Origin of the sequence: Paenibacillus sp. S150, assembly GCF_019352175.1 — a bacterium.
Taxonomy (GTDB): domain Bacteria; phylum Bacillota; class Bacilli; order Paenibacillales; family Paenibacillaceae; genus Paenibacillus_AQ.
Genome location: NZ_JACBYI010000036.1, coordinates 1 through 57,671, shown reverse-complemented (window position 1 = coordinate 57,671; position 57,671 = coordinate 1). Strand labels below are relative to the sequence as shown.

At 46.1% G+C, this 57,671-nt stretch carries 10 protein-coding genes (1 of these 10 running past the window's edge); all 10 read left to right on the top strand.

Annotated elements, in window-relative coordinates; all coding sequences use genetic code 11:
* Window positions 1-41 carry the final stretch of an ABC transporter ATP-binding protein gene (locus HYD27_RS24315; protein WP_219219458.1) on the top strand. Its footprint begins 904 nt before the window's first position, so the window shows 41 of its 945 coding nt (coding positions 905-945); its start codon lies beyond the left edge, outside the window; its stop codon occupies window positions 39-41.
* Window positions 19-732, top strand: a complete 714-nt coding sequence (locus HYD27_RS24310; RefSeq protein WP_219219456.1) for an ABC transporter permease — start codon at window positions 19-21, stop codon at window positions 730-732. The genes HYD27_RS24315 and HYD27_RS24310 overlap by 23 nt, the downstream gene beginning before the upstream one ends.
* A gap of 6 nt (window positions 733-738) precedes the next feature.
* Complete coding sequence (locus HYD27_RS24305; RefSeq protein WP_219219470.1) at window positions 739-1,473, top strand: ABC transporter permease; 735 nt, start codon at window positions 739-741, stop codon at window positions 1,471-1,473.
* A 40-nt stretch (window positions 1,474-1,513) separates the two neighbouring features.
* Window positions 1,514-3,448, top strand: a complete 1,935-nt coding sequence (gene asnB / locus HYD27_RS24300) for an asparagine synthase (glutamine-hydrolyzing) (RefSeq protein ID WP_219219454.1) — start codon at window positions 1,514-1,516, stop codon at window positions 3,446-3,448.
* A gap of 33 nt (window positions 3,449-3,481) precedes the next feature.
* Window positions 3,482-3,736: an acyl carrier protein gene (locus HYD27_RS24295; protein ID WP_219219452.1), complete on the top strand. Its 255-nt coding sequence runs from the start codon at window positions 3,482-3,484 to the stop codon at window positions 3,734-3,736.
* A gap of 41 nt (window positions 3,737-3,777) precedes the next feature.
* Window positions 3,778-7,089, top strand: coding sequence for an ACP S-malonyltransferase (fabD, locus tag HYD27_RS24290; protein ID WP_219219450.1), 3,312 nt, complete (start codon window positions 3,778-3,780; stop codon window positions 7,087-7,089).
* Between the two features lie 62 nt (window positions 7,090-7,151).
* Entirely contained in the window at window positions 7,152-16,613 is a 9,462-nt protein-coding gene (locus HYD27_RS24285; protein ID WP_219219448.1) for an SDR family NAD(P)-dependent oxidoreductase, read from the top strand.
* Between the two features lie 19 nt (window positions 16,614-16,632).
* Window positions 16,633-22,755, top strand: a complete 6,123-nt coding sequence (locus HYD27_RS32765; protein ID WP_219219446.1) for an SDR family NAD(P)-dependent oxidoreductase — start codon at window positions 16,633-16,635, stop codon at window positions 22,753-22,755.
* 21 nt (window positions 22,756-22,776) lie between these two features.
* Entirely contained in the window at window positions 22,777-45,186 is a 22,410-nt protein-coding gene (locus HYD27_RS24275) for an SDR family NAD(P)-dependent oxidoreductase (RefSeq protein WP_219219444.1), read from the top strand.
* A 3-nt stretch (window positions 45,187-45,189) separates the two neighbouring features.
* The coding region (locus HYD27_RS24270; RefSeq protein ID WP_219219442.1) for an SDR family NAD(P)-dependent oxidoreductase at window positions 45,190-57,671 on the top strand (12,482 nt) is incomplete at its 3' end.

The window sequence follows — 57,671 nt, the reverse complement described above, 5'->3', positions numbered from 1 at the left end:
AGGATAGGGGGAATCGTCATGAGCAAGCTCGTATATCTTGAATTGTTAAAAATAAAACGATCATATATTAATCTTTTCCTCATATTGTCTATTTTTATTCCGATTTTGTTTATTGTCATTCAATATGTGATCTCCAAAGAAGATACAACATTTTTCTCTGTTATTTCCAAAAATACAAGTACTATATCTGTTACTATATTTTCAATGATAATAATATTAGCAACGTATTTAATCGCCCGGGAATATAAAGAGAATACGTTAACTTATTTGTTCGTTACGCCGGTTTCAAGAACCAAGCTGCTGTTAAGCAAGTTATTGCTATTGTTACTCATGATCGTATTGCTCGAACTGATTACTTTTGGATTACTTGCCCTTATCCATTTATTCTTGGGTGATTTCACCCTTGCTCTGGCAAGCCGGTTATTTGATGTATGGTGGATTAGCTCTCTGATGTTTTTTCTATTAACACCTGTTGTGACATACATTGTGCTGTTGAGGAAAGATTTTGTGCCTTCATTGCTCATATCGTTAGCAGGCTTCATATTTACATTCCCTTTTGTTTACCGAGACTTCTATTATTTTTTTCCACACCTGATTCCAATGGTTACGGTAACAAATTATTTGGAAAATGATGTTTCAGTAACAAGCAATGGAATGCCTTTACTTATTATGCTAGCTGTTTTTGTGGTGTTTTTATTTCTCTCAATTACAAAAATAAACAGAAAGGGTTGATGAGCAATACACAGATTAATATATGTAGAATATAAAAAACTTCTTTCCTCTAAAATACTCTGGCTCATTATTTTTGGGGCTTTTATGCCTGGTCTTATTGCGTCATTGATGCTTTTGGAGGAAAGCCATCTGGACTGGAAAGAGTTTTATCATGTAGCGATGTTCATCTATAATATTCAATCCATTCTCACATTTTCAGCTTTCGCCAGTTATGTTTGGGCCCGGGAGTATGAGGAGAATATGATGGAGAATCTGCTTTGTTATCCGTATTCAAAGCAGCATATTTTTTACGCGAAGCTTCTTATCCTGCTTCCGGTGATTTTAGTTACTTCCGTGCTCTTTGTGTTCGCTAGCCATATGGCTGCACCGTTTCTTGTATCCGGAGCCTTGGAGTTAGAGAATGTCAAAGAATTTGTATCTATTGTCGGAGTCATGGTGATTATGCATTTTTTGCTCTTACCATTCGTGCTGTTCGTTACGATGCTGTCAAGACAAGCAGTGACGGGAATAATATTAGGTGTTCTGTTTATGTTGGTATGCACAATTTTTTATTCATCTTCGTTTATTCAATATATTCCTTTTATTATCCCAATGGTGCTGGCAGATCACTTATTGGGATTTGATAAGCTAATTTTATCAGGTTACACAGTTCCGGTAATCATCTTACTGTTGACTTTTGCTTTCTCTCTTGGTGGTTGTTTATGGCTGTTGAGGTCAAACAAGATCCATATTCAAAACTAGAACCTTCATAATAAGAATCTGATGGCATAAGGAGTAAAAAATGTGTAGTATATCTGGAATTGTGAATTATTGTTTAAGCGAGGGGGAAAAGACGGCTGCGATTCGCTCGATGATGCAAATTATGCATCATCGAGGGCCGGATACGGAAGGCTACTATGTCGATCCAGTTGTTGCTCTTGGATCCACAAGACTAAAAATCGTCGGATTAACTAATGGAAATCAACCGATTTATAATGAAAATAGAACGATAGTTATGGTCTGCAATGGTGAGATTTTAAATTACCGCCAACTTAGGGAGCAATTGCAATCTTCGGGGCATATCTTTGCTACCGATACCGATGTTGAAGTACTGCTTCATCTATACGAAGATAATCCTCATGATTTTTTATCTCGTGTTAATGGTCAATTTGCGTTTGCGATCTATGATACGCGGTTAGGAGAATTGGTTCTGGGGAGAGACCGCGCGGGCATTTGCCCGCTATTTTATTATGAAGCAGAGAAATGCTTTTATTTCGCTTCAGAAATGAAGGCGCTCTTCCTTAATGTTATTCCAAAACAATTTTGCATGAATTCGCTATATGAATCTATGAGTTTGTGGAGTGTTCCTCCGCCCAATACGGTGTATCAGCAAGTTAGGCAAGTTTCTCCGGGAGAGATGTTGAGGGTCAGGATAGGCCCAAATGAGAGGGTGTCTGTGGAACGCCAACGTTATTGGAGTCTGCAGTTTTCAAAAGTCTATCAAGGCAACTTTGAAGAAGCTGTAGAAGAACTGAGGAACACTATGCTCAGTAGTGTGCAGCGGTCGCTGACAGCCGACGTACCAGTTGGGTTGTATTTGAGCGGCGGTGTAGATTCCTCGATATTGGCTTGCATCATAGCCAAGCAGCTTGGCAAAAAAATAGATACATTTTCCATTCAATTTGAAGATGATTCTCTAAATGAATCGCATTACCAGGACATGATTGTGAAGGAAACGGGCAGCAATCATCATGCGATTATATGCCAGAATAGTGACATTGCTAGATATTATCCGGAAGCGGTCAGGCATGCGGAGACCGTTCTTTTTCGGTGTGCGCCAGTACCCTTGTATTTGCTCTCCAAATCCGTACAATCACATGGATTCAAAGCAGTACTTAGCGGCGAAGGTTCGGACGAAATCTTTTGGGGCTACGATACTTTCCGAGAACTGGCGATTCGTCTTTTCTGGAACAAGGTCCCTGAATCAAAAATGAGGCCGCAATTATTCCAAAAGATATTCCCTTACTACAGCCAATATCGCAATCCCCGTTATTTTCAATTTATTAAAGCATTCTATCAAAAAGACCTTGAAAAGACGGAACAAGCTTTCTATTCCCATTTGCCGCGCTGGGCGACAAATCAAGCTTTAACCAATTATTTGTCCGGCGAGCGAATGGCTGAACTGTCTATTTCATCTTTTGGAGAGCGATTGGAAAAAAGCTTACCGAATGATTTTTTTTCCTGGTCGCATGCTGAACGGGCCCAACAGCTCGAACTCATTACTTTGTTAAACGGCTATCTGCTTTCCTCGCAAGGTGATCGTATGCTGATGAGCCATAGTGTCGAGGGAAGATTTCCTTTTTTGGATAAGGAGCTTGTCGAGCTGGCTTCCAGCCTGCATCCTAAATGGAAGCTAAATGGATTGAGAGATAAGTATATTTTAAGGGAAGCCTTCAAAGACATTATTCCCCAAGAAATTTATAAACGCAGTAAGTTTGCTTATCGCGCTCCGGATTTCAAAAGCTTTTACGATAACGATAAACTCGAGGAATATATACCGGAAATGATGAGTGAAGCTTATACCCGGAAGGTTGGGGTGTTTGACCCGGCAAAAGTAAAACTGCTTCATGAGAAAGGAGTTCGCAGGGATTTTCGCAATGTGACAAATGCAGATAACATGGCAGTCAATACGATTTTGTCAACGCACCTGTTACATCATCATTTTATTTATAAGTAACCATTCCCCAAAAAAGAGGCGAGGAGATTCAATATGAAGCAAGTGAAAGATATAGTTAGCAATTTTATCTCCAATAATTTCATTGTGAACATGGAGCAGTTGGGTGACGATGATTCATTAGTAGAAAAGGGGATTGTAGACTCGACTGGTATTATCATCCTTGTTTGTTTTGTGGAAGATACATTTCAATTTCAAATTAGTGATAGTGAAATTACGATGGATAACTTTGGGAGCGTAAATGCTATTGTGCACTATATTCAAAATCAGATAGAGAGAACTTCCGTTTAGTGTAGCCTGAATGGATTCCAGATCAAACTGGGGGGGAGTTTGTGACGTTGGCTTCTGGCTCTAAGCCATATGTTTTTATGTTTTCTGGACATGGAACGCAATATTATCAGATGGGTATTGACTATTACAGTCGTTATCCTGTCTTCAAACATTGGTTGGACACGCAAGACCAGATGATTCAGCGGGTCGGCGGTTATTCGGTGTTGGAGCAGCTCTTTCATCCGGCTAATAAAAAGAGTTATTCTTTTGATTCTATTCGCTACACGCATCCTGCAATATTTATGGTGCAATATGCATTGGTACAGATGTTGCTGCAAGACGGGATTGAACCGGATATCGTACTTGGAACGAGCTTGGGTGAATACATTGCACTGACTGTTGCAGGGGTTATCCCGCTGGAAGAGATGCTCCATCTTCTTGTACATCAGTCAGAAGAACTGTCCCTCGGCGGCCCGAATGGCGGGATGTTATCTGTCTTGGAACATTATGAAACAAGATTTAAGGAACCTGCGCTTGCGAATCATGTTGAATTGGCTGCACTGAATTATATTGGCAACTTTGTTGTAGCCGGGAAGCATGAAGAATTGATACATATAGAAACTGTATTGAAATCGATATATTCATGCTTTCGATTACCTGTAAAGTATGCTTTCCATTCGTCTTTGATGGACAAGTTTGAACAAACAAATATGGCTTATTTTCGGAAGATGAAGCTTTCTGTACCGAATGTTGCTTATTATTCGTGTGTCTACGGCAGAGAGTTGATTCAACCTGCCCAAGAGTATTTATGGGAGGTTGTTCGTAAGCCTATTTTGTTTCACGATACCATTCAGAAGCTGGAAGCCCGCGGTCCTCTATGTTATTTCGATTTCAGTCCAACAGGGACATTGAGTAACTTCGTTACTCAAATAATTGGCAAGGATTCGGATTCGGAACAGTTTCGTTTGATGAATCCGTACCAGGAACGCGGGAAGGACTATTATGCGGAGTTTAAATCAAAAATGCACAAGCCACAAGTATATTCAGGTAAGGTGGGAAAGAGTATGAATGCAATCGTATTTCCCGGACAAGGCTCACAGCGTTTAGGAATGGGAAAAGATCTGTTTCAAGAGTTCAAACCTATGTCAGAGCTTGCGAGTGGCATTCTCGGCTATTCAATCGAGGAGCTTTGCTTAAAACGGCCTGATTTGCTGGATAAGACAGAATATACCCAGCCGGCCATATATGTGGTCAATGCTTTAAATTATACGAAGATGATCAAAGAAGGCGAATCTGCATCTATGGTAGCAGGTCATAGCCTCGGGGAATACAATGCGCTACAGGCAAGTGGAGCTATTAGCTTCGAGGATGGGCTCAGATTGGTCATCAAACGCAGTCAATTAATGGCACAGGTCACAGGCGGAGGAATGGCTGCGATTATTGGATATACAGATGTGGAATTGAAACTATTGATTGCTGAGTGTGAATTACACGGACTTGATATTGCGAATCATAATACTCCAACACAAATTGTAGTAGCGGGACCAAAGGAAGAACTTGAACAGCTGGAAGAGGTTATCTCAAACAGTGGTAAAGGAAGATGCGTCCCCCTTCGGGTAAGCGGGGCATTCCATTCCAGGTACATGAGTGAAGCTAGCCGGTTATTCAATGCCCACTTGGAGAAGGTAGAATGGATGCAGCCAAACATTCCGGTAATAGCGAATGTGACAGCCGAGCCTTATGAATTTAAACATATTCAGCGTCTATTAGCTGATCAAATCAATCATTCTGTCCGTTGGACTGAAAGCGTTCAGTATATGCTAAGCGAAGGAACTACTTCGTTTATTGAGGTGGGTGGCAAAGGCATTTTGACCAGCATGATTGAAGAAATTAAGCAAGAGTTCAAGTTGCACCAATCCAAATCCGAGGTTGTATCCGGAGCTATAGAGGAAACCGCCGCGGCAATGCATACAGCATCAGTGTCTAGTACGGCTAATATAAGGACTGGTCATAATCGTACAGAACCCTTGATTTACCAAGGAAGTACTGCGTTTTTAGAAGAATATAGCTTGAAGCATCCTTATGTTTGTGGCGGGATGCATTATGGCGTCTCTTCTTCCATGCTCGTTGTACGAGCAGCGAAGGCTGGAATGATGGCTTTTTTGGGGACCTCAGGCCTTACATTAGAACAAGTCAGTCAATCTATAGACGCCGTTCAGCAAGAAGTCGGCGGCGGATATGGGATGAACATTACACCGAGTTATATGGACTCTTCAATGAACGATAGACTCATCGACTTATTTTTGCAAAAGGGTATAAGCTGTATTGAAGCATCCGGGTTTATTATGATGGAGCAGGCACTGGTCAAATATAGAATTAAAGGTTTGAAGCAAGGTACGAATGGAACGGTATTATCGGAACATAAACTTATGGCTAAGTTGTCTCGTCCTGAGATTGCAGCAATCTATTTGAGCCCGGCCCCACAAAGGATTGTTGATCAACTGCTCGTAAAGGGAGAAATTAGTGAGGAACAGGCTTACTTATCGAGGAAAATAGCGATGGCTGACGATATTTGTATTCAGGCAGATTCTGCAGGCATGACGGATCGTGGAAGCTCGTTCGTGATTTTTCCTTCTCTACTGCTGATGGCTGAGCAATATCAAGCAACGTACGGATATGCTAAGCCGGTGAGGCTGGGGATTGGCGGAGGAATCGGTTCACCGGATGCGGCTGCTACAGCATTTTTGTTAGGAGCTCAATTCATCGTGACAGGCTCGATTAACCAATGTACGGTGGAAGCAAGTACTAGCGAAATTAGCAAACAATTGTTAGTCTCCGTGAATGTGCAGGATACGGAGATTGCACCGTCAGGAGAGATGTTTGAGCTTGGCGCCAAAGTACAGGTGTTGAAAAAAGGCGTCTTTTTTCCGGCAAGAGCTAATCGTTTGTATGAGTCGTACAAGTTTTATTCATCCTTGGAGGAGATGGATCCGGTATTGAAAAATCAGATTCAACATCAATATTTCGGACAGAGTTTTGAACAGATATACAGAAGTATTGTCTCAGAACGTCCTGCAGAATTGGAGCAAGCGGAAAGAAACCCGAAATACAAGATGGCACTCATTTTCCGCCACTATTTCCGTTCTTCGATTCAAGCGGCCTTGATGGGCGACCCGGCACAAAAGGTCAACTATCAAATTCCGTGCGGCTCATCGATGGGAACTTTTAATCAGTGGGTGAATGGCACGCAGTTGGAGGATTGGAGGCAGCGGCATGTCGATGCGATTGGTCTGAAACTAATGGATGAAGCCAATTGGATCATGAAAAAGCGATTGGAAAGATTCAGTCTTCATTCACTGCACTTCTCCAAGTAACAATATATGCGTATTTGGGTGTTTTACAATTATGAAACTTACTCATATAGGGAGATTATTATATGATTAAAACCGATAATGTGACCTTAAATGAAATCAAAATCTCCTTCACGGAAAAGGAGTTGTCTTTATTTGCCCGCCTTAGCGGTGATTTCAATCCCATGCATATGGATGAATTATTTGCCCGGAAGTCGCCCTTCGGCCAGCGAATTGTGTTTGGAGCATTGAGTACGATTGCTTGCTTGCAATTGATAGGGGATAAGAGATTTTTTCGGCCTAGTGAGATTGAAGCAGAGTTCCAAAATCCCGTTTTTGTAAACAAGGTTTATAGAGCGGCGGTAGAAGAGAAAAACGACAATGTTCTTGTTATAAATCTGTATGACGGGGATTCATCGTGCTTGCGATTGCTTTTGAAAGCCTCCAAGTCGATGGAAGAATCCCACTGTGTCGCCTATCCAGTGCCTGTATGCGTTTCTGAGATGATACAGCAACCCAAGGATACTGAGGATGAGGGGCTTAAAGCAGCTTACAAAAATAAATCCGCTTACAATGTTGATCCGTTATTGGCGGAACAATTTATTCAGGAGCTTGGCTTAAGCACTGAAACATTCAGCGTAGATCTTATGAACTTACTCTGCCTTTGCAGTTATGTAATCGGAATGGAATTTCCGGGAAAAAGAGCGCTGTTTTCCAAGCTTCATTTGGAATTGAGCGGTGTTACGGATAATCATTCGGATCAGATTTATTATTCGGTTACTAAGGAGCATTACGACGAGCACTACCGTATGCTCGACCTTGCTGTCGAGATTGGCGCTTCGGGGCTTCTATTGGCAAAGGGGAGCTTAAAGGCATTTGTTCATAAAAAATTAATGCCGATGAGCACAAAGCGTACCATCAAGCCCTTCAATGGACGTACGGCACTGGTAATCGGGGGAAGCAGGGGACTTGGGGCCGAGTTTGTTCGTGAGTTGGTACTTCAAGGCTATCAGGTATTCCTAAATTATTATAAAAGTGCTGAGGAGGCCAAAAATCTGCAAACCGAGCTGAACCATTTGGCAGATTCGGCCGTTCATCTTATGGAAGGTGATGCAGCTGATGCAAAATGTTGTGAACGCATATTGCATCAGATCCGTGAGCAATGGGGGAGGCTGGACCTGCTCGTTCTTAATGCCTTTCATCCTCCGCTTACTCATCTTTCTAATGAAGACTATTTAATTGAGAATATGAAATTGTCTGAGCACCCTTTCGAAGCCTGCAAATTATTGCTCTCTGAGAGCGAGGGGCAAGTTGTAGGTATTTCCTCTATTTATGTAAAGGGTGGACCGCGAGATCTCGTTCACTATATAGAAGCTAAAAAAAATATGGAAAAGCATTTGATTCAATTGGTGCAGGATTATTCTCGAATTTCCTTCTTCATAGTTCGTCCGCCGCAGCTATTGACGGATATGAACAATACACCTGCAGGATGGTTGCATGCACAGCCGCCATCTCTTATCCCTGAGGCGGTTATTCGGGCTTTAGGCGAAAGGACGACATGTACCGGAGTACAGTTTATCGAGAAATTTGATAAAACTTCCCGAAAAATTAATATCGCATCGACTTTTACTGCAGAACCGGTTCAAGAAGGTTTGATGTATTGGCTGAAGTTATGGGATTGGCCATACGAGCTTCGGCTAACTTCGTATAATCAGATGATTCAGGATCTATTTCATTTGGGCAGTACCTTGTATGTCGATGACACGGAATTGAACATTTTGTTTGTACGATTTGAAGATTGGTATCGTTACTTTACAGATGAGGATGATGAAGGAAATTATAGCGGTATTCTGACTTATAGCGAGGAAGTTCTTTTGTTTTATGAACAATATTTGAATGAGTTTGTATCTGCACTTCACTTCTATGCTCAGCATTTCCAGGGAAGAACATTGCTAATGATTTGTCCAAGCCGCGCAAATCTGCTCATTCATTCTCAATGGCGTCAGCTGTTCAACGATCTAGAAAGCCGATTACTTGAAATGGCAGGTAATTTGGATGGAATAGAGGCGATGAATACCGAATCTAGTCATGATCTGTACAACGTGTCGAGTATAGATGATGCTGTAGGTGATGCTTTAGGTCACATTCCATATACACCAGAATACTTCGCGTTTTTGAGCGCTCTAATTGCTAGGTACTTTTTTTCCAGACGAAAAAAATCATATAAGGCCATCGTTTTAGACTGCGATAATACGCTTTGGGGAGGAATTGTTGGAGAGGAAGGACATGACGGTATCGTTATAAACGAGGTTTACAGTGCATGGCAGCATAAACTGATAGAGCTTTCGCGGAAAGGATATTTGCTCTGCTTGTGCAGCAAAAACAACCCAAAGGATGTATTGGATGTATTTGCTAACAATCCGAATATGAAGCTGACAATGGACGATATTGTTGATTACCGGATAAGCTGGCAACCCAAATCAGCACAATTATACGAACTCGCGGAGGCTCTTAATATTGGAATTGATAGTATCATCTTTATAGATGACAGTGCTTTGGAAATAGCTGAGGTCCGCGAGCATTGTCCGGAAGTTCTTGCACTGCAATGGCCGACAGGTGAGCTTCAAGCGAAACAGTTTGTCGAGCATTTATGGGCGCTGGATCATCATCGACCAATAACTTCAGAAGACGCAATACGAACCAAATTATATAAAGCAAACCAGGAACGTTTGAAGATGAAACAGACTAGTGCAAGCTATGCTGAATTTATCCGTAATTTGCATGTGTCAGTAACAGTGGAACCGGTAACCGAGACACACTTATTGCGTGCTTCCCAGTTAACCATGCGGACGAATCAATTTAATACAACGGGGAGAAGAAGGACAGAAACAGAATTAATGGAGTTGCTGGAAGAAAAGGATGTGACCATTCGTAAGGCAGAAGTGGAGGATCGGTTTGGTTCTTATGGATTTGTAGGGCTGATGGTATTAAGAACCAGAGCATTGGATATTTATATTGATTCGTTCTTGCTCAGTTGCCGCGTTCTGGGGCGAGGCGTTGAAAGGACAATGTTACGGGAATTGGCGAAGGAGGCGCATTCGAAGGGATTGCCATCTATTATTATTCCTTTTTCTTCGAATGGCAGGAATGATGCCGTCCTTGCGTTTCTTGAAGGAATGAGTAAGCAGTGCAGCAGTATAGAGCGGAAAGAACTACCGGGAGGCAGCACTGAATGGATCATTCCGGTTGACTGGCTTGCCTATGCGGACCCTTACTCCGTTGTAGAATCCGTTACGGATAAGAAAAAACAAAATCAGGCTCAGCATTCGGAAAGCTTAATAGTTGATGTTAGTCAAAGGAATCTGGAGGAGATTTTGACGTTTATCTCCATTGATCTTGCGGATCAGGAAGGGATTTACAATCAAGTTCATAAACAACAGCAACCTTTCGACTACCCGGCTATTGGAGACGTGCATACTGGAGGATCTAACGTTCGTCAAATGATCGAACAGGTTTTTCAGAAGCACACCCGACTTTCGAATATTGATTTTCGCAGGCCCATCGAGGAGTTTCAATTGGAATCGATGAAGAAGATAGAGATTAGTTCAGAGCTCATCCGCCAGTTTCCGCAGCTCTCTCCAACTTTTTTATTCGAATACGGGAACCTGGATCAAGTTATACGTCATTTGGAAGCAGTTGCTGTCGGCAATAGGGTGACAGGATTTCAAGAGGTGACTGCCGCTTCGACAAGCGGTCTGGATGATATCGCGATTATTGGGGTGAATGCGAAGCTCCCGCAATCCGACAGTGTTCATCAGTTCTGGGAGAATTTGATCAAGGGGAACAGCTGTATAACGGAAATTCCCTCAAGTCGGTGGGCTATAGACGGATTTTACAGTCCAGACTCCAGCGATAGTGAAAAATCTCATTGCAAGTGGGGGGGCTTCCTAAGTGAAATTGAATCGTTTGATCATCAATTTTTCAATATTTCCGCCAAAGAAGCAGAGGCAATGGACCCTCAGCAGAGACTTTTTCTAGAGGTAGTATGGGGCTTGTTTGAAGATGCCGGTTATAAGCCGGAGAATATTGATCCTAAGACAGGCGTTTTTGTCGGTGTCATCTCCACGGATTTTGCCCAGTATTTAAACCAACAAGCTGTCAACGGCAAGACTCCCTATCGCTGGGGGGATGCCTATCAAATTGCCAATCGTATTTCTTATTTTTTTAACTTCAAAGGGCCGAGCTTATCGCTTGATACTGCTTGTTCTTCTTCAGGGACGGCGCTGCATCTGGCTTGTCAAAGTCTTATGAGTAAAGAATCCCGGACAGCCGTTGTTGGCGGTGTTAATCTGATCTTGCATCCCTCGAGATATATCCAGTATACCCAAATGGGATTGCTGACTTCTGAGGATAAATGTCGTCCTTTCTCCGCTGAAGCCAGAGGAACGATTATGGGAGAAGGCGTCGGCGCTATTTTATTGAAGCAATTGAGGGAAGCGATACAAGATGGCGACCAAATATATGGCATTATCAAGAGCAGCGCAATTAACAGTGGAGGCAAGACGAATGGATTTACTGTGCCGAATCCAAGGGCACATGCTGAATTAATTAAGGAAGCTATCAGCAAAGCCGGAATAGAGCCTGGAACAGTAAGCTATATAGAGACACACGGGACAGGAACTATCGTAGGGGATCCAATTGAAATAAATGGATTGGCAGAAGGCTATTCATGGAATGATCCTGCCCATCCTACTACTTGTGCCATCGGTTCGGTGAAAGCCAATATTGGTCATCTGGAGTCCGCCGCTGCTATAGCAGGCATTATCAAAATTATATTGCAGATGAAATATCAAAAACGGGTTCCTTCTTTGTATGCCAGTCCGTTAAATCCGCTTCTGATTGGAGAAGGCTTTACCGTCCAGCAGAGTCTGGAAACCTGGACATCCGTTGAGGGGGCTAATCCGCCGCTGCCTAGAAGAGCGGCTATCAGCTCGTTTGGGGCGGGGGGGAGCAACTTCCATGCCATACTGGAAGAGTACTCGGAAAAGCCGATTCTCCGCACTCGTACCGCCAATCGGGCTCGATCCAAGCTTATTATTTTATCAGCGAGAAAAGAAAAGACGCTGCGTCAAATGGCATTGAGGTTACGCGATCATATTCAGTTTGAACGGGCGAATCAGGGCATTACAGATACGGAAGCGTATTTAGAAAGCCTGGCGTTTACGTTGCAAGAGGGTCGTTCGAGCTTTAATCACCGTTTGGCCATCATATGTGATTCATTGGATGATCTTCTTGTTAAGCTGGAACGCTACTGCAATGCCTCTGATGTAGGGGAGAGTATCCGATATGGAGAATGTGACCATCATCTTATTGAGGAGTGGCAAGGAGAGGCGTTTGAACAAAAATACTTTAAAAGTCTCTTTGTAAAGGGAAACTTAAGCAAGCTCTCTTTCTTATGGATCAAGGGAGTCTCAATCAATTGGATTGCTCTATATGATGATGTGAAGCCAGTAAGGGTATCTTTGCCGACGTATCCTTTTGACAAGAGGATTTTTCCGCTGGAAAAATTCACTAAGCCTGCTGTAGAACAAAAATTATATACGAAAATAGAGGCTCCAGCGCTGCAAAGCGATCATTATCAGTTAACTGCAGGTACAGGGGTCGGATCATTCCCCTTCTTAATGGATCATCAGGTGAACGGAACGATTATCGTCCCCGGCGCCTTTTCATTGTCTCTGATGATGACCGCTTTGGCCAAGGAATATCAGCAGTCGAAGCTGCGACTTAGTGATATTACGTTTAGAAAAGCTTTTCTACTACAGCCGGCGGACCAATGTGTAACTCAGATTGTTTTTCATAAACAGGATAGCCTGGGTACTATCGAGATACACGCTAAAACCGGTGAAGTAGAAAACGGTGAATCTGTGTGGATTTTGCTTACAAAAGCGCAGGTAGAAGATAGCGTCGGCGATGGTCGCAGAAGTATCGATCCGCTCTTGATTCAAGCCCGCTCAGCTCATCGGATGACGCAAGAAGCATTCTATGAAAAGGGACTTTCACTTGGCTTTGCGTGGGGGTCGCAGTTTCAGTGGATACGTGAGCTCTGGCTTGGAGAAAATGAGGTACTGGCCAAGCTGGACTACCAAAGTCATGCCGAAGAATCATTCGTATTTCCTCCTTCCTTGCTGGACGCCTGCTTGCAGCCGTATATTTTTGCTTTGGAGAAGCATAGCCAGGCGATGGGGATTACAGATACGTTTATCCCTTTTAGCATAGAAGAATTGACGATGCATTTACCGATGCCGGCACAGTTTTATTCGTATATTTCCTTCCAGCAAATTGGGGAAGGGCATCACGATTATTTCGTGATAGACGTGATGCTGCTCGATCTTAAGGGAATTATTATTGGCGAAGTGAAAGGGCTTCGTCTAAAGAGGGTCCGTAGGTTGTTTTTGCAGCAGGAACAGTCCAATGGATTGCAATATTTGTATCGCCCAGATTGGGAGCTAACCCGCCCTGAACAGTGGGAAGCCGCACCGAAGGCAATGACGGAGTCAGGCAGCCTATGGCTGGAAACAAATCCTGATGGAAACCTCTCACCATCTATTTGCGCCATTCAGAAAGTGCTCGCAACAAATCATCACATCGTTAGGCATGATTCTGCAGAACTTTTGAACAACGAGAATTTAGCTCGAAAGCTGTTATCGAATGCCGAGCGTATCGTTATTTTTTGTGATGGCTCTCCCGGCAAAGATTGGGACGAGAATGCACGGACGCAGTATGAACAGATGTACGAGCAACGCATCTTGCCATTATTCCGATTGTTAAAAGTTATTGCAGCGCAACAAGATGGAGGACCTCAACGAATTACAATTGTTACTGAAAATGCTCAGAAATTACTTGTCGGTGAAATTTCCTCTCCTGTGGCTCATGCCGTAATGGGAATAGCTAAGGTGCTGAACTCAGAAAAGAGTAGCATGACAATAGCCTGCGTCGATTTTTGTGCAGAGGAATTGCTTGCAGAAGACAATGACGGTAGTCGAATAGACAGGTTATGTCAAAGCATTGCTGCTGGTCCGGTTGGAGATCACCTTGGTTATGAGGAATATGCGTTCAGGAACGATAGAATTTTCCGGAAACGACTGATTCCATTTGAGCCTTCGATATTAGAGAAGGGCAAGTCTTTATTTAAAGAGAATGCTGTTTATTTAATTGTCGGAGGCTCTGGCGGGATAGGGCTGGAGTTGTCGGAATACTTGGTGAAGAAATGGAAATCAACATTAATTTGGATAGGACGCAAACCGCAGGCGGATATCCAACAGAAAATGGATAGTTTACAGCAACTTGGAGGTAAGGTTCATTATTTGCAAGCTGATGCCAATTCAATAGATGATTTGGCCCAAGCTTTTGAAGCGTTGCGGAATAGGGTGTCTAAGATTGATGGTGTTATTCATGCGGCACTCGTCTTAAGAGATGCTACGCTTGCCCAAATGAAAGAAACGGATTTCACCGAAGTGTTCGATACAAAGGCATTAACGATGCTTAATTTGCTCAAGCATGTGGATCTGAAGACGCTCGATTTTCTTCTGAGCTTTTCTTCTGAATGCAGTTTTAGAGGTTCGCCTGCTCAAGCCAATTATGTTGCGGCTTGTCGCTATTTGGACGCTTTTCTTCTCTCTTTGGGAGAACGGGAGCAAGTGCCAGTCCGAGTGATGAACTGGGGATATTGGGGGGAGAGCGGGATAGTTGCTTCAGAGAAATATCGGAAGTTGTTGGAACGGCAGGGGTTACTGCCTTTTAGCAACACCGAGGGAATCTCTATTATGGAGTCGATTGTCTCAATGCCGTATACACAGATTATAGCCGTCAAGACAAATAAAATTTATGAGAGCAAGGCTGGTATTGCGACAAATCGGAGTAGTCAGCCTGTACCGGATGATCGTGCTTTGTTCATGCGAACATTGGCTGAGGAGATAACCTCCAGTACGATAGTTAGTGATGAGAGATCCATGGCAGAATATTATGAACAGCTCGAAGAAGTCCTTCAGACGGTACCTTGGTATACAGAGCAAATTTTGCAGCAGTTGACGACAACTCGATTTGAGGATTTGAAGCCGCATTTCCAGCGTTATATAGAGGCACTCCGCTCTTTGCCAAGTCCTGATGATGTTGGACATATCAGTTTGAAAAAGGATGAGAATTATACTGGCCCAGCAGATGCGTGGAGACGGATGTTGGATATCGCATTAGAGCATGGCCCAGACATCGTTAGGGAGAAAACCTTGGCTGGAGATGTTATTTTCCCGAACGGTTCCAATGAAATAGTAGAGGGAATCTATAAGCATAACCCGCTGTCGGAATATTTTAATCAGCTTATGGCGGAATTGATCTTGCGACTTGTACAACGAACGGTTGAGCAACGGAGGAACTCGGAACCAATCCGAATATTAGAGTTTGGTGGAGGAACCGGGAGTACGACGAAACATGTGCTGAGGCGGCTGCGTAAAGTCAGTCATCAAGTGGAATATATGTTTACCGATGTTTCCCCGCATTTTCTATTTAAGGCGCAGCAGCAGTTCGGAGAGTATGGTTTTGTTCACTATCACTTATTTAATTTAAATGAAGATACGGAACACTTGCGTGAAAAATTTGGTCCGTTTGACATCATTTTAGGAACGAACGCAATCCATATTAGCAGAGATTTAAGCGCAACGTTATTGAATCTGAGAAAGGCTCTGACGCCATACGGACATCTGCTCATCAATGAGCTTACTTACAATCACGGAGCTCTCCCCGTTACTTTCGGTTTGTTGACGGGATGGTGGGATTACAAGGATGCTGAGCTTCGATTGAAGAATTCCCCGCTGCTATCACTAGTACAGTGGCAGAGATTACTGGAGACGCATGGATTCCGATATACGACGGCGTTTGACTATGTAAAGCCGCTTCAGCACAGAACGCAACTGCAGCATGTATTCGTATGCGAGAATAATGGTGATGTTTATAGGCGGACACAAGAGGAAGCGCGTTATGAAGCCAGAAGCGCCAAATTGGTTGTGCATAAAAAAGATGAATTCAGTCCTCATGCTGCATCGTCTCATTTAGCTGTTCAACAAAAGGATTCACAACCTGCAGAGGCGAAGCCAATGATCCGCTTGTCCCCTGCTCCAGGAAGTCAGCAATTGCAAGAGACGCTTATTTCCTTGTTGAGACAGCTCTTGCTCATTCCGGAGGATGAGCAAGTTCGAAGCGGGACAGGCTTTCAGGATCTTGGAGTAGATTCCTTGCTCGCGGTTCAATTTCGGGATTTATTGTCGACTGAGATCGGTCTAAAGCTCCCATCTACTATTATTTATGATTATCCAACCATTCAACTGCTGTCGGATTATATCATGGGTAGACAGCAAATTGCTGTGGGAGCTGCATTTGCGGAACAGTCAGTGAAATCTGTAGCCTACATCGAGACAGAGAGTTTGACGGAGAAAGTGAACGCGATGTCCGAAGAAGAAGCCGAGCGTGAATTGTTGAAGGAACTTCAAAACTTATAAGGTAAAGAGTGATGCCATTGTGGAAACGAAAGATATAGTCAAGCAAGCGCTCATCGAAATTAAGCGTCTTAAGAACGAGAAGACTGCTCCGATCGCAATTATAGGCATGGCTTGCCGATTCCCGAACGGGATCAATACACCCGAGCAGTATTGGGAGGCGTTGATTAATAAACAGGATTGTATCGGACCTATTCCTCAGGATCGGTGGAATGTGGAGGATTTCTACAGTTCTAACCATGCAGATCCAGGAAAAATGTATATCAAAGAGGGAGGCTTTGTACATCAGATTGATCGATTCGATGCGGATCTGTTCAAGCTACCCGAGAGAGAAATTAAATATATGGACCCTCAGCAACGGATATTGCTCGAAGTTGCATGGGAATGTCTGGAAAGATCAGGGATTGATCCTCTTCAATTAAGAGGAACGAAGACAGGAGTTTACTTGGGGATCTGCACATCCGACTACGCGTTGCACAGCATATACTCACGGCAGCCGGAACAAATTGATATTTATTCGTTCACCGGAAGCGCACATAGTATTGCTAGCGGCAGGCTGTCTTACATGCTGGGGCTTGAGGGTCCTAGCATGTCTATCGACACAGCTTGCTCATCGTCGTTAGTAGCTCTACACGAAGCTTGCGCAAGCTTACGCAGCGGCCAATCCGAAATGGCGATCGTAGGCGGTGTCAACTTAATGATTTCACCTGAGCACACCGTCCAGTTCTGCAAAGTTAACGCTTTGTCGACGGCCTCCCGGTGCAAGACGTTTGATGCCGACGCTGACGGATATGTACGATCAGAAGGTTGCGGAGTTGTATTACTAAAACGGCTTGATCAGGCAGTTAAGGATAAAGATGCTATTCTTTCAGTTATTCGAGGAACTGCTATAAATAATGACGGAACGAGCAGCAGTTTGACAGCGCCAAATGGCGTTGCCCAGCAGCGTTTGTTGAAGGAAGCGTTAAAGAATGCCAATCTCCATCCACATGAGATTGGATATGTCGAGGCTCATGGGACAGGGACTCCTTTAGGCGATCCGATTGAAGTTAATGCTCTTGGACATGTATATGGAGCAGATCGAAGTGAGCCATTATGGATTGGTTCTGCAAAGACAAATATTGGGCATCTCGAAGCTGCTGCAGGTATTGCGGGATTGATTAAGAGCGTGCTGGCGATTCAACATAGTCAAATACCGCCGAATCTGCATTACAACCGCCCTAACCCGGAAATTATGTGGAATGAATTTAATATCAGAGTGCCTGAACAGGCAGAAAACTGGCCAGAGGGAAAAAAGCGTGCAGCGGTCAGCGCATTCGGATTTAGTGGAACCAATGCTCATGTCATTATCGAGGAGCCTCCGGTTACAGCAGCTGCAGATTGGGAAAACTCCATTCCTTTATTGACATTGTCTGCACAAAGTAAAACAGCGTTGATCGAAAAAATCAAAAGGATGGCCCAATTTATTAACGGACAAAAAGAATCAGCAATGTACGATATTTGTTATACCGCTGCTGTATGCAGACCTCATCTAGCTTACCGGAAAGCTTATGTTTTGCGAAACCGGACAGAGTTGCTTGAACTTCTGGATTGGAGCATTAAGGATGTGGGCGAGACGCCTGCCATTGTGCCTAAGATTGGTTTCTCCCTGCCTGATTCCTTGAATTGGAACGAGCAGGTCGTGCGGCAGATGTTCAAAGGCAACTTAGTGTTTGAGAACGCAATTACGGACTGTCTAGGGGAGCTTCAACTGGGGTCTATGGAAGAGCTTTCGATAAAGACGCAACAGCCGCTGCGTCATTTTATTTTTCAATATGCAGTTGTCGCCGCATTGCTTCAGGCTGGAATTCGTCCAGAGTGGATGACGGCAGATCGAAGAGGCTGGCTGGCAGTATTTGCTGTAAGTCAGGTTCTTACTATAAGGGAATGCTTGATCTGGTTAATGGAGACGTCAGCGAAAGAGTTACCGCTGGAACTCTTGGCGAATCGGATTGCCTCTTCCCCAATTTCTTTTGTTACGGCAGAGGGTAAGGTGCTTGACGAACTGGCTATTAGAGAGGGTTCCTATTGGAGAGCGGTTCAACCGCCCGCAATCGAGCGTACGGACGCTGTTATTTTGCAGTTTGATCCTATCGGTTCGAGGTCCGGTAGTCAAACCTTTATCTGGGATGTGATGGACTCGGCAGCCTTGCCTAGGTCGTTAGCCTTTTTCTATGAAAAAGGGGTGACTCTTCAATGGCATTCGGTATTTCATGAGATTCATACGCCGTTGCTCTTACCGACTACCCCTTTTATTGGTAAGCGTTATTGGGTCGAGAAACCAATCGCAGTTCCGAGAACCGCTGCACCTAAGTCTTTCTTTCAGCATAAGCTTCCTATTCATGGGAAGAAGTCGATGTGTTATGTTTTCCGGATCGAAGCAAAGAGGCATCGTTTTGTCGCAGACCACGGATTTTTGGGACAAAGGGTATTATCAGCTACTTCTTTTCTCGATATGATGACGGCTGTAGGAGAAGATTTGTACGGATCATATCGCTTTGATCTATGCCATCTAAGCTATGAACAGCCTTTGATTTGGACTGGCGAGGATGTAGATCTGCACATCTATTTGGAAAGCACCGATGATCGAAGCGGTAAGCTTAGCGTGCTGAGCTTTCACAGCAACGATCATTCAGAAACATCATGGGTGCAGCATGTAACCGCATCAGTTGTACTAAGAACGGCGGTAGAATTAGAGGGGCGTTCCCTGCCGGAGCAGAGCTGCAACGAACTGTTGTCTGTTGCCCGGGAGTTGTTCTACAAACGATTGAATGAGTATGGCTATTACTTCGCAACCCTTCATCAAGGTATGGAAGTGCTTCATGTCAGTCAGACGCGGGCAATAGCAAAAGTGAAATTGCCGCAACTTTTGGAGAAGGAAGCCGCCGACCATTCGTTTCATCCCGCTTTATTGGATGCTTGCACACAGGTCTTTCTTGCTTTTCTTCCTGAACCTGGGGAAGATGGGGACAACATTAATATTACGATGGGGACTGAGAAATATATTCTCTACCGCCAGCCTGATGTTGAGCTGGAAGTTGTCGCCGAAATCGCGGAGCAAAGCGCACAAGGTTTTACTGGGAATATGTTTATTTATAACAGAAATCAGGAGCTCGTGGCGGAAATTAAGGGTTACATGACTAAGAGAGTCAATAAGAAGACTCTTCAATCGTCCTTAAATAAGCGCGATCAGTCATTCTATGAGGAAATATGGGTACCTAAAGCGCATGAAAAGGGCTGTTTCTCGCAAGAAGAAGGAATGTATCTTCTTTGGGCGGATGATTCTCTGTTTACTTCATATGTGGCTGAACAATTCAGCTCGAAAGGATGTTCTACGCTACTTGTATGCCGAGGGAACCAATTCCGTAAGCTTGCAGACCAGAAGTATGAGATAGATCCATTCGAGTCACAGCATTATTCGCGTTTGGTACAAGAACTTCGAGAGCAACAAGGTTTAAAAATCAGTGGGAGTCTTTATATGTGGGGTCTGGATCAGCCATTCTCGCCGATTAGCCGTATGGTTTGGGAAGAGATTAAGACTGTCGGCACAACGCTGCTTCATATTTCTCAACAAATGTATGGCAGAGGAAGCGAACTTGGGAGTTTTACATTCCTTACTCAGAACGCTAATCGTATACAAAGCGGGGATTACTGGGTGAATCCCGTGTCCGCAGCTGCTGTAGGATTCTTAAAGGTTATGCGTTTGGAGTATCCGCAGATTCGATGTGCTGGGATTGATTTACAGAATTTATCACGATCCTCAAGCCTTCAAGTTGTTACTGAAATCGTAGATAGGACGGATGATACGTTAATTGCTTACCGGGACACGCAGCGATATGTGCCTCGCCTGAAAGAGCGGGGTTCAACTGTAGAAGAAAGCCCGGATGAATCCATGTTCCGTGAACCGTTCGCTCTGCAATCAAAAGGAAAAGGCTCGATTGAAGAGCTGTATTACGGACAGGCAGAAAGGGTCATTCCTGGCGATGAAGACATTGAGCTTGAAGTGATGGTAGCAGGGTTTAATTTCCATGATATTATTCACGCTCTTAATCTGATGGAGAGGCATACGGAGCGCTTCGGTCTGGATTGTGTCGGTAGAATAATTCGAAAAGGGAAGCATGTTACGGACTTATCTGTTGGAGATCTGGTGGTTGCGTTCGCACCGGGATGCTTCGGCAAGTTCGTTGTCGTACCTCGAGATTATGTTGCGGTTAAGCCGCACAGCTTGAACATAAATGAAGCGGCGACGGTCCCTTCAGCATACTTGACGGGCTACAGTATAATGGAACGACTTGCGGCTTCGGTAAATGTGAAATCGGTCCTTATCCATGCAGCCACGGGAGGGTTAGGAATCGCGCTTGTGCAATTGGCTCATCGTATGGGAATTACGGTGTATGCTACTGCCAGCAGCAACAAGCACTTTTTACTCCGTCAGCTTGGAGTCCGCCATATATTCGATTCGAGAAGTACGGATTATGCAGAGCAATTAATGATTGCAACCGATGGCAAGGGCGTCGATGCGGCGATTAATTCCTTTACAGGCGAACATGTGGCGAAAACCTTCTCGGTTGTGCGAAGCGGCGGATCTTTTGTTGAAGTGGGAGAAAGGGAGCGGCTGACGGATGAACAAGCGGCCGAATACCGAAATGACGTTACGTATATTCCTTTCTCGTTGTTTGATTCGATTCATCGTAAACCTGGCCTAGTCATGGAAACTCTGACAATGTTGAATACATGGTTCGATGAGGGTGTGATTCGCCCACTTCCTTATCAAGTATACGATAAAGCAGATATTAAAGAGGCCTTTCGTTATATCCAGAAAGGGAAGCATGTCGGAAAGGTATTGGTTCGGTTCTCCGAGCCGCAGTCCGGGGAAGATATGTCTAAAACGGTTGTTATCGCAGGCGGGTCCGGAGGCATCGGATGGGAAATCGTACGAAATTGGCCGGAAGCATCCAAGGATACGCTGGTATTACTTGGACGAAGCAAGGAGCCGGAGGCGCTTCGTGCGAAGCTCGAGCAACTGCGTACACAAGGAAGACATGTTATGTATTATTCGGTTGATATCGGCGATAGCGAGGCGCTTGGAATTGTGTTAGCGGAAGTCAACGCACAATTGCCTCCGCTGCGGGGAATTATTCATACAGCCGGAATCCTTAGCGATCGTTTGATTCACAACGAAGAATGGGACAACATGCAGACGATCCTTCACCCCAAAATCCAAGGGGCATGGAATCTTCATTGCGCTACGCTGGATAAAGAGCTGGAATTCTTCATCCTGTTTTCCTCTGTTACGGCTGTAATGGGATCGATTGGTGTAGCAGGATATGCAACAGGAAATGCTTTTATGTCAGGATTAACCGCATATCGGAAGCAGCTTGGACTGCCAAGTCTTTGCCTCAATTGGGGGCCTTGGCAGGAAGTGGGAATGCTTACTCGTCTCAATCCGGTCGCTCAGGAAATTTGGACGAAGAACGGTTTCAAAACGTTGTCTAGCAAAGAGGGATTGCAATCATTCGAGGCAGTGAGGAAACAAAACGGCGAGGTATCGATTATGCCTGTTGATTGGGAAAAGTGGCTTAAGCAATATCCGAAAGGACGTATTCCCGACACGTTATTAAGTGTAGAGAAGCTCGGAGGCCGCAATCTGCTACGTACACCTGAGGCAGGAACGGAGCTTGCTCCGTTAAATGGGGGTATTGCGGCATGCTCGTCAAACACGTCGCAAGCCGCGTACGAACAACTTGCCTCATTGTTAAAAAGAGTGCTGCAACGTCCAGTAACTGCTGAGGAGTTCAAAAATTTTTCGTTCCAGGAAATGGGACTGGATTCGTTAATGTCTGTGGAATTCAGAAATTTACTAAATGAGTGTTATGGATCTGCATTCCCAATCTCGCTACTCTACAGCTATCCGGATCTGCGATCGCTCCATCGCTATATATGCGATGAAGTATTACAACTGGCGGCAGAAAAGGAGACGAGAGAGCTGCAAGCGGAAATCCCATCCCAGGCTCTGGCGCATTCGGAGGACAAGAACCTGTCTCTGGATTTTTTGCGAGAGAGGCTAGACCTAAAACTTAAGCTGTACGATAGCACAATATCGTAAATTAAAGGGGTCAATGATACTGTGAAAGTCAAAAGCGAAGATTATATCCGTTTGGAACGTGCCTATCATACTATTCTAGGCCTGGAGCAGAAACTGGAAGCCATGGAGCAGAGGCCAGCGGGCGAGCCGGTCGCAGTTATCGGGCTATCATGCAAATTCCCAGGAATGGTTGATAGTCCTCTTGATTACTTTCGGATGCTGTCCGAAGGGAAACATGTCATTGAGGATATCCCGGCCGATCGCTGGAATTTCGACGAGTACAATCTCGAACTGAAAAACAAAATTTATTGTCGAAAGGGCGGCTTCCTGCAGGACCCTTATCAATTTGATCCGCTTTACTTCAACATTTCGCCGATAGAAGCAGAATTTATGGACCCGCAACAACGTCTGTTTCTGGAAAGTTGCTGGAAGGCGTTCGAGGATGCCGGGTACACACCTGATAAATTAAATCAAGTCCGGTGTGGTGTTTATGCGGGTGTAGTAAACAACGATTATTATACCTATCTGGATTCCATTCCACATAAACCTGAGCCCTATGAAGTGATTGGTAATTATAATTCCATGCTGTCTGCGAGAATTGCTTATTTCTTAAACTTGAAGGGACCTGCTGTTACACTTGATACAGCATGTTCATCCTCCATGGTAGCTATTCATATGGCATGCCAGGCGATTCAAAATGGAGATAGCGATATGGCCTTGGCTGGAGGGGTTACACTTTATGTAACTCCTCGGCCTTATTTATTAATGTGTGAATCGATGATGCTGTCCAAGAGTGGGAACAGTTACGCTTTCGATCAACGGGCAGATGGATTCATCCCCGGTGAAGGCTGCGGGGTTGTTGTCTTGAAAGCACTGAGTAAAGCGATTGCGGATGGGGATCAGATTTATGGTGTCATTCGCGGCTCAGGAATTAATCAAGACGGCAAATCCAACGGGATTACAGCGCCGAATGCATTAGCTCAAACCGAGCTTCAACTGGATGTATTGAATCGAATTGGACTGAATCCGGAGCGAATTTCTTATGTAGAGGCACATGGGACAGGTACAGAGCTTGGTGATCCGATTGAAATGGAAGCGTTAACAAATTCTTTCTCGAAATCAACGGATAAAAAGCAGTATTGCGCTATTGGTTCTGTCAAAAATAATATGGGACATTTGCAGGCAGCCGCAGGTGTGGCATCACTAATTAAAGTGCTGCTCGGAATGAAATACAGTTGCTTGTTCCCGGCGATCAACTATGAGAAGCCAAATCGCCATATTGACTTCACTCAAACTCCCTTTTATGTGAACACCACTTTGCAGGAATGGGTTACGCCGAACAATCAGCCCAAAATAGCAGCTATCAATTCTTTTGGATTCAGCGGGACCAACGCGCATCTTATTATAGAGGAATACAAACAGGATACAGCAGATGAGATTGGATCGCATAAGGATCAGCTGCCTGTCTGTTTGCTGCCAATTTCCGCACAAAATAAGGAGACACTGCAGACCTATGTGCGGGAACTATATGATTATGTTCAAGTACATCAATCGTTTAAAGCAGATAATAATGAGCTGCACGAGCAGCTTAGAAGCATGGTTGCTGAGCATTTGCACATAGCTGTCGAAGAGATCGACATTGGCACCGATTGGGATCTGCTAGGATTAGGAATTATGGGGCTGCAGAGTCTGCTGCATGAGCTTAATCACAAGCTTGGTGTAGCCATTGCAATGAGTGAGCTGGTAAGCCTAAGGAATATTGCAGCGCTTGCCAAAAAAGTCACTGAAGTGAGCGGAGGGCATTTTGCTTCCGACTTCCCACTCCGCTTGGCGTATACTTTTCAAACGGGCCGCCAAGCGATGAAGACTAGACAACTGTTTATTTATCGGCTGCCCGGGGAGTTATTGAACCAATGTGAATCCTTTCTTAAAGGAGAACAAAACGTCTATTCGGGTCCGTTAAGCCCGGAAGCCGAAGCTTGCAAACGGACTTGGGAATTTGGCGAGCAGGCGGTTCATTGGGAATCGATGTATACCGGATATGCAAGGATGCCGAAGCGGATTTCAGCACCAGTCTATCCGTTCTCCAAGCAGGCCTATAAGCTTGGTCCCAAGCCCAAATCTGCTGGAGGTAGTAGTTTGACGAGATTGTCAGAGTCGTTAAGCTTTGAGCATCGCTTACCAGACGATGTCGGCGGGAAGGATAGCCACCGAGTAAAACAGGTCGAAATTGTGCCTGGGGCTTATATGCTTCAATTAATGATTCAAGCGGCTAACGAGATGTTAGGCGGCAATGTGAATTATATCGAGCAGGTTCACTTCAAGGCGCCCTTCTATAGGAATATAACGGACAATCGTGTGTACCTAGAGCTTCGGAACCAAATAAATGGCCAGTCTACCCATTGCGTGGTTCGTGGTGTGGAGTCTGATCAACAAACATACAGCATCGGGCAGCTGCGGAGAAAGCCAAGTCTTGCGGTAGAGTACAAAGCAGTACCTGCTGATCCGGCTTTAGCCGTTCGATCCTTTGATCATGTTGGATGGTATCTATTTGTGAAGGAACAAGGCTTTGATTATGGCGAGTCTTACCGTACTGTTCAGAAGGTGGAGATCTATAAGGATGAGGCGGTAGCAGTCATAGCTTCTTCAATGGATTTCGATGAAAGAAGTGCTGCAGCTTTCGGATTTGATCCCCGGATGATCGATGGAGCGATACAACCAGCAATTGCTTTGCTTCAGAAAGATTTTCCGAATCAGTCCGTACTGCTGCCTAATTATATCGAGTCCTTACATATTTTCCATCCGCTTCCACGCCGGTTTACTGCCCATTTGAAGCGTACCAGCACGCTGCAGGATGCTGCTCATTCATGGCGTTGCTTGATGGATATCACAGTACTGGACGAGAAGAAGCAGGTTGTTCTGGAAATCCATCAGCTTGCTGTGCGAGTGGTGACGGAGATTGATGAGCATGAGGAGGTTAGCACCTTGAGGGAAGTATTTGTTCCTCTTCGGGAAGTGTCCAATTCTGACAAGGCTTCTGACTCCGAGGAGCTATCGAGGACAAGTCAACTGGACGCCATTCGAGATTACTTAATACAGTCGCTTTCTGATTTGTTGAAAATAAGTGCGGGCGTGATTGAACCGGAGAAAGCTTTTCCAAGCTATGGTGTAGACTCATTCCTCTCGTTGAAGTGGATGTCCATACTTGAAAAAGAGTTTGGTAAATTACCGAAGACGATTTTGTTTGAACATTTCGATATAGTTAAACTAAGCCTTTTTTTGCAAGCGCAGTACCCGGAAAAGTTCACTTCCACTCGAAGTGAAGCGATTGTGAATGCTGTTCATTCAACTGCATACGTTTCTGAATCCGGGATAAGAGCGGAGAAACGGCAAGCTGTTCGTATTCTTGAGCAGGATTTAGCTGCACATCCGGCAGAACAATCCTGCGTGGAGGTTATTATCAACCGTTATGGGATGGAGGGGCTGGCGGTTGCGCGAAAAGAAATGGCTCCCGAGCTGTTTCTTGGCTCCAGTCGTAAAGGCTTCTTTTATTTAGCCGAGAGGGAAGAGATTATTCTTGCCTTCTTATATCAAGGGCCGGAAGAGGACTTGGAGGAGCTTGCTAACGAGTTAGCCGCATTCGTTATACCACTAGGCAAGCAGGTCGTATTTTTGTTGGAACAAAGGCTTGAAAAGGTTGCTGACCGTTCAGTAGGTGCTGTCGAAATTGGAACGCTGCAACGGCTTGAGGCACTCCCATTGAATCTAAAAGGCAAGAAGTACAGACATTTGCGCTATGCCATATCCAATTTTCAGAAACTGGGTGATTGTAGGGTCGAAGAGTATTATTTGAACAGTCATGCAGGTACGGACCAGGATATTCTCGATATGATTGATGCGTGGTGCAGTACGAAGCAAATGGTGAACCCTTATATCGGGAAGGTGAAAAATCAGATTATAATGAAGAGCTTTCCAAGTATGTATCGGTTTTTCCTCACTTATTTGAATAATAAGCTAGAAAATGTTGTAGTCATTACTCCTGTACCGTCCCGCAAAGGATATTTGATGGATTTAGAGGTCTATGGACCGGATATGGCACTCGGCGGTATAGAATATGCCATTGTTAATATCTATGAACAGCTATTGAAGGAAGACGCTGCTTTCTTAAGTCTTGGGGCGACCTTTGGAGTTGCCGGCGCGCCGGAAGCAAATTCGGATCCTGTATGGACGGAAAGTCTTTCCGAATTGTGGGAGCAGGGGATTTTTAATGGCAGCGGTAATTATCAGTTTAAGAATAAGTTCAGACCGGAAAATCGTCCGCTGCTTTTGCAACGGTTTATGGATACTGCACCGCCGAGTCTTCTTGACGTTATCTTGTTTATTGCCAATCCGGTCGGTGTTTCTCCGCAGGTCGGGCAGTATAGCGGTGACAAGAATCTGGCTCTGTATGATTACAATACATTATTTGTACCGCAGGACAATGTGGCTTATGATCTGCTTACAGATTCATGGTCGGAGCTTTCATGGGCGAAAGAGCTTATCGCTAACAACGGAGATCTCACCCAATATGGCTCTTATGCGGAGTTGATTCAACGGCTTCGGGAATTTTTCCCGTTTCCTTACCTTATACCAGTCTCATCTGGCCGTGAGGCAGAAGCTATGTTATTTGCTGCATTGCCGAAGGACAAGCGGGTTATCCTGCAAAATATGATGTTCCCGACTACGGTGCAACATCAAGTTAATAACGGTTTTGTACCTGTCGAAATTCCTAAAAGAATGCCCCTTGGAATGGATGGGAATGCAGACAGAGGCGAGCTAGATATCGTACAATTGAAGGCCTTGCTTCAGAAGGGCAGTACGGCTTATGTTGCTATTGAAATGGAAAATAACGCTGCTGGCGGAGCTTCAATTTCGATCGAACATTTGCGGGAAGTTCGTCAATTATGCAAAGAGTATCATACTCCTTTAATAATTGACGCGACTCGTATACTTGAGAATGCCCTTAAGATGTCGAAACAGGAACTCTCCACGACAACGGATTGGAGCCTGACATTGGAAGTGGCTGCAGAGATGCTCAAGTGCGCCGATTATGTCGTCGCCAGCTTAACGAAGGACTATGGAAGTCCGGTAGGCGGCATTATAGCTACCCTTGATAAAAAGACGTTCCAAAAAATGACGGAAAGAGCGGCGCTTGAAAGCAAGAAGCTCACAGATGCTGAACAAGCAACCCTATTTCATGCGCTGGCAGATAAGTCTAAAATAGTAGAAGCTGCTACGAAGAGAATGCAACTGGTCGGCAAATTGGAAAACCGGTTGAAGCCAATATGGCCGGTTGTTTCACCCATAGGTGGACATTGCTTAATAATAGATACGAAGAAAATAAAAGGCTTGGCAGATATAAATTATTCTGCTCAAGTCTTTTTGAATTGGATGTACGCATCAACAGGCATTCGGGGCAGTATCCATTGCGGAGGATTAAATCCGCAATCATTAAATCATATGATTAGGCTGGCCGTTCCTATCGGGATGGATGAACCTGCTATTGATAACATTGCGGATCGGCTATGTACGGCTTGGGCACAAGAGAAATTATGGCAACCCCTGGAAGCTGTGCATGAAGATACCGGAACATACGGTGCTTTGAAGAACACCTATCGACTAACTTCGTCTGCCTGTCCGAAGGATACCGCAGCTTCGACGCTGGAAGGCGCTGAGAAAGATGCTGATCACGTAGCAATCGTAGGATTAAGCGGCCAATATCCTGAGGCCGATGATTTGGAGCAGTTTTGGCATAATCTGGCCTCAGGCCATGATGCTATTTCCGAGATTCAGAAAGATCGTTGGGAGCTGGAGCTTTTTTACGATCCGGATCGCAGACAGTTCGGGAAGAATCAGTGTAAATGGGGAGGCTTTTTGCGTGATGCAGATATGTTTGATCCGCAGTTTTTCCAGATAACGCCGGTTGAAGCGGAAAAAATGGACCCACAACAACGGTTATTTTTACAGAGCGCCTGGCATGCCGTAGAAGATGCGGGATACGCACTGGGTGATTTGCTGGATCAAACCGATAAAAATATCGGTGTGTTTGCCGGTGCTACCTGGTCGGAGTATAGCTATTTTGCAGATCACAAAAAAGGCTTTTATCCCGAGGTGAATTTGGGCTCAATTGCGACGAGAGTCGCTTATCATATGGGATTCCAGGGTCCTGCAATGACGGTGGATACGCATTGTTCCTCATCGCTTTCTGCTATTTATTTGGCCTATGAATCAGTCAAGAATGGGATTTGTAAAGCGGCCATTGCCGGAGGTGTTAACCTTTCCTTGCATCCGAACAAATATCAATTCGCAAAATTTTTCTTGTCTCCTACTGGCAAATGCCACAGCTTTGGTGCAGACGGAGATGGTTATGTTCCGGGAGAAGGTGTGGGCGCGGTCTTATTGAAGCCGCTGAGGGATGCGATTGCTGACAATGATCATATTTATGGCGTTATTCGTTCAATAAGAATGCGTCATGGAGGCAAGACCGCGGGCGTCCATGTTCCGAATCCGAAGAGTCAGGCCAAATTGATTCAAGAAACGATGGAGCTGGCGCAGATTCACCCCGAGACGGTTAGTTATGTGGAAGCACATGGCACCGGAACCGATTTGGGAGATCCGATCGAGGTGGAAGGACTTACCCAAGCGTACCGGATGCAAACGAATAAGAGTCAGTATTGTGCACTCGGATCAGTAAAGTCGAATATCGGCCACGCAGAAGCGGCGGCTGGCATTTCGCAATTGACGAAAGTTCTGCTGCAGCTCAAGCATAAGAAGCTGGTGCCCTCTTTGCACTCAGGAACGCTTAATCCTAATATTGATTTTGCAGAAACGCCATTTTACGTACAGCAAGAGCTTAGCGATTGGTCTTTGACTGGCCCCGGCAATCATCCAAGGCGGGCAGGCATTAGCTCCTTTGGTGCAGGAGGTGTTAACTGTCATTGTGTGATCGAGGAATATCCGACCGATGCCTCTGCGATGAATCAGCTAGACCATGAAAAGAAACGGCGCGTGTTCCCACTTTCTGCCAAGACTCCAGAGGCTCTGGCGGATTATGTGCGGAGTTTACAGGCTTATATGCTTCAAACAGGGAATGATGTTTCACTAGTGAACATCGCCTTTACGATGCAAATTGGAAGAGAAGATTTTAAAGAAAGAGTCGTCTTTCTCGCAGCCTCACATGAGGAGCTGGCAGAACTGTGCTCACGCTACTTGCAAGGAGAGAAGACAGCTTATATTCTTGTAGGATTTGGCGGCGCTTCACGTAAGGGAGAGGCCGGCGGTGCAGAAGTTGGAGAATCGATTGAGCGTGCTGCTGTTATTTGGTCTGAGGGAGGGGCGGTCGATTGGCGGTTATGCCGCGGATTTGCACCAGGCTATCGGACCTCTCTGCCGTTGTATCCATTTGCCAAGGAGCGATATTGGGCTCCGTTGCCCGATACGGCGGACGAAGCGGACAACAATGTATTAAGCAAGGGTATCCGTCCTGAGGCGGTAGTTCAGCCAGAGACCGTAAAAGGGGATATTGTATTGTATAGGCCAACCAATGCTGTACTTCGGCCATTATTAATGCCGGATATGCATGAACGGCATGAACGCAAAGGGCGTATTTTCGTATTTGGCAGTGATCCTGAGATGTTGTTCCATCTTAGACAAAATGGATACAAGCCGGTACACATCGAGCAAGGAGATCAATTCGGACAATCTTCTCCTGAACGCTTTATTATTAATCCGTCTTCTTATGATGACTACACTTCACTATGGAATGCGCTGTTGGAAGGAAACCGAGGTTCAGCCATCGATGTTCTTTATTTATGGGGCATTGGAACTGGAGAAAGAGAATGTGAGACGTATACGGGAGAGTTGATGCACCCGCTGCTTCACTTATGTGCCTCATTGAACAAATATGCTCTGAAGGAACCAATCTCTCTGTTATATGGGTATGTGTCCGAAGGCAGCAAGTTAGATGTATTTCGATCGGCGCTTCCGGCGTTTTTCAGAACGATTCATTTGGAAAATCATCAACTGCGCTTCAAAGTTGTGGATATGGATGAGAGCACACATTTCTATACAAAAGTACTGGAAGAATTGCAGGATGAATGCCCGGGCGCTGCGTATATCAGATATCACGGGCAGCAACGAACAGTTCTGTCTTACGAGGAAATCCCTGCCCGAGAGGAAGGGCAGCGAGAGAATGAAGTGCTTCGTACAGGCGGTGTATATCTTATCACTGGGGGTCTTGGCGGAATTGGCTATTTGATTAGCCAGTATCTTGCTTCTGTTAAACAAGCAAGGCTTGTACTGACGGGACGTTCTCCGGTCGACAGCAGCGCTGCGGATAAGATCGCGAGGCTGGAACAGACGGGGGCTTCAGTTGTTTACATACAAGCGGACATCTCCATCAAGGCAGAGGTGCAAAAGGTCATTCAAGCAACAAAAAATACCTTTGGAGCTATCCATGGTATTTTTCATTGCGCCGGTGTTTTGCGTGATGCCTACTTTGTGCATAAAACGACTGATCAGTTTGATGAGGTTGCAGCAGCCAAAATACCAGGTACGGTTCATTTGGATGAATACACAGCGGCAGAGTCACTCGATATCTTTTGTTTGTTCTCCTCCTTGTCTGCCGTATCGGGGAATATTGGGCAATGCGATTATTCATACAGCAATAGCTTTATGGATCAATATGCCGCTTATCGCGAGCGTTTGCGTGAGGAGGGTCGGCGTTGGGGTCACAGTATCTCGATCAATTGGCCGTTGTGGATCGATGGCGGCATGCAAATTCCGAATACGAAGAAGGAACTTCTGTATGAGCAGACTGGCTTGGAAGTATTGTCAACGAAAGACGGCATAGATGCGTTTGTGCAGGCCATTCAATCGGGTTATGCCCAAGTTCTTGTTACGTCAGGGGATCGCAAGAGAATAGAGAATACTTTTCTGGCATCCGCGGCACAAGAAGAGGGGGTTTTGTCTGACATTAAGCCGTTGTTACAGGAAGAGCCTGATGAAATGGAGAAGCCGGAGGAATTGGAGATATTTGTTAGCGGGCTAATCAAAGAGTGGATCGTGGAATGCACCAAGCTTCCGGAACACAAGATCGATATTCAGTCTCATTTTGAAGAGTACGGTCTTGATTCGATTATGATTGAGCACTTGATCAGCCGCTTGGAGCAATGCTTTGGGAAAGTTTCGCCTACTTTGTTGTTCGAGTATCAGACGATAGAGGAATTGGCTCAATTCCTAGCAGATCATCGTACGGAAGCTGTACAGGTTCATCGTATGAGAGAGTCGGGAATAAGTGTGCAGGAATCAGTTGGGCCTAACAATAAGTCTGACACTGTAACCGCAACACCTGTGCTTGCTGTTGCAAGTGCGGGTCAGGAAGCTACAGCGGAAGACGATGATATTGCAATCATAGGCGTCAGCGGAATTTATCCGAAGGCAGAGAACATCAAGGAGTTTTGGCACAATCTGGAGCAAGGTGTGGATTGTGTCGACGAAGTACCTAACGAAAGATGGGATTGGCGCCGGTATTACGCTCAGGATCCGGCTGAGGCAAACCACGGGAAAATATATTGCAAGTGGGGGGGATTTGTCGATAATATAGATCAGTTTGACCCCCTATTGTTCCAGATATCTCCCAAAGAAGCTGAGGCCATGGACCCGCAGGAACGATTGTTCCTTCAATGCGTCTGGGACTTGTTCGAATCCAACGGTTACACAAGGGAAGGACTAGCGAGGCAATTTCCGAAAGATAAGGGTGCGGACGTTGGGGTTTATGTTGGCGTAACAACAAATAGCTACCAGTTGCTAGGTCCAGAACAATGGGACAAGGGCAGTTCAATCATTCCGACTTCTTTGCCGTGGTCGATTCCAAACCGGATCTCTTATTTTTATAATTTCAATGGGCCTAGCCTTCCGGTAGATACCGCTTGTTCATCGTCACTTGTAGCCATTCATATGGCTTGCGAAAGCCTGAGGAATCAAGATTGTAAAATGGCAGTCGCGGGCGGGGTTAATCTGTATTTCCACCCTTCTAAATATTTGGCGATGTGTCAACTTGGGATGCTCTCAAAAACCGGGAAATGTCATGCATTCGGTGAACAAGCTGATGGATTCGTTCCCGGGGAAGGCATTGGTGCCGTTCTGTTGAAGCCGCTTAAGAAGGCTGAAGCGGACGGCGATGAGATCTGGGGTGTTATTAAAGGTACGGCAATCAATCATGGCGGACGGACGAACGGATATAAAGTACCAAGCCCGCATTCACAAGCAATGCTCGTCAAAAAAGTGATGGAGCAAGCGCAATTGGATCCTTCAACGATTAACTATATAGAGGCTCATGGTACAGGCACCAGCCTGGGAGATCCGATTGAAATCGAAGGATTAACCCAAGCTTACAAAGATTTTGTCAGCGAAAATCAATATTGCGCTGTTGGTTCAGTGAAGTCCAATATCGGACATTCTGAATCTGCTGCGGGTATTGCAAGTCTCACTAAGGTATTGCTTCAAATGAAGCATAAGAGGTTGGTACCTTCTCTGCATGCTGCCCGGCTCAACAAACATATCGCATTCGAGGATACGCCGTTTAGAGTACAAACCGAAAGTGCGGCATGGAAGCCTGTTCGAGAAGATCTGCCTTTACGTGCAGCGATCAGTTCGTTTGGAGCGGGCGGAGTGAATGCGCATATGGTCGTGGAAAGCTATTTATCTCCTGCAGAGCATCGGGTCCCTTTAAAGTATGGGGTTGACCGGCTCTCTGCTTCGGAAGGCAGGAGCCGAGAATACGCCTTCATCTATTCGGCTCGCAATAAGACACGGCTTCAAGAGTCGCTTGGGCAGCATCTGGAATGGCTGTGCATGGAACGAGAAGACATCAACTTGGACAGCTTGTCCTATACGCTTCTATGCTGCCGTGAGGAAATGGAAGAACGCATTGCTTTTGTCGTTTCAGATAAGAACCTGCTGATCGAATCGCTTCGTTCTCATTTGAACGGTTGGGGAACGCCGGCGGGATGCGCTGTTTTTGCAGGAAATAAGTATGATCGCAATCGATCAGAAACCTCAATAAAAGATGACGGGCGGAAGGATAGGATCAAGAAGATCCTTGCCAGCCGGGAGCTTCATCAAGCCGTTGCTCTTTGGGTGTCCGGCGGGTCGCTGGAGTGGTCCGAATGGTTTGAAGAAGGGCAGCAGAAACTGCGCTTGCCCACGTATGTACCGGCGCAAGACAGCTACTGGATTACGCCTAAGGAAAAGCAGCCGATTCTCTGTTTAACGACAGATTGGAGCGAATGCGGCAAGGCAGAGGAAGCGGCTGCATCCGGCAGCCTATCTGAACGGCACATTATGTTGGTAGCAACGAGAGAGCAGGCACGACATTGGTCTATGATTGAGACATCTGCTGAGGCCAGCAGTCTAACGAAAGTTTATTTGGACAATCGGAACAGTTGTGTCAGTCGTCATGAGTTTGAGGTGGATAGTACGCATGGATCTCCGGATTTCTCGATCGTTACTCCGCTGCATGCTATTGATACGATTTACTTTTTGTGCGGAATGAATGACGAATCTGAATTAAATGACGATTATGCTTATGAGCAGCAGCAAAATGAGGGTGCGCTGGCATTAATCTCATTAATGCAGGTCTTCCATGACAATGTTACTCTCAAGGTAATCACAAGCAAAACTATGCAAGTGCCTGGATATGAAAAGCATTGCATTAATTTTCTAACGTCTGCTATTGCAGGCATTACAAAAACGATACCGCTGGAGTTTCCGATGGTAAAGGTGATCCATATTGATCTTCAAGCCCAAGATGCTTCCGGCGTCGCTGGAGAGCTCTTACTGGCTGTGAAGGAACCGTATAATGCGGCCTATCCTTTCCTCGCCTATCGTGCAGGCAAGCGATATCGGCGCAAGCTGGTCAAAGCAGAGATAAATAAGAGTCAGATTCCTGTACTTAAGTCACATGGAACCTATCTCATTTTGGGCGGAACCGGCGGCATAGGTTTTGAATTATCAAAGTTTCTGGCGACGCGTTATGGGGCTCGTCTTATCCTGGTGGGGAGAAGTCCTCTGAATGAGGAGAAGCAGGCTCAACTCGATCTGCTGAACCAGATAGGCGGAGGAGCTTCTTATTTGGAAGCGAATTTGCGGGATACCGGCCAAACCCTGCAAAGAGTCAAGGCGCATGTCGAGAACATGGGAGGAATTGACGGGGTTATCCATTCTGCAGCGGACGTTGAGAACAGCTTGCTTACGAAGATGACGCCGGAAATCTATCACCGTGTAGTAGGCATTCAAGCCTCTAGTTGTATGCTGATGAAAGAGGTTCATCTGGAGCTTGGGGTAAAAAACTTTATATTTTTCTCCTCGGCTTCCAGCTTTTTTGGAAGCCAAGGAGGAGCTAATTACAGCGCCTCTAATTGCTTGAAAGATACGTTTGCCAATATATTCGCGCACACGTATCCGGTGAATGTGAAATTAATCAACTGGGGTTTGTGGGGGCAGGTGGGCCTCGGTAAAGCTTATGATAAAGTGCTCCAGCAGAAATTTCGTTCAGTAATACCTATTTTGCCGAAGGAAGGACTGCAGGCGTTTGAGCAGATCGTATCTGCCAACACGATTCAAGTTATAGCTGCAACTGCCAGTGACAGTTATATACGAAATGAAACGGATTATTATGGGCCGCGGGAATCTATGGCTTCAACCCTCTTGACTGAGGAAACGGCTGGCCCGTTGATTTCGGCGTCGCCTGATACGGATGGCAGTATTAAGACGCAGATGTTGCTCTGGTTAAGAACGATTGTTGCCGGTTGCCTGAAGCTCGATTCTGCTCTTTTACATGATCGGGTGCACCTGGGAGATTACGGAATGGATTCGATTATAGGTACGGTGATTCTTCAATCGCTTACGAAATGGCTATCCAACCTGCCATCCACGCTTATGTACGAGTATTTCACTATCGATGCTCTGGCGGATTATTTATTGGATGAACATGCGGAGGAGTTAGGAAAGATATTTGCGGATGTTGCAACTGATCCTGCGGATGATGTGGTGAAGCTTGAGACTGCCGCCTTAGAGGAGAATTCTAAAGGAAAAGAAGCTGCTGAGCACGACATTGCCATTATCGGTATAGCCGGTGTATATCCGCAGGCCAAGGAGCTTCAGGAGCTCTGGTCCAACCTTGTGGACAGCAGGGATTGTATAACGGAGGTTCCTGCCGATCGCTGGGATGCGGATGTCTATGAGCAGAATGGTTCTATTTATTGCAAGTGGGGGGGATTTGTAGAACAGCCGGATTTATTTGACCCCATGTTCTTCCAACTATCCCCGAAGGAAGCAAAGGGTATGGACCCACAAGAGCGGATGTTTTTACAGGTAGCTGCACAGACCTTTGCGAACGCCGGATATTCGAAGGCAAGCTTGGATCGGCAAAAGGTTGGTGTGTTTGTTGGTGTTACGAATAATACGTATCAGCTGCTCGGTGTAGATCAGTGGGATCATACCTCTAATGAGGACATCCCTAATTCGCAGATCTGGTCGATTCCTAATCGCGTCTCGTTCCATTACAATTTGGCAGGCCCGAGCATGCCGGTCGACACCGCATGTTCGTCGTCGTTAACGGCTCTCCACCTTGCTTGCGAAAGTATTCAAAGCGGCGAGTCGGGAATGGCTCTGGTCGGCGGGGTGAACTTATACCTTCATCCGTATAAATACAGCGGACTTAGCCAAATGAAGATGCTCTCTCCTACTGGGCAATGCCGCGCCTTTAACGATGAAGCGAACGGCTTTGTTCCCGGCGAAGGGATAGGTGCTGTACTGGTGAAGCCTTTGAAACAAGCGCTTCAGGATGGCGATTTCATTCATGGTATTGTGAAGTCGACTGCCGTGAATCATGGAGGCCGAACCAACGGCTATACGGTGCCCAATCCGAATGCGCAAGCTTCATTAATTGAGGAGGCACTCCTTAAGGGAAATATTGATCCTCGAACAATTACTTACGTTGAAGCGCATGGAACTGGAACGGTATTGGGTGATCCTATCGAGATCGCGGGCCTAACTTCTGCGTTCAGGAAGTATACGTCGGACAAGCAGTTTTGTGCAATCGCTTCAGTTAAAACAAATATTGGTCATTTGGAAGCGGCGAGCGGAATAATTGGATTAACCAAGATTTTGCTTCAAATGAAGCATCAAACATTGGTGCCAACGCTCCATCATGAGCCTGGTAATACACGTATCCGTTTTGCAGATTCACCTTTTTATCTGCAGAAGAAAGTAGAAGCATGGAATAGGCCGACAGTTCACGTCGATGGGGAGGAGGTTATGTATCCGAGAAGAGCGGCTGTCAGTTCCTTCGGCGCCGGGGGAGCTAACGCCCATGCCATCATCGAAGAGTATTTGCCTAAAGAGCAAACGGACCACCATGGACGAAACCGGAGGAGTATCATTCCTTTATCTGCTAGAAGTCCCAGACAATTGCAAGATTATGTGAAAAATCTGCTCTCAGATCTGAAGGGAAAGATTGCGTCAGGAGAGCCAGCTATCCTTTTAGAACGGGTAGCTTATACGCTTCAGATCGGCAGAGATCCGATGGAGGAGCGCCTTGCTGTAATAGCGAGCAGTATGGAAGAACTGCTAGAGAAATTGGATCATGTGGCAAGCGGAACAGAAAAGAGTGGCATATTTATAGGAAGAGCGCAGTCTTTCCCCGCTTATGACAGCGATTCCCTCATCATTTCTTTGGAAGATGCGAATATTGAAGCGACTGCGAGAGCTTGGGTAAATGGCGGGTCGATCCGCTGGGAATCCTTCTATACGGCCCCATTGCCGATAAAGCTGCCACTCCCAGCTTGTCCATTTTCTTTGAAGAGCTATTGGTTGAATCCGGTTGTGGACAAGAGCGAGCGTGTAGAGAAAGATCACTCATCCGTAGCCGCGTTGCATCCGCTGGTTCAAAGAAAACAAATCGAGGGCCAAGGCATACATTATAGCGGTACATTTATGGGCAAGGAGCGGTTTATTTCTGAGCATCGGGTAGAAGAATATTCCGTGTTTCCCGGGGCTGCCTTTTTGGAAATGGCATTCGAAGCGGCTTCTTTCTCGATGGAGAAGGAAATGATTGCGATACGAAATGTAACTTTCATGCAACCGCTCATTTTCAGAAAGGAGCCGATCGAAGTAGAGTTGGCTATCCAGCACAGTACCGGTAGAAACGCTTTTGAAATCTATTCTGCATCAGGTTCTGAAGAAAAACTGAAACATGTTCAAGGTGAGATCGTATATCGCAGCACAGCTGATATTCCAGAAGCACATCGGGCTATTAATCTGCAGGGGATGATTGATCATTCGGCAAGCTTTGACAAGGAGCAGATCTATAGATACTACCGGAAATTAGGGATAGATTATGGGCCTGTCTTTCAAAATGTGAGCAAGCTCTATGTACGTAATCGCAGTATCCTTGGGGAACTGGCGCCGCATCAAGAAGTACAAGACACATTAGGCCAGTATGAGCTGCATCCGATCTTGTTGGATGGAGCTCTGCAATGCATGATTGCTTACGGAATGCTGGATCAGGAGAAGGGCTTGGAATTACCTTTTTATGTTCGCGAGCTTCACGTAATCCGGAAGGATCGGCAATGGAAATACGTCTACATTGCTCCATCGGGAAGCGGGGAGCATGCTTATGATGTGACAATACTGGATGAGATGGGGGAGTCATTGGTTTGCCTCCTTGATTTTACAGTCAGTCCGCTTCGCTCGAAAGTACATGAGGTCCAGCGCAGATTAAGCAGTAAGCCCCTACCTGAAAAAGAATCTTATGGAAATAGTCAAGCAACGTGGGACTCAGGTCAAGGGCAAGCGGTAACAGATCATATTAAGAATAACATTGCATTCATACTGGAGTGGAGCGTTGAGGAGATCGATGAAGATACGGAACTTGGCGATTATGGTTTTGACTCCTTGTCGTTCACTCGTCTGGCTGACCAACTGAATGACGATTTTCAAATTACGGTATCACCGGCGTTATTTTTTCAATACACTACCGTCCGAAAACTGGCAGAACATTTGGTAGAAAGCTGTGCTTTGAGCCGAAATGAGACGTTGACACAGTTGGTTGAAGATAGAGCAGCCCCACAGCAGATGGAACCACAGCATGAATTAGACGGCTCTGTTTCACCAGCTGGCACTAGTTCCAGTGATCACAGTGGAGAAGACAACTTTCCGGTTGCAATCGTAGGAATGGCGGGCCGGATGCCGCAATCGGCTACGCTTGAGCAATTTTGGGAGCATCTCAAGGCAGGTAATGATCTCGTTACAGAAGTCCCTAAGAAACGCTGGGATTGGCGCGAATATTATGGGGACCCCATCCAAGAAAAAAATAAAACAAAAGCTAAATGGGGCGGATTTTTGGATGATATCGATAAATTCGATGCACGTTTCTTCAAAATTGCTGCCAGGGAGGCCGAGCTTATGGACCCTCAGCAAAGAGGCGTGCTTGAGCTTGCGTGGCAGACGGTGGAACATGCAGGCTATAGCATGAATGCACTCTCCGGCTCCAAAACGGGTGTTTTTGTCGGAGTAGCTGCAAACACCGATTACAATGATCTCGTTAACAAGGATGCAGAAGAGACGGAAGCCTATCAGTCCACCGGTGTTGCCATTTCCGTACTGGTCAACCGATTATCCTATATGTTCAATTGGCATGGTCCGAGTGAGCCGATAGATACTGCATGCTCCAGCTCGCTGGTAGCTTTGCACAGAGCTGTAGATTCATTGCGCAGCGGGGAATGCGAGATGGCTTTGGCAGGTGGCGTTCAGCTTATTCTAAGTCCGCGCGGAGCGATATCGTTTAGTAAATCTGGTATGTTAAGTCCGGATGGACGCTGTAAAACGTTCGACCAGAGTGCTAACGGCTATGTTCGCAGCGAAGGAATGGGGCTGGTTCTGCTCAAACCATTGAAGGATGCGGAACGCAGCGGCGATCAGATTTATGGAGTGATTCGGGGAACCGCGGTGAACCACGGGGGCAAAGGTAATTCGTTAACATCGCCTAATCCGAATGCGCAAGCCGAAGTTATCATGAAAGCTGTTGAGAAGGCCGGAATAGATATTGGCTCCATCAGTTATATTGAGACTCATGGTACGGGGACGCAACTCGGTGATCCAGTTGAAATTAATGGATTGAAGAAAGCTTTTGAGACAATGGCTCTTGCGCAAGGGGAAACGAGTCTGCCGGCCCGCTCTTGCGGATTAGGGTCTGTAAAAACGAATGTGGGACATATGGAGACGGCTGCCGGCATGGCTAGCCTGTTTAAGGTGTTGTTATCTCTTAAGCATCGCGAGTTGCCGCCCAATGTTCATTACCGCAAGTGCAATCCTCAAATTCATTTGGAAGACAGCCCTTTCTATATTGTAGATCGTTTGCAGAAATGGGGGGGAACTTCAATAGATGGTGGAGCACAGAATATTCCTCTTAGAGCAGGAATTAGCTCATTCGGCTTTGGAGGAGCGAACGCTCATCTTATTCTGGAAGAATATATCAACGATGCAGAACCCGCTCAGCCTGCATCAGATGATTCAGATAAGCAGCAACTGATAATTCTTTCAGCAAAAGATAGTGAGCGTCTTCGTGACAGGGCCAATCAACTAGCAGATTATCTTGAAAGTAGTCTCTCCGTTTCTATTGACGGTGTCTCCTGCGAAATGATCGAGCAGGAACTACTAAAGCAAATGGGAGAGGTGCTTTCGATATCGGAGGAAGAAATCGATCATAGCGGCAATGTGCTGGATATGGGCTTTGATCAAATGGGCTTGTATCAGCTTATGGTGAAAGTGGAGCAGCACTATGGAGTGAAGCTGCAATTGGAACAGATCCTTCAGTTGCAGACGCCTGATCGGCTCATTCATCATTTGTGCAAAGTAATAGGCAGTGGGTCTACCGCAGAGTTCAGTGAGCAAGTTCATTTAGCGTCAGTAGCTTATACGCTTCAGCTCGGACGCGATGCGATGGAAGAGCGCGCTTGTTGGATTGTATCCAATAGCAGACAACTAATCGAGCAGTTGCGAAGTTATTGTTCCAATCAGGTTACTCTATATGCCGGAAGAGTCACCAAGAAAGGGAACGGACCAATAGACGAACTTAAAAGTGACGTTCGACAAGCGCTTGCCATACAGGATTATTCCCGGCTTGCAGAATTGTGGACACAAGGGGCAAAGATAGATTGGCAGCTGCTATACGAAGGCAAGAAAGTAGTGCCGCGAATCGCGCTCCCGGGTTATCCTTTCCAAAGAACGGCTTATTGGTTCCAACCGGCTCCAATATCACATTCGAACTGTATAGCTGGCAACGATAGCGGGTTATTGGTGGAGCCATCTGACCGTGAAAACTTTGCTTATAGGGTTCGTCTGGATGAGTTCCATGCAAGCTTTGAAGATCATGTGATAGGAGATCGCGTAATCCTTCCTGGAGCGATGTACTTCGAGATCGTTCAAAAGACTGTTCAGCAAACGGGGCGGAACGATGGATTTGAACTTACCCAACTGTTCTGGTTGACTCCTTACATTCATAACGGTGATTCATTGGGAAATGATCTGTACATCCGATGGACTGAAGAGGATTCTGGACAATTCAAAATTAAAATTTGCTCCTTCGACGAGAGTGGACAGAGAGAGCATTTTCAGGTCTCAATTCGAGAGACGAGCCGCGGACAGGGAAGCTTGGGTCAGCCTATTCACTTGATTCAAGAACGCTGTGGGGAGAGCAATGATATCACGGAGTTGTATGGCCTGTTGAAAACAAATGGACTGTGCTATGGTTCGACTTATCAAACGGTCGTCAACTTAAGGCACGGAAATAAGGAGGCGATCGCCGAACTTTTATTGCATGATCAGTTAACCGAAGCTTGGCAGTGCTCCCCTTCGATGATTGATGGTGCGTTTCAATCGGTCGCCGTCGCGGGTAGCTGGGATAATGTCTCAGGTACTTATTTACCTTTTTCAGTGAAACGAGTCAGCTTCTATGAAAGGGTTCCCTCCTCTTGTTATGCCTATATTCGAGAGAAAGGAAAGAGCGGCTCGTTAATGCTGTTTGATCTTTATTTCGTTCATCATGAGGGTAGGATTATTGCCGAATTCGAGGATTTTGGCTTGAAACTGTATACGGGTCCAGATAATGGAATGTCTTTTCTCGTACAGGAGTGGCTGCCATGTCCAATCGAAAAGGCGAATGATGAAGCGGAGAAGCCGATTTTCATTGTCGGTTCATCCGGCAAGCTGAATGGTTCGCTGCTTGGAATGAAGGAGGCTTGTTGGCTGCAGACGGATATGACTAATCGAAATGAGCTGGAGCATCTGCTGGTACAAATGATTCCGGCGAATACGCAATCAATATCCATGGTGATTCATCTCGAGCAGGAGCAAGAAGCTGAGTCAGGTTATCCTATATATGAAGGAATGCAAAATTTGATCCAAATTTTAGTGAAGCGGTTTTATAAGCTTCCTGTACGTTTCTTGTGCCTATATGGCACGGGAGATGAATATATCGCGCATCGGGCACTCGTAGGGTTTGGACGGACAGCTGCTTTAGAAAACGATCATTTCGTCTTTCGTTTCCTCGAATATGACGAATTGAATCAGGTTCCATTGCAAGCTGAACTATACGCCGAGCCTGTCACAGGGTGCCTGGAAATTAAGTATGATCGCAATAGGCGGCTGATTCGCCAGCTCCGGGAGGTTGACAACTCGAACGAGCAGGCCGCCGCGCAGCCAAAAATCAGTCATAACGGTACTTATGTAGTCACAGGCGGCAACGGGGGACTAGGCTTGCTCTTTGCTGCATATTTGTTATCAAAATATCATGCGAATGTCGCAATTGTTAGTCGCTCTGCTATTTCTTCTGAGTCTATGATCCGACTAGAGGAGGCTGCCCGTTTCGGAGGAAGTATTCGACACTACAAGGCTGACGTATCCCGGGTGAAGGAGGTAGAATCATGCATGTCGCAAGTGAAAAGCGATTATGGTTCTATTCATGGGGTATTCCACTTTGCTGGCGCGCTTAATGACTCTCTCTTGTTCAGAAAGACGATGAGCGATGCGGAGAAGGTACTGGCCCCCAAAATCCATGGCATCCACAACCTGGATCGATCAACGAGAGGCGAAAAGCTTGAGTTGTTTGTAGTTTTCTCATCCATTACGGCGATAGCCGGCAATAAAGGACAAGCAGATTACGCTTATGCTAATCGGTATATGGACGAATATATTCGAATGCGGAACCGTCGAGATTTCTCAGAAGGCCGGATTTGCCGGAGTTATACAATCAATTGGCCTTTATGGGAACATGGCGGTATGCAAGTAAACGATTCCGTGAAAGAACGGCTGCAGGCAGATAATGGTTTGGAAATATTGCAGGAGCGCGACGGCTGGCACGCGTTGGAGAAAATACTTGCCAATGGCTGGGAGCAGGCGCTGCCTGTTCGGGGGGATAAGGAACGGATCAATCAATCGCTTGAGGCGCTGCAGCTATTGCGTCATGTGGCTGTCAAGTCAGAGACAACCTATAGGAAAGATTACGGGGATCATCCGTCAAACCCTCAGCAAGCGGTAGAGGATGCCCTGCTGGCAGATTTGCAGCGAATGTTCAGCGAAATCTTGAAGATAGATGCAGATGAATTGGATCCTGAAGAAGATTTGGAGATGTATGGTTTCGATTCCATCATGATGGTAGAAGTACTCAGTCGTATCGAATCTGCATATCGCATTAACATGGAGCCAGGAGCGATTAATGAACACAAATCTTTAAAGGTTTTGTCGGGGTATTTGTCGATGATAATCGACGGGGCGCAGCTTCAAGCAACGGTAAAATCATCTTCACAGTCGAAGCCGGAACAAAAAGACACTGTTCAGTCTGTCTCAACAACAACGGGTATGGAAGGAAGAATCGCAGTGATTGGCATGACATGCTGTTTTCCCCAATCGAGCAGCTTGGAACAATATTGGACCAATATTCTGCTGGAGAAAGACATGATTACGGAAGTGCCGAAGGAGCGCTGGGATGTAGATCATTATTATAATCCGGATCGGAAGCGTAAAGATACGACATATTCCAAATGGGGCGGTTTTCTTCAAGATATTGAGAAATTTGATGCTGGTTACTGGGGGATTCCGGACGAAGTTGCGCTGGTAATGGACCCGCAGCACCGTCTTCTGCTGGAACTTGTGGAGGAGCTGTGGAGCCGAGCGGGATATCGACCAGAGGAAGTCAGAGGGAAAGACGTCGGCGTCTTTATCGGCGGGGCCGAAAGCTCGTATGTAAAGAGCAATTTAGGTAAAGTACCTCCCGAGTCTATGAAGCACATTGTAGTAAATACCATCTCTAATATGATGGCAGCCCGTATATCTGACACGTATGATCTACGAGGACCTTCCTTGACGATGGATACAGCTTGCTCCTCATCGCTGGTCTCCATACACGAGGCTTGTTCTCAAATTCTTAATGGTACTTGCGATATGGCAATAGCCGGGGGAGTGCAAGTGCTGCTGGATCCGATTGATCATATTGGAATGAGTCAGGCTGGCGTGCTTTCGCCAGACAAGCGGGCTTACGTGTTCGACGAGCGTGCCCAAGGCATCGTAATTGGTGAGGGTGCAGGTGTGGTACTGCTTAAACCGATGAAGCAGGCTGTTGAGGATGGGGATTTTATTCATGCGGTCATTATGGGATCTGCCGTCAATAATGATGGACATACGATGGGATTGACGACTCCTAACATTGAAGGACAAAAAAACGTCATTCAACAGGCTCTTCGCAAGAGCGGAGTTTCACCTGACACGATTTCCTATTACGAGGCGCACGGGACAGGAACCTTGCTTGGCGATCCGATCGAGATTCGCGCAGCCACCCAGTCTTATCGCGAGTTCACGGAGAAGAAGCAATATTGCGGCGTTGGCTCTGTCAAGGCGAATATGGGACATTTACTTCGAGCTGCGGGAATCGGCAGCTTTATTAAAGCAGGGCTGGCTGTTCAGCATAGCATTTTGCCCAAAACCATTCATTGCGACAAGCCGCACCCACGGTTTCAATTCGAGGCATCACCTTTTTATCCGGTCACCAAAAGCATGCCTTGGGAAGGAATCGAAGGAAAGCGAAGAGCAGCGATATCTTCTTTTGGATTTGGTGGAACAAATTGCCATATGATAATCGAGAATTTTGAAGGAGAGCAATTTCCCGAATATTCGTTGCAAAGACAGCCACTTCAACTGCCGGAGTTTCACAAAAAAGTGTACTGGCTGGGGAGTCATGCAGGGGAAGAGACGGAAACGTTTTACCTGCGCATATTGGCACAACTTCAAAGCGGAGAAATTACGCCAGAGCAGGCACTGCAAATGGAATCGCTGGCGCTCAAAGGAGAGTCTGTGTAGTTAATGGATAAATTAAAAATATTCCAAGAGGTTGCAAAACAGGGCCTATCGGTCACAGAAGCGATGGCGTTAATTAGACAGGAGCAGAGTGAAAGCTGGATCACATTTCATCATAATGATCCCTATGTATCCGATCATCTCGTATATGGCAACGCTATTCTGTTGGGAGTAACGTATTGTTCCATAGCGCTGGATGCTGAAATCAAGCAAGCCGGCGGGCAACCTGTAACGCTGTCGCGGTTTCTGTTCCGTAAGCCAGTCGTTGTCGGGACGTATCGTAAAGTCTGTATACGTGTAGCACCGCAGAAAGGCAGCACCCTAGCTGCCCGCCAAATTGAATATCGTTATAGCTCAGCTGAGCGGTCCGAAGTAGCAGCGGTATACGAGCTGAAGCAAGAAGGAACTGAACCTGACAGAGATAAGACTAAATTAGATATTACCGAGTTCATCCATAGCTCTGAACGTGTTGTGGAGAGTCATACGATTTATCAAAGGATGCTTGATGTACAGGTGGAATTTGGTGATTCGTTAAAAACCGTGCAGCGTGCCTGGATTCGCGGCAGTGAGGTTCTTAGTGAGTTAAGAATGAGTCCTGTTCATAATAATGATCTGCTGACGATACATCCCGTCTTTCTGGACGGGGCAATCGTCGGAAGTATGGCCCCATATTCGGCGTCAGAACCAAAGCCGTTTATTCCGATGTCCATTGGTGAAATCATCTTTTTTGAGCGCAACTCAGGTCCCGTATGTTACAGCCTTGCTGAAGTGGTCAGACGGAATGCTGAGCTCCTTGTTATTAATTTGGCGATTTATTCAGAGAAGGGACAGCTTCTGGTTCAATTGAGGGAGGTTTCCCTAAAACGGGCAAGACTAGAAGGTTTGCTGGATGTTCGGGAAACAGTGAGGCAAGAGGAGATAGTTACTCCGCTTCCTCTTGATGTACAAAAGCGATATCCGCAACCTCAACAGGGAGAAGCTGTTGAAGAGCAGACTGTTCAATATCTTCACAGGAAAATAACCGAGCTTCTGCCGCAAGCCTCTGCGGCAATCGATATGAACCGGAATTTTTTAGATCTGGGCGTATCATCTAATGACTTGGTGGAGCTTGTGCAGGACATAGAAACAGATCTGGGAGTGGAACTATATCCAACGATATTTTTTGAATATCAGAATATCAAGGAAGCCAGCCAGTATCTTGCCTGTCAACATCAAGACAGACTGGCACAATGTTTCGGTTCAACTCGGCTCTCTGAGGAGTCGACTGAGCATGGGAGGACGGCTCAATCGGGAGATGTGCATCAAGAATTACATACCGAGATGTTGGCAAAGACTGCGGTAAAGGGTTCATCCGCGACTCAGGCAGAAGGAGATATTGCCATCATTGGAATAAGCGGGAAATTTGCGAAATCTCCCGATTTACAGATTTTCTGGGATCATCTTGTAAAGGGCTCTGATTTGATTACGGAAATCCCTTCGGATCACTTTGACTATAGGCCTTGGTTTAGTCAGGACCCGGAGGAGAAAAATACGATGTATTCCAAATGGGGCAGCTTTATCGATGACGTCGATAAGTTTGATGCTCCATTTTTTAATATTTCTCCACGGGAAGCAGAAACGATGGACCCGCAGCTTCGCTTGCTGCTGCAAGAGTTGTATCATACGGCTGAGGATGCAGGCATTATTCGTCAAATCCGCAGTTCAAAGACGGGGATGTTTGTCGGCTCATGTTTTCAGGATTATTCCTCAGAGATGGGCAGAGTAGGCAAGCCAGTCGAGCCGTATGATGGATCTGGCAATGCCCTTACAATGTATTCCAATCGGCCTTCGTTCTTTTTTGATTTGACGGGTCCCAGTATTTCGGTCGACACTGCTTGTTCCTCTTCGCTTGTAGCGATTCATCTGGCATGCCAGTCGTTGCGTAACGGTGAATGTGATATGGCTTTTGCTGCAGGAATTAATTTATTGCTTTCCTCGTGGCACTATCGATATTTTTGCAGCATAGGGGCCTTGTCTCCGACAGGGCGTTGCCACACCTTCGATGAGCGTGCAGACGGATATGTACCTGGAGAAGGCATTGCGGCCATTTTGTTAAAGCCATTAAAGCAGGCTATAGCCGATGGAGATCGGATTCATGGCATAATCAAGGGATCTGCGGTTAACCATGGAGGTTATACGCCTTCGATTACAGCGCCAAGCATGAAGATGGAGGCCGCCGTTATTGCCGCTGCTTGGGAGGCTGCAGGTATTAATCCTGAAACGTTAGGTTATATCGAAGCTCACGGTACGGGTACGAAACTAGGAGACCCGATAGAAATCAATGCAATCAAGGAAGCATTCAAACGTTATACCGATAAACAAGCCATTTGCGCGGTAGGCTCGGCCAAAGCTCATATTGGCCACGCAGAAGGTGCTGCCGGTATTGCCGGAGTTATTAAAGCCATCCTTTCTATACAGAACAAGATGATTCCTGCAATGCCTCAATTAGGGGAGCTGAATTCGTTTATTGATCTTAAAGATTCGCCTCTAATGGTCAATAGAGAGCCGATGCCATGGCTGGCATCCGGTTCGCATCCGCGTAGAGCTGGAGTAAGTTCATTTGGTTTTGGCGGTGCATACGCACATTTAGTGGTGGAGGAATACAGAGATAGCCGAACGGAAATGGATGAGGAGAGTACGCACCTGGTAATTCTCTCCGCGGCACAGCCCGAAGCCTTAAAACGAAACGCCAAGCAACTGCATCAGTATTTGTTGGCTTCGGAATCTCCTGATCTAAAGCTGTCGGCTGTGGCTGCAACATTGGCTTATGGTCGGGAAGAGTTTGATTTCCGTCTCGCCATTACGGCTAATTTGGTGGATGATCTGATTTCTAAGCTGGGGGAGTTCCTTGCTGATCAATCTAAAAGGAATAATATGGTTATCTCTGGCATGAAGCAACCCAATCATTCAAAAGAATGGGCTGCTCAATTAGAGCAGGCTTATCTGAACAATAATCTGGAACAGGTTGGACAACTATGGGTGTGTGGTGCTCACGTTAACTGGGGATGTATTTGCCGGAAACAGCCGCCGATTTCATTGCCTGGTTACAGCTTTGAGAAAAAGAGGTATTGGGTGCTGGATCATTATATTGCCGAGTCGAGCCTGCAAACCCCAGCTAGATTGAATGCGCTGCTTGATGCAAACCAATCGACCCTGTTTGAACAGAAGTTTGTGAAAACACTGAATGCCAAAGACATGTTCCTGCAAGATCATGCCATTGAATCGGCGCATGTTCTGCCCGGGGTGGTGAGCCTGGAAATGATCAGAGCTGCAGCGCTTCTTGCTAATGACAGGGGAGGAGTGCCACAAATCCAAGATTTTCAGTGGTCCCAGTCGATTGAGCTTAATACGGGTGAACTGGAACTTTATGTTGAGCTTGGTTTGCAGCATGCTCAGATTCATGCCAGTGTATACTCCATTGCCTCAGATGGCAAACGGACGCATGCCGTTGGCAGCATTGTATATGAAACGGAGTCTATTGAACAGACAAAAGATAAGGCAACCGGGTTTGACGCAACTGCGGAGCTTAACGCAATAGATCAGATCGTGACAGGTGAAGCATGCTATGACAGACTTGCTGCGTTAGGTTTGAAGATCGGTCCGAGCCTCCGGTCTATACAAAAGCTTTATATCGAGAGTGATCGTATTTTTGCTGAGCTGCAAATGGATTCAAACGATGGCGACGCCTATGATACGCATCCGGCCCTTTTAGACGGAGCGATTCAAGCAATTGTAGGGTTTTCTGAGCCTGATGACCGCATACTGCATATTCCCTATTCGATTAAAAGTGCAAAGTATTTTGCCAAGCTGGGGAAGAAGGGGCTGGCGCGTATCGTCCTTCATCCGAATAGCAGCCGCTTGAAGACAGCCAAGGAAGTAGACATTGTTATTTATAACGAGCAGGGCGAGCCTGCGGTGCAATTTGAAAGTTTGATCTTGAAGCCGGTTAAGCTGCCGGCACCTGTTCATTTGGAGTGGGCACTGTTTTCTAATGAGTGGGTTGAAACGGAAGCTTCGGTGCAGCAAGTCGAGCATTTGCCCGAGAAAGCACTGTTGCTTACGGATCAGCGTAAGTCGGAAATTTGTGATCAGATCGTAAGTGAATTGGCGCTGTACGGATGTGCTGTCGAACAAACATCGTCAATACAGGGATCAGAACGGATCGTAGAGAAGCTCCGTGGAGAAGAGAATCTCGATTGTATTGTTATTTTGGAGGAAGCGCCTTCCGGGACCTCAATAGATGCGCAGGAAGCCGATACGATGAGCAAGAAGTTTAGCGACTTATATTCATTGATTCAATATTTGATTCGGGCAAAGGTGGATATTCCAGTCTATTTTATAACAACCCATCCTTTGCTGTCAGGCATAGCGACATTCTTGCAAACTGCAAGCACAGAGTCAGGATTTCTACGATATAAGTATGTAGAGATAGCATCCGGCAAGCAGTTGGCAGACGCTATTGAGGAAGTAGTGAAAGGAAGCGTCTCCACTGGGCAGGTGCGCTATCAAGGCGGCAAAAGATATGAGAGAAAGCTGAGGGATTATACCAATTTATCAGCTGAGCAAGCACCGATATTCCGGGAAGGAGAGCTTTATCTTATTTCTGGAGGGCTTGGGCAAATCGGCCGGAAGCTGACAGAGCAAGCTGTACGAGCGGCAGATTGCCGCGTTGTTCTTATCGGGCGTTCCATTTTGTCCAAAGAGCGGATGAATGAGGTTCGTAGACTGAATCTCTTGAACCCTCGTGCAGAAGTGATTTATAGAAGTTGTGACGTTACCGATCTGCAAGAGCTGGATCAATTGCTTAGGTCTATTCGTAAAGAATACAAGCCAATAGACGGTATATTTCATTTAGCCGGCCAAACGAATGACTCACTCATTATAAATAAAGCGCCGGATCAACTGCACTCCGTTATATCTCCCAAACTGACGGGAACAGTTCTTCTGGATCGATTGACACATGATGATCCGATTCGTTTCATGATCGCATTCTCATCTATCACGGCGATTCAAGGGAATGCGGGGCAAGGGGATTACACCTTTGCTAACGCGTTTATGGATGCTTATGCCGCTTTGAGGAATAAGAGGGTGTTAGAAGAAGGCAGATCCAGCATTATGGTTTCCCTGAATTGGCCCTATTGGGAGGACGGCGGGATGCGAATGTCTGAGGAAGCGGTTGAACGTCTCAGACAAGCATATGGTTGTGAGCCTATTACGATTGAGCAAGGCATCCAATGTTTGAATCAGTTGGATTTGAATACAGCACCATCCTCACTCCTGGTATTGTATGGTGAACAAAGGAAATTAAAACTTATTGCAGAAACCGGAAGCGCACCAAAGGTTCTGGCAAGCGGCAGAACCAACGGTTCGCTGATTCCGAACGCCAAGGAACTTGGCCGCCTAGAAGAGAAGCTCATAGCGATCTATGCCGATATTCAGAGAATGGATTCTGATTCAATCAGACCTACGGTTTCTTTAACGCAGTATGGACTGGAATCGATCTCTATTTCGGAATTTGCTAAGGCTGTATCCAAAACATTGAGCATCACGCTAATGCCTTCGATCTTTTTTGAAATCGATACGATAAGAGAGCTGGCTGCACTCCTTGCTGCCCGTTATCAGGAAGCTTGTGCTCCTTATCTGTCTTCTGAATTAGTAACGAAAGCTGCCCAAGCTTCGGAATCTTTGGCAAGCAGTGAGCAACAGCCAGTCTATCGAGCGGTTGCCGCGCGAGAAGTTCTAAGAGAGCAAGAATTATCCGGAGTGAAAACCGCGAATCAAAATGATGGTGGACCTCTATCCTCTGCTGCGGAGGAACCTGTAGCGATCATCGGGATTGCCGGAACGCTTCCTTCTTCAGAGAATCTTACAACGTTCTGGAAATCAATTGAAAGCGGGAGCAGCCTAATCAGCGTTGTTCCAGAGGATCGTTGGGACTGGAATTCCTATTATGGAGATTCAAAGAAAGAAGCGAATAAAACGAAGATTAAATGGGGTGGATTTATATCGGGGGTCGATGAGTTCGATGCGGCCTTCTTTGGCATTTCGCCGCGTGAGGCGGAGTTGATGGATCCGCAGCAAAGGCTTTTTCTGCAAACGGTCTGGGAAGTTATTGAGAATGCTGGTTATAAGGCTTCTGATCTAGCAGGGTCGAAGACAGGACTGTTCGTGGGAGTGGGCAATTTTGATTACAGCGATCTCATGAAAGAAAGGGGGATTTCTATCGACGCTTATGCGGCGACAGGAATTGCCCATTCTGTATTGGCCAATCGTATTTCGTATCTTCTTGATCTTCATGGACCTTCAATGCCGGTGGACACTGCCTGCTCAAGCTCTCTAGTATCCATAGATCATGCTGTTCAAGCTATTGCACGGGGATATTGTGATATGGCGATAGCTGGGGGAATCAATCTGATCCTCAATCCGAACATGACAATTTCTTTTGATAAAGCCGGTATGCTGAGCGAGGACGGGTGTTGCAAAACTTTTGATAAGGATGCCAATGGCTATGTTCGCGGAGAAGGAAGCGGTGCAATATTGCTGAAGCCGCTAAGCCGGGCTCGGGAAGATGGGGATTACATCCATGCCGTTATTATCGGTTCGAGTGTTAATCATGGCGGGAAAGTGAACTCACTGACGGTACCTAACCCGCTGGCACAAGCCGATGTCATTCGTGATGCGCATCGCAGAGCAGGGATTGCACCGGAGACCGTCTCGTATATTGAAGCGCATGGGACTGGTACTCCACTGGGCGATCCTGTTGAGATACAAGGTCTGAAGCGTGCTTTTGATGGAGAGATGAAGAATAGTCGTGCTTATTGTGGCATCGGTTCGGTTAAAACGAATATCGGCCATCTGGAGACGGCTGCCGGAATAGCGGGTATTTTAAAAGTCGTAATGGCGTTAACGAATCGCAAGCTTCCGGCCAATGCACATTTTCAAGAATTGAATCCTTACATTGAACTGGAAGACAGTCCCTTTTATGTTGTTGATCAAACCCGTGCTTGGGAGCGTCTGCAAGCCGTTACCGGAGAATGGATACCAAGACGGGCTGGCGTCAGTTCATTTGGCTTCGGCGGTGCGAACGCACACATTGTGCTGGAGGAATTTGCGAGTGAGTCTAACACATCTTATACAGAAATGAGCCCTCAGCTTTTCGTGCTGTCTGCCCAATCCGAAGAACAAGTCAAACAGTATGCGAAGCGGTTAATGTTGGCGGTTGCAGTATGGCAGGATGATGAGGCTGCCGAGGCTTCGCAGTTACAGAGAATCGCTTATACGCTGCAAATTGGGCGGGAGAGCAAAGATTACAGATTGGCGATTATTGCCGATAACTTAGCGGAACTGCATAGAGAGCTTGAACAATTTGTTGAAGATGAAGCCATAGATAAGCGGAATAAAAGACGGATTTTCCGGAAAGCAGATCTGTCGGATCTCTTCCTTCTGGACTGGAATGAGACAGAAGAGATGCTTGAACATATTGTAAGAAAACGTGATCTTGCAAAAATAGCGAGCTTGTGGACTCATGGCGTCCATATTCCTTGGAAACTGCTTTATCCTGATCAACGTCCTCAACGCCTGCCATTGCCTACCTATCCGTTTCTTCGCTCGAAATATTGGCTGCCGGACAAGGTGCAGAGAGTAAATGAAGGTGGGCAGATTCATCCTATGCTCGACAGGAATGCCTCGAATATAGAGGGCCTGATGTTTAGCAAAAACTTCTCAACCAAAGATTTCTATCTTAGAGACCACGTCCTAGACGGAAAGCCTTTGCTGCCTGGGGTAGCCTATCTGGAAATGGCTTTGGCCGGAGCCGAGCTTGCTAACCCCGGAATGAAGGTGGGGCGGCTTGAGAATTTGGTTTGGATGAGGCCGATTGTTCTTGGAGATGCGGGCGGTTCATGTACAGGGAATTTGAAGATGACTGGTCAAAGGACGAAGCCTCAGCTCCGGGTGGTGACGCATGAGAGTCAAGGGGAGGCAGAACATCATTTTCAATGTAAGGTGGCCTATCAATCCGATAATTCCGAAGCTGTGCGAGAAACGGATTCTTCGGTAACATCATCTCTTTCAGAAATGAAAAGCCGCTGTACCAGCGATTTAAGTGCTGATCAGTTTTATTCCGCTTTTGAAGGGATAGGGCTGCATTTAGGCGGGACGATGCGTGCCATCAGACATGTGCAGCGTAACGACAGCGAGGTACTAGCTGCCTACAGCTTGCCAAATGAAGCTATAGGCAGCTTCGCTGCGTATACTCTTCATCCGAGCATTCTGGACGCAGCGATCACTTCACCCAAAGGAATGCTCGGGGGAGATGCGCAGCAATTGTATTTGCCGTTTGCAATTGAATCTGTTGAAATTGTCGCTCCTGTAACGGCGAAAGGCTATATTTATACTGCGGGCCATCTTCAAGATGATAGCGACGGCAAGAATATGCGTAAATATGATATGACTATTATGGATGAGAGTGGCCGCGTTACGGTCCGAATCCGGAAATTCATGGCGAGACCCTATGGGACGAGCGAGAAGATTCAGTACCTGACCTCGGATTGGGTTCATTCCAACAGATCTATCCAAAAGCAGCCGGCAGCTTCAAGCCGCTGTATCGTTCTTGCTCGTAGTGAATATGAGTTGGAAGTGATTCGCAAGGCAAGTCCGTTCCGTAATGATATGAGCTTTGTAGGGGTACTGCCTGGTTCTGAATTCTCTGTGTTGGATGCAGAAAAGGCGCTTTATCAAGTAAATGTTAGCTCTACACAAGATTTTGCACAGTTGTTCCATAAGCTGGAACCGGCTGATGAACTATACGTTGTATATGGTTGGGCGATGCAAGCAAGGGATAGTTGGACTACAGATATTCAGCTGCAGTTCACCGACAGGATGAAGCCGCTCTTTTCCTTCACTCAGTCGCTTCACCAGGAATTGTCGCGTTATCGCAGCTGCAGGCTGATCCTTCTTTATGGAGAGAACAGCAGTGAATTACCTTTTTACGCACCGATGGGAGCCTATCTTCAATCGATTGCCAGAGAAAGCAGTAAGCTTCAGGCCAAAGTTATATCACTTGCAGATCTCGAAGCAGATATACGATCTGGGGTGGAGGAGCTACTCAGTGAAAACTTTGATAGCCGGCCGACCTATTATCATAATCAGCAGCGCCGGGTTTTCACCCAGCGTATCGTCGAGCAAGAGGGTTTGCGCAAGCTTGAGCCGATTAGAAAAGGAGCCACTTACCTCATTACTGGAGGTTTAGGTGAGCTTGGCCTGCTATGCGCATCTTATATTGCTGCCAGGGGCGGAAATCTTATCCTCACGGGGAGAAGAAAAAGAAGCGATATCTCTTCGCTAAAAATGCAAGAGCTGGAGGCAACGGGGGTGAGCGTTCGCTATTCTTGCTGCGATGTAGCCGAGGAAGACCAGGTTAACCGCTTGATCCGCGAGATCCGTCAGGATGGGGAAGGGCCGATTCGAGGCATTATTCATGCAGCCGGAATGATTCGGGATAATCGGATCAGTGAGAAGCGCTTTAGTGAATTTAAAGAAGTTGTTGGCGGAAAGGTATTTGGAGCGGTATGGCTGGACAAAGCAACGATGCAGGAGCCGCTCGATTTCTTTATCCTTTTTTCTTCGCTTGTAGGTATTACCGGAAATGCAGGGCAGAGCGATTATGCCTATGCCAATGCTTTCCTAAACGAATTTGCACAGTATAGAAGTCGTTTGGTTCAAAAAGATCAAAGGCAAGGGAATTCTCTGTCTATTGCCTGGCCGCTTTGGGAACATGGGGGTATGCAAGTTGCGGAGCAGCAAAAAGATCATCTTCGTCAAACGCTGGGGCTGCGTACGTTATTGAATGAGGAGGGTATAGCTTGCCTGAACGATTTGTTCAACGCTCCATGGGCGAATGTTGCGGTGTTCAAGGGAGATGCTGCCAAATGGATGAACCTGATAAGTCCCGTTTTGGCTCGTACATCTGCAAGTGAGCCGCTGGAGGCTCTTCAAAAGATACAGTGGAATGAGCGTTATACGGAAATCAGGGACCTAATGTCCAAGATTATCAAGAGTGAGCAACCGATCGAGCCGAAAAGGGATCTGAGCGCATATGGATTCGATTCGATAACCTATACCGAGCTTGCGAACCAGCTGAATGAAAAATACGGCATTGATCTTTCACCTGCTATATTTTTTGAGTATCCAACTTTAGTGGGCTTGTTTGACTATTTAAAGGATAACTTCAGAGTTGCTTTTGCCGATTCTGCTCCAGCGATGGCTGCATCGAATGTTAGTGAAGAGAAACGCCCGATGACAGCTCCGATTATTGAAGAAGAAGGTGCCATTTGGAGTGAATCTGTAACCAGCGACACCGGACCCATTTGGCAGCCAACGGTAGAAGATATTCAAGGGACAGAGGAACCGGAGCCTATTGCTGTTATTGGCATGAGTTGTGTGCTGCCGCAATCCGAAGATGCCCGGCAGTTTTGGAACAATTTGATCGCAGGCAAAGACCTTATTGAAGAAATTCCAGCGGATCGTTGGGATTGGCGGGCTTACTATGGGGACCCGGAAAGCGGCGTGAATAAAACGACGGCCAAATGGGGCGGATTTATTGACGGTGTTAGTCATTTTGATGCGAAATTTTTCCGTATCAGTCCCAAGGAAGCAGCACTTATGGACCCGCAACATCGAATTTTTATCCAAACGGTTTGGAAAACCGTAGAAGATGCGGGCTATAAAGCGTCGGATCTGCACGGGACAAATACAGGCATCTTCGTCGGAATAAGTGGTTGGGATTACAACGAAGTACTGCGTGCAAACAAGGAAAACGTGGAGTCGCTATCTATTATCGGCATTGCACATTCTGTTTTGCCTAATCGCATTTCTTATTTGATGGACTGGCATGGACCGAGCGAACCGATTGATACGGCGTGCTCTAGTTCTCTTGTTGCCATTCATAAGGCGGTTGAACAGATTCGCCTGCAAAATTGCGACGTGGCTATTGCCGGAGGCGTTAATCTGATTTTATCACCTGCCGTTAACATTTCTTTCAACAAGGCAGGGATGCTTAGTCCGGACGGACGCTGTAAGACTTTTGATAAACAAGCGGATGGTTATGTCAGGGGAGAAGGAACCGGTGCTATCCTACTGAAGCCGCTCAGCAAAGCAATTCAGGACGGCGATCATGTATATGGTGTGATCCGCGGTACAGATCTGAATCATGGAGGACAAGTTAATTCCTTTACCGTGCCCAATCCTAACGCGCAAGCGGAAGTTATTCAACGTGCGCTCAATAAAGCGAAGATCGATCCGCAGTCGGTCACTTATATCGAGACGCATGGGACGGGGACGGGTCTCGGGGATCCCGTCGAGATTGCCGGATTAAAGAAAGTATTCAAATCTAATGGAGACCCGGGTCAAGCTGCAGAGCCATACTGCGGTCTGGGTGCTGTTAAATCCAATATTGGACATTTGGAAGCTGCTGCCGGCATAGCGGGAATTATTAAGGTGCTTCTGGCAATGAAACACAAGAAGCTACCTCCGACTCTACATTTTAATGAGCTCAATCCATATATCAGTCTGAAAGACAGCCCGTTCTATATTGTGGACAAAGCAATGCCATGGCCGGCCTTGCCGGATGGACAGGGCGGTCATATCCCGCGCAGGGCAGGCGTGAGTTCCTTTGGTTTCGGCGGTGTGAATGCGCATATTGTATTAGAGGAATATCAGACAGACACAGAACAAAAGGATGCACAAGAGTTTGGTAAACCGTACTTGTTTCTTTTGTCGGCCAAAGATTCTGATTGCCTTAAGACTTATGCCGAATCCTTCAAACAATGGCTGTCTGATGAAGGTTCACTGGTTGGTTTGCGCAATATTGCCTATACTTTGCAGATTGGTAGGGAAGATATGAAGGCTCGCCTTGCGATGCTGGCTGCAACCCGAGAAGAACTTTCGAACGGTCTTGACGCTTTTATTCTCGGACTTGAACATCCGGGCCTATTCGTTCATCAAACTGGGGGCGCCAGCGAGATGGAACAAGGCGCGCTGCGCATCAATGGCTTAACGGGCGAGGGATTATCTGCGATGCCACTGGAGAGAGCTGCTGCTTTGTGGGTAGCGGGTACGAAGCTCGAATGGAAAGAGCTGTATGACAAAGCTGTTACGAGGGTCTCATTGCCGACCTATCCGTTTACACATACGCAGCATTGGGCAGGCAAGAGGAAAAACGCCGACCTGCGCCCTTCTGAAAGATTAGAGACGAATCATTCTCCAGTCTTGCCTGAGAAGGAGACAGTTGAATATAGCAGACAGCATCCTATTTCATTGGTTCAAACGGCAGGCATGACCTTCAAGCCCGAATGGGTGGAAGCAGGATTGACAGAGACAGAGGTGCTCGGAGATGCTGCGCTGATCATTGTTAATGAGGCAAGCCGGGCGTTAGGCGAATCGATTCAGGC

What these genes read in the sequence shown, in the direction of transcription:
- HYD27_RS24285 (WP_219219448.1), top strand. Translation starts at nt 7,152, where the DNA reads ATGATTAAAACCGATAATGTGACCTTAAATGAAATCAAAATCTCCTTC.
- HYD27_RS24295 (WP_219219452.1), top strand. Translation starts at nt 3,482, where the DNA reads ATGAAGCAAGTGAAAGATATAGTTAGCAATTTTATCTCCAATAATTTC.
- asnB (WP_219219454.1), top strand. Translation starts at nt 1,514, where the DNA reads ATGTGTAGTATATCTGGAATTGTGAATTATTGTTTAAGCGAGGGGGAA.
- HYD27_RS24310 (WP_219219456.1), top strand. Translation starts at nt 19, where the DNA reads ATGAGCAAGCTCGTATATCTTGAATTGTTAAAAATAAAACGATCATAT.